Genomic DNA, 57,255 nt, shown 5'->3' on the forward strand with positions numbered 1-57,255 from the left:
ATACACGAAGGTCGGTGCTGACGTGCTGCGCATCCTGTACCACTCAGACTCGATCATTCCGGCGCCGAGCGGCTACTACGCGAACCTGGCCCAACTGAGCGACCCTGCCCTCGATGAGATTTTGACGACGGCGAGCGAGACATCGGATGCCGCTGACCGTCAAGAACTCTATGCCGAGGCTCAGTCGATCATTGTCGACGGCTTCTATGTTCTGCCCCTCTATGACCAGCAGAACCACTACCTCTACAGCACGAGCGTTGAGGGATTCCGGGCGTTGCCTCCCGTGGCAGCGCCAACCTTCTACGATGCGTGGTTGAGCAACTAGAGGAACGCCCTCTGTGACGGTTTCGACTGATGCTCCTGCAGTAGCGAGTGTCTCCACCCCAGCGACGCGATTGAGGTCGCTGGGGTGGATCGCGCGCCGGGTGGGCGGCGGCGTGTTTGTTTTGTGGGCTGTCGCAACCGTCATTTTCTTTGCGCTGCGCTTGATTCCGGGCGATCCGGTGGATGCAATTCTGGGCGGCCCTGGTTCTCAAGCGTCCGCCGAAGCCGTGGCCCAGATTCGCGCCGACTATGGCCTCGACCAGCCGCTGATCGTTCAGTATTTTCTGGCGATGGGCAAGCTCGCCGTTGCTGACTTCGGCACGTCGTACGCGCTCAAGGTGGCAGTGGCTCCCTATGTGCTGACGCAACTCTGGTCGACGCTCGTGCTCACGCTGGCCTCCCTCGTAGTGGCCTGGCTTGGCGCCCTTGCCCTCACGCTGGCGACGAGCGGTCGCGGTCGCGTTGCGCGCGCGTTGGGGTCCGGGCTCGAACTCTTGGCGGCTGCCGTTCCCCATTTTTGGTTGGCATCGCTGCTCATCATTCTGCTGAGCAATACGTTGCACTGGCTTCCCCCGATTAGCGTCCCCGGTCCGCTCGGGCTCGTCTTGCCAGTTTTGACGCTTGCTCTGCCCCTCACGGGCTTCCTCGGCCAAGTGATGCGCGAGTCGTTGGCTAACGCCTACGAACAACCCTTCGTGCTGTCGGCTCGGGCACGCGGCGAAAGCGAATGGGGTGTGCGGCTTCGTCACGTTCTGCGCCACGCAGCCCTTCCCGGCATCTCGCTCTCCGGCTGGGCCTTCGGCTCGCTGCTCAGCGGCGCCGTGGTCGTCGAGACGATCTTTGCCCGTCCCGGCCTCGGCCGAACCTTGTTGAGTGCCGTTACCATCCGCGACATTCCCGTCGTCACCGCCGTCGCCCTGCTCTCGGCACTGACCTTCATCATCGTCACGATCGCAACGGATGTCGTTGACCGCATTGTCGACCCGCGCGTAACGGAGGTGGCAGCACGATGACCGAAATCTTGGCTGGCCGACTCTCGCAGCCTGCGGGACGCGCTCCCGGCATCCGCGGCGGCTGGCTTCGCAACGCGGGCATCATCATCGCACTGGCCGTGCTTGCGCTTATTCTGACCGCTGCTCTCGCGCCGCAACTCATTACGACCGCTGACCCGGATGCCGTTGCCCCCGCCGAGGCCTTCCGATCGCCATCGGCTGCCCACTTCTTCGGCACCGACGAGTCCGGTCGCGACGTGTACACCCGCGTCGTTTTCGGCGCCGGAAACTCCCTGCTCATCGGAATCGCCGCCACCGCGGTCGGGCTAGGGCTTGCCCTCATTCTCGGCTTGCTCGGTGGACTCGGCAGCAAACTCGGCGACTTCGTCAGCACCCGCATCGTCGAGGTCATGTTTGCTCTTCCCGGCCTGCTGCTCGCGCTCGTCTTCATCGCGATCGCCGGGCCCGGCGTGGTCACCTCGACCGTGGCGGTTGGCCTCTCAACCGCGCCCGGCTACGCCCGCATCATCCGCAGCCAACTGCGGAGTGTTCGCAACGCCAGCTACGTGGAGGCAGCGACCGTTCTCGGCCATTCGCGGGCGCGCGTCGTGTGGCAACACATTCTGCCCGGCGCACTCTCCCCCATCTTTGTGCTCGGCACCCTTGGCGTTGGTCAAGCCATCGTGTGGGCGTCGTCGCTCGGTTTCCTCGGGCTCGGTGTCGCCCCGCCCGCCGCCGAATGGGGCGCCATGCTCTCGAGCGGCCGCACCTACATCGACGTCGCCTGGTGGCTCACGGTCTTCCCCGGCTTGGCTATCGTCGCGACCGCCGCCTCCTTCACCGTGCTCGGCCGCGCCCTCAACGCCCGCAGCCGCCAGGAGGCCCGCGGATGACCGCCTCCCCGCTCCTGCGCGTGAGCAACCTCAGCGTGCACTTCGACCGCACCGCCCGCCCGGCCGTTGACGATGTCAGCTTCGAGGTCGCCGCCGGCGAATGTCTCGCCATTGTCGGAGAGTCGGGATCAGGCAAGAGCGTCACAGCCCGTTCCCTGCTCGGACTTGCGCCCGCCGGAGCCCACGTGAGCTTCAGCGAGTTGAGTCTGGCGGGAGAGAGCCTTCCGGCACCCGGTGCTCGACGGTGGAGGACGATTCGCGGAGCATCCATTGGGCTGGTGTTGCAGGATGCGCTCGTGTCGCTCGACCCGCTGCGCCCGGTCGGCCGCGAAATCGATGATGTGCTGCGGTTACACACCACCCTCAGCCAGCGCGAACGTCAGGCCCGCGTGATTGAACTGTTGGATGCGGTGGGCATTCCCGATCCGGCGCTGCGAGCCCGCCAGCGCTCGGGCGAGCTCTCGGGCGGACTGCGCCAGCGCGCGCTCATCGCCGCCGGAATCGCGGCTGGCCCTGCCCTCATCATCGCCGACGAGCCCACCACCGCTCTCGATGTCACGGTGCAAGCGCGCGTGCTCGACGTGCTGTCGTCACTGCGCAACAACGGCACCGCCATGATCCTCATCACCCACGACCTCGCTGTTGTCTCGCACATTGCCGACCGCGTGGCCGTGATGAGCGCCGGCCGCATCGTCGAGACCGGCGAAACGAAGGCGTTGCTGCGAGCGCCCACGACGGCGGCAACCCAGCAGCTGTTGGCGGCGATTCCTGTCGACGTGCCGCGGGGAACACTGCTGGCATTGCCGTCGGATGCGGAGGCCGTCACACTCCCCGACACTTCCGCGAGCGCCGGGGCTGCTGTCACGGCGGCTGCTGCCACGGCTACCGCTGCCGGTTCACTGCTACCCGCGCTCGAACTGCGCCGGGTATCTCGCCGCTATCCCACCCCGCACGGGGCGGCAATTCAGGCGCTCGACAACGTTTCTCTCACGCTCACTTCCGGCACCACTCTGGGCCTTGTCGGCCAGTCTGGCTCCGGCAAGACCACCATCGCGCGCATCGCCCTTGGACTGGAGACGGCCGACAGCGGCGAAGTGCTGCTCGCCGGCCACGAGTGGGGGTCGCTGAGTGCCCGCGAGCGCCGCCCGCTGCGTCCAACGCTGGGTGCCATCTATCAGGATGCCTTGAGCTCGTTCGATCCTCGCTTGAGCGTCGAGCGCATTCTCGCCGATGCGTTGAGCGCTGGAGCATCCGCAAACCACCAATCGCTGACGACGCCAGATGAGCTGCTCGATGCTGTCGGGCTGCCTCGCGCGGTGAAGAACCGTCGCCCGCTGCTCTTGTCGGGAGGCCAGCGCCAGCGGGTAGCAATTGCTCGCGCGCTCGCGCCGGGGCCGCAGACGATCCTCTGCGATGAGCCGGTGTCGTCACTGGATGTCTCCGCTCAGGCCCGCGTGCTGAATCTGCTCGACGAGTTGCAGCGCCACCTTCACCTCAGCTATCTCTTCATCTCTCACGATCTCGGCGTGATTCGCCATATGAGTGACCGGGTCGCCGTCATCAACGAGGGCCGCATTGTGGAGACGGGCCCGACGGATGAGATCTTTATCGCACCACAGCATCCGTATACCCGGTCGTTGATTGCGGCCCTCCCGCGAGTGAGAGGATGATGCGGTGACGCCTCCCCGCACTCCCACCCGTGGCCGCCCGCCCGCCGCATCCCGCGAACTCCTGCAAGAGGCCGCCTTTGAGCTGTTCGTCGAGAATGGCTACACCGGCACGACTGTTGACCAGATCGCGACCCGCGCGGGCGTCAGCCGCAATACGTTCTTCAACTATTTCGAGGCCAAGGGCGAAGTCTTTTGGGTCGAGTTGGATGCCGCGACCGAGAGGCTGAAGGCGGCGCTGGCTGATCAGCCGACTGACGCCCGTGACGCGGCATCCGCCCCGCTCGCTATCCGTCAGGCGATGCTGCGTTCGCTGGCCGAGCTGGAATCGCGCCATGTGCCCTTTGTGCTCACCCAGTACGACCTGATTGGTAGCGCGACGGAACTGCAGGCGTCAGCAATGAGCCGTTTTGCGACCCAGGCTCGCCTGCTGAGTGGCTTCCTCGAGCGCCACGGGGTGGATGCGGCGACCGCGCGCACGCAGGCCTACGCTCTCATCGCGTGTGTCGTCTCGGCTGCCCAAGAGTGGGCCAATGCTGGACCACAGCGCGGACGACTCGAACCCTTTGTGCACCGTGCGTTCGACACCGCTCTCGCACCCCTTTCAACGCCCGATCGCTGAACTGCACGGTAGCTGAGACCCTCTCGACACGGGGCGAAGGTCGGGGTTAGGCTTCAGCCACGCTGGACTGCTTGCATGATCCCCCATCTTGGAGCTACGCCATGAGTGACGATCAACCGACCAAACGTTTCGATGTTCAGAATGATGACGCGCCCACGGTGCGGTTCGAGCCAGCGGGAGCAGCCCCACCTCCGGGTGGCGGGGAGCCACCGATCGAACCTCCGACATCTCCGGAGCCCAAGTCACGCAAGCTCCTCATCATCCTGTCGATCATTGGTGGGGTGCTGCTGATCGCGGTCGTCATCATGCTGACGTTGTTGTTTGCTCGCGGGGCTGGCGGGGAGGTCACACCAGTGCCGACAGACACCCCGTCGGCCACTCCGAGCGAGACTCCCGCTCCCAGCGCTTCTGCCTCGGAGGAAGCAGAGCCGAGCGCTGAACCGACGACTGCTCCGCCGCCCGCAACCGCGAGCCCGTCATTCGTCACATTCAGCGCGCCTACCAGCGCAAATTGCACCGACGCGAATCCGACAAGTCAACTCACCTTCGCCTGGAGCAGCACTGACGCGACCATGGCGTGGTTCGGAGTGCGCACCACTAACGCGAAGGAGGAGCCGTATGAAGAGGTTCCCACCACCGCGACGTATACCTTTGATTACCAGTGCAGCAACGAGACCGAGATTTATACGGTGACGCTCGAGGATGCGGCGGGAAACCTCACCCACAAAACAGTCACGGTGACAAAGAACTAGACGTCCTCGCGCGGCGCGCCTAATACGACGCTGTCCGTTACGATTGGTACTACACCTCACACTCAGGCACCTCTTCTTTGACTCGGTGCCGCACATATCGAACCGGAGTAATTATGTCGTCGAGCGTTCCCGAAAAACCTGCCCTAGAAGGCCTCGAAGACAAATGGGCTCCCGTGTGGGAGAACGAAGGCACCTACCGCTTCGATCGCCAGAAGGCGCTCACCGAGGGGTCTGACTGCGTATTCTCAGTCGACACTCCCCCACCGACGGCATCCGGAAGCCTGCACATTGGCCACGTCTTCAGCTACACCCACATGGACTTGGTTACTCGCTTCCAGCGCATGCGCGGCAAAGAGATCTTCTACCCGATGGGCTGGGATGACAATGGTCTGCCCACCGAGCGTCGGGTTCAGAACTATTACGGTGTGCGCTGCGACCCCACTCTCCCCTATGACGAAGGCTTCGAACCTCCTCAGCAGGGCGGCGAAGGCAAGTCGACGAAGGCTGCCGCACAATTGCCGATTTCTCGTCGCAACTTCGTTCAACTGTGCGAGACGCTGACCGCCGAAGACGAAAAGCAGTTCGAAGACCTCTGGCGCCAGCTTGGTTTGAGCGTTGACTGGAACCTCACCTACCGCACTATTGGTGATGACGCTCAGCGTGCCGCTCAGCGTGCATTCTTGCGCAACCTTGACCGCGGCGAGGCCTACCAGGCGTTCGCTCCGACGCTGTGGGATGTCACGTTCCGCACCGCTGTTGCTCAGGCTGAGCTCGAAGACAAAGAGCAGCCTGCCGCCTACCACCGTCTTGCTTTCCACCAGGCGGATGGCGACGACATCCACATCGAGACGACGCGCCCTGAGCTTCTGCCGGCGTGTGTTGCTCTCGTGGCTCACCCCGATGACGAGCGCTACAAGCACCTCTTCGGCACGATGGTCACGACGCCGATCTTCGGTGTTGAGGTTCCGATTCTCGCCCACCACCTTGCTCAGCAAGACAAGGGTTCGGGAATCGCGATGATTTGTACGTTCGGTGACGTCACCGACGTTGTGTGGTGGCGTGAACTCGATCTTCCGAACCGCACCATCATCGGTGCCGACGGTCGCATCATTGCCGACGCTCCCGATGTCATTGTCGGCGACGCCGCTCAGGCTGCCTACGCCGAGCTCGCGGGCAAGACGGTCTTCAGCGCGAAGGCTGCCATGGTTGCTCTGCTCAAGGAGTCGGGCGAAATGATCGGCGACGCCAAGCCGATTCAGCACCAGGTGAAGTTCTTCGAAAAGGGCGACAAGCCTCTCGAGATTATTTCGACGCGCCAGTGGTACATCACCAATGGTGCGCGCGACGAGAAGCTGCGCAACCGCCTTCTTGAGGCGGGCGAGCAGATCAATTTCGTCCCCGACCACATGCGGGTTCGCTACGACAACTGGGTGGGCGGCCTCACGGGCGACTGGCTCATTTCGCGCCAGCGCTTCTTCGGTGTGCCGATCCCCGTCTGGTACGAGCTCGACGCTTATGGTGAAAAGGGTGCCCCGATCGTTCCCAGCGAGGCTTCGCTGCCGATCGACCCGTCCTCCGACACCGCTCCCGGCTACACGGAAGACCAGCGTGGTGTTCCCGGCGGCTTCGAGGGCGAACTCGACATCATGGACACCTGGGCAACGTCATCCCTGACCCCACAGATTGCCGGTGGTTGGGAGACCGACCCCGAGCTCTTCAACCTCGTATTCCCCTACTCACTGCGCAGTCAGGGCCAAGACATCATTCGCACGTGGTTGTTCTCGACCGCGCTGCGTTCTGAACTCGAGCACGGCACTGTGCCGTGGAAGAACGCCGGCATCTCTGGCTTCATCGTTGACCCCGACCGCAAGAAGATGTCGAAGTCAAAGGGCAACGTTGTGACGCCCAAGGGCATGCTCGATGACCACGGTTCGGATGCGGTGCGCTACTGGGCAGCATCCAGTCGCCTCGGTACTGACGCAGCGTTTGACCCGCAGAACCCGAAGCAGATCAAGATCGGTCGCCGACTCGCGATCAAGGTCCTGAACGCGTCGAAGTTCGTTTACTCGTTCCCGGCGCCCACTGTGGCTGCGGGCTCGACTGCCGTCGTTACCGAAGCGCTCGACCTCGAAATGCTCGCCGAGCTTGCGTCGGTCGTTGACCAGGCCACCACGGCGCTGGAGAACTTCGATCACGCCAAGGCGCTTGAGGTCACCGAGAAGTTCTTCTGGACCTTCTGCGACGACTACCTCGAACTCGTGAAGGAACGTGCCTATGGCGCCGGAACTCCCGAAACGCAGGCAAGCGCCAACCGTGCGTTGCACACCGCCATCGACGTGTTCTTGCGTCTCTTCGCGCCCTACCTCCCCTTCGCTACCGAAGAGGTCTGGCGCTGGACGCACGACACTTCGGTGCATTCCGCTTCGTGGCCAACCGCCGACGAACTCGGTGTTTCGGCAGAGCCGAGCGGCCTGTTCCACGCGGTTAGCCAAGCGCTCATCAGCATCCGTCGCGCTAAAACAGACGCGAAGGCTTCGCAGAAGACTGAAGTGACCTCGGCTACCCTCGCGGGCCCAGCCCTGATCGCTGCCGCCATCGACGATTTGAAGGCTGTGGGTCGCATTCATGACCTCACGATTGTTGAAGCGGAAGAGATTGAGGTTCGCGACATCGTTTTGGTTGAAGCGGCACCCGAAGCTTCGGTCTAAAGGTCTACCGAGGGTTCGGCGTCGAGTTCGGCGTCGAACCCCAAAACCGCGTATTGTTGAGTAAATGACGAACTCAGAGAAGCCTTCGTACACCGTTCGCGATATTCAAGAAACCGATTTCGAAGTGTGGAAAGACCACTTCGTCAACTACGGAGTGTTCTACGAAACCGAGTTCACCGATGCCATCGTTCAGGGTGTCTGGGAATGGCTCATGGATGACTCAGCACAGCTCAACGCGGTCGTTGCTGTAGCTCCTGAGGGCGCTCCCGATCCCGGCATTGTGTGTGCCTTTGGTCTCTACCGTCGTCTGCCCGACACCTTCACTGCTTCGTGGGGCTGGTTTATGGATGACCTTTACGTCGACCCTGAGCACCGTGGTGCCGGAGTTGCCGGAACGATCATTGACGACATCGCTGCGCGTGCCGCAGAAGATGGTGGCGGAAAGCTCCGCTGGATCACCAACAAGGAAAACGACAGCGCCAAGCGTCTCTACGACAAGGTCGCGGACCGCACGTCGTGGATCTTGTACGAAAAGAGCGTGTAGTGCAGCTCGGCACACGATGGTCGGTCGGCGCTGCGGTGCCCGATCATCTTTCCGCAGAAATGCAGGAAGCGATTGCCGGCGTTGAAGCGGATGTCGCCCACCTCGATACGAGCGCGTGGCGTTGGACCCTCACGTGGCTCGAATCACGCCCCGTCGCCGAACTCGACGACGGCACCATCGTGCGCCAAGGTGCCGACGGCAGCGTTTCCGTCGAAGAAGCTGCTTCCTAGCAACATCTAGCTCCTAGCCACATTGATTGTTGCCCGCTCCGCGCCAGTGCTTGCGCACTCGTCAGCACGGAGCGAGCAACACCTGGTCTTGTGGATAGTTGAGCACCACAATCTCCCCAGATGTTTAGCGTCGTAGTATGCGCCAACCGAATCTCTTACGACTGTCGATTGGCGCCCTCCTCCTCGCCTCGTTGAGCGGCTGCGTGCCCTCCGACGCCACCACCCCACCCGCGCCGACCTCGACCTTCGTTGCGCCCTACGCGACCGACGAAGAAGCGCTGGCCGCGGCTGAAGAGGCCTATGCGGAATACACGCGGGTGGTCGGTGAGATTCTGCAGGATGGCGGGGCCAACCCGACACGCCTAGAGTCCGTCGCGGTGGGCGCTTTTCTGGACGCGTCCGTCGACGGACTAGAAGAATTCGCAGCTAAAGGTGGTCAGGCATCCGGAGATGTTCGCAACAACGCGTTCGAACTCCAAAGATATTCTCCCCGGGGCAGCACCGCTGAGGTCATCACTGTCTATTTGTGTTCGAACGTCTCGGGTTTAGACCTCACAGACCAAGATGGAAATTCGCTAGTTTCCGATGATCGACCTGACGAGTCGACCATGCAGGTCACGTTCGACTTCAGCGTTGAACGTCAATTGCTTCTGGTGTCCGACGTGGAAGTCTGGAGCGCTGGGGAGTGCTAAGGACTCTTCTTTCGATTCCCGTTTTGGGACTTCTCGTCATGTTGCTTGTCTCAACCGAAGCTAGCAGCGCCGTCGCGGACGAGCCTACTTGCGGAGCGCTTTCGTACTATGACGGTAGCTGCCCTACCTATGATGTCGGGGAAGACAGCATCGAACTCGGTGCTTCCTCTGAGGTACCCGGCACCGGCGGCTCCTCCGGCGGCAGCTACGGCTACGACACCGGAGGTGCCGCCTACAGTCCTGTTGAGGATCCTGCTCTCGACAGTGTCGAGGAAGCCTGGTGCGACATCCAGCGCATCGAGTGCGTACCCTGGACTCCACCGGCCGATGACGCCGACGGTAAAACCGGCCCCATCACGATCTCGGACATCGCCAGCTTCCGCCCACAAGCCCCCGCCGCGGGGATGCAACCCAACCAGTGGATGATCGTCGGCCTCGACACCAACTTCTACGCCACGACATCCGCCCATGTTGTTGACGGCATCCTCTTCGGTGGCACCGCCCAAGTCAGATTCACCCCCATCGCCTACAACTGGGATTACGGCGACGGCAGCACCTCAACCACTAGCAACCCCGGCAGAACCTGGGCCAAATACCGGATCACCGAGTTTGATCCCACGCCCACCAGCTACGTCTACCAAGAACCCGGCAACTACACGATCACGCTCGCCGTCACCTACGCCGCCGAATACCGCGTCGCCGGCAGCAGCTGGCAGAACGTCGTCGGCACCCTCACCATCGTCGCCCCGCCCCTCACCGCCACAGCAGGCCACGCCACCACCGTCCTGGTCGACCAAGACTGCATCGCCAACCCCACCGGCATCGGCTGCTAAACGCGCACCACAATCTCACCGTGCGGCATCGCCATCCACCCCTCCGGCGAATCAGCCCACTCGCGCCACGCAGCACTAATCTCCTGCAACACATCCGGAGTCGCCAACGACTTGCTCAGAGCATCCTCAGCAAAAGCCGATTCCAGAACACGCGCCTCCCACATGCTGCCCCACCACTCCCTGTCGACTTCGTCGGAAAAGTTCCAGATCGATGCCGACGTTGTGACGTCAGCCAATCCGGCCTGCATCGCCCACGACTTCAGCCGCCGACCCGCATTAGGTTCTCCCCCATTGCTGCGGTGTACCGCGTCGTACACGTCAGCCCAAACTTTCAGCCCCGGCAGTTCGGGAAAGCAAATGGTGCCCGCATAGTCGACATCGCGCACCGCAATCAGCCCACCGGGCTTGGCAACCCGCTTCATCTCCACAAGAGCCGCGACCGGATCGCCCAAATGCTGCAGAGTCTGATGTGAGTGCACGAGATCGAAACTGTTGTCATCGAACGGCAGCGCATACGCGTCCCCCACGATGAAACTGAGGTTGTCGGCAGTGAAAGCCGACGCTTTGTCGATCGCTGCGGAAGCGGCATCCAAACCGACAACACGGCCAGGAGAAAGTCGTTCGGCAAACTCAGCCGTGATCGTGCCCGGCCCACACCCGATATCTAGCAACGAAAGCCCTGCCTCAAGGTGCGGCTCGAAGTACGCCGCCGAGTTGGCAATGGTGCGCCACGTGTGTGATTTCAAAACACTTTCGTGATGGCCGTGGGTATAACGCTCGCTAGTCATACTGACGAGAATAGAGTGGATGCATGACCAATCCTTTCTTTGAGCCCAGCACGCTGCCCTTCGGCATGCCCCCCTTTGCCGATATCGAAGATGAGCACTTCGCACCGGCCTTCGACAAAGGCATGGCAGAGCAGCTCGCAGAGATTGAAGCGATCACCTCGCAGGCCGACGCACCCACGTTCGAGAACACCATGATCCCGCTTGAAAAAAGCGGCCAGCTGCTCAACCGGGTTGCCACCGTGTTCTTCAACAAGACGTCCGCCGATGGTGATGCAGCCTCGGATGCACTCGAAGAAGTCATCGCTCCCCAACTTGCCGCGCACAATGACGCCATCAGCCTCAACAGCGCGCTCTACGAACGCATCAGCAGCATCCGTGAAGGCCTCGACGACACCAAGTTGGATGCCGAAGCCCGCTACCTTGTTGAGCGCTATTTCACCGAGTTCACCCTTGCCGGCGCCGGCCTCTCCGAAGACGCCAAAGCGACCCTGCGCGACTACAACTCGCGCCTCTCGACCCTCACCACGAAGTTTGAGAAGAACCTGCTTGCCGACACCAACGATCTTGCGATCGTGGTTGACAGCATCCAGGAGCTCGATGGTCTTGAGCCGTCAGAGATCTCTGCCGCTGCCAGCGCGGCCAATGATCGTGGTCTCACGGGCAAATACCTCATCACCTTGATTCTGCCCACGAACCAACCCCACCTTTCTGTGCTGAAGAATGCGGATGTTCGCGGCCGGGTGATGGCGTCGTCACGTTCGCGTGGCATCCGTGGCGGCAAGTTCGATAACCGCGAGCTCGTGTTGGAGATTGCGAAGGTGCGTTCGCAGCGTGCCGCCCTTCTCGGCTACGAAAGCCACGCCGCCTGGGTTACGGCCGACGAGACGGCCCAAAACCCGCAGCGGGTCGCTGACATGCTCGGCAAGCTTGCTCCGGCCGCGGCACGCAACGCGCGCGAAGAGCACGCTGCGTTAGAGAAGCTCGCGGGAACCGAAGTGACCGCAGCGGACTGGGCGTTCTATGCCGAGAAGGTGCGCGCCGAGCAGTACAACGTCGACACCACTCAGATGCGCCCCTACTTTGAGGCCGAGCGCGTACTGCGCGACGGAGTGTTCTTTGCGGCGACTCAGCTGTACGGCGTTACCTTCACCGAACGTCGCGACCTTCCCGCCTACCACCCCGACGTGCGCGTCTTCGAGGTCACAAACGAGGATGGCAGCGAGGTCGGCCTTTACACTCTCGATCTCTATACCCGCGACTCCAAGCGCGGCGGAGCGTGGATGAACTCGCTCATCTCGCAGTCGGATCTGCTCGGGCATCCGGTGATCGTCACCAACAATCTCAATGTGCCGAAGCCTGCCGCTGGCGAAACGACGCTACTCACCTACGACGAGGTCAACACGCTCTTCCACGAGTTCGGCCACGCCCTGCACGGCCTGTTCGCTCGTGTGACGTACCCCAAATTTGCGGGAACCAACACCTACCGCGACTTCGTCGAGTTCCCCAGCCAGGTCAACGAGATGTGGATGCTCTGGCCGGAGGTGCTCGACAACTACGCCAAGCACTACGAGACCGGCGAGCCCATGCCCCGCGAGATTGTGGAGCGCATCCAGGCCAGCGCCGCGTTCAATGAGGGATTCCTTACGAGCGAATACCTCGCTGCCGCCCTCATCGACCAGGCTTGGCACGGCATCAGCGCCGACGACGACGTGACGGATGTCGCGGCCTTCGAAGCACAAGCGCTGGCCGAGGTCGGGCTCAACAACCCCGCGGTGCCGCCCCGGTACTCGAGCACCTACTTTCAGCACATCTTCGCGAACTCGGCCTATGACGCGGGTTATTACTCCTACATCTGGAGCGAGGTCCTCGACGCCGACACGGTCGAGTGGTTCACCGAAAATGGCGGACTCACGCGTGAAAACGGCGACCGCTTCCGCTCGCGGCTGCTGGGCGTGGGCGGCTCTAAGAACCCGCTCGAGGCGTTCCGCGACTTCCGCGGCCGTGACGCCGAATTGCAGCCCCTGCTGAACCGTCGCGGACTTAACTAGCCCGCAGCACCATTACTGCGCTCGGCGCCCCGACTGGGCGCCCAGTCACGCCAGAAACGCGGCAGTCTTTTCGGAGACTGCCGCGTTTTTTGCGCCACAACCGCGCGAATTCAAGGGACGCATTGTCCGAAACTCCTACCAAAACTGCACCTGCGGACGATTTGTTGTGCTCGCTTCACAAAAATTGGTGAAAACCTTTCGCTAACCCCCAGTGGTCGTGCACAATAGTGCGGGTCGCGCTTGTCGCGGCCACTCACACTTAGACGTCACCTAGCACGGTGCCCTGAGGGCGATCTCCTCGCAGCTTCCCCCGATTTCAGCTGCGATGCATTTGCCCGGTGCGATCGCCCTCAGGAACACCACTTACTGTCTAGCTCGTAAAGACAGGCACCAGACGCTCCCAGGCCTCAGCCCGCACATACACGGGCACCTCATCCCACGGCACTGCGCGAGTATCGACGCTGCCGCCCGCGACCCGTTCGCCAGTGAACGCGTACACCCAGTCGCCACGAGGAAGAGTCGCCGTGTGTTCGGTGGCGCCCTCGTCGATCACGGGCGATACGAGAATGTCGCGCCCGAGCATCCACTGCAACGGTTGTTCCCAGAGGCGTTCATCGTCAGGCCAGTCGAAGAACAGCGGCCGCATGACGTTCGTGCCAGCAGAAACCGCCCACTCGCTCTCGGCGGTAAGGTACGGCACGAGACGCTCGCGTAGTTCGACGATGCTGCGGCTCATCTCGAGCACGCGCGCATCCCCCGATTGCTCGGCGATGTTCCAAGGCGTTCGATCACGACTCGGTGATCGATGGTGATTGAACTCCGAGTGGTACTGCATGATCGGCACGAAGGCCGCGGCAGCGAGTGAACGAACGTAGAGCTCCGCCGTGGGCACGTCGCCACTGAAACCAGCGAGATCCCAGCCCCAATAGAGGATCCCGCACGCGCTCGCATTGAGCCCGGCGAACAGCGACCAGCGGAAGGCATCCCAGGTGGAGTTCTCGTCTCCGGCCCAGAAAGCTCCGTGGGCTTGCGATCCCGTGTACCCGGCGCGCGAGAACGTCACTGGCGCTTTGCCAGCACTCTTGAGGAGATCGCCGTAGGCACGGGCGTAGTGCACCGGGAACGTGTTGTTCTTCTCGTCGCCGCGGCGGCCATCCTGATAGTGCAGTTCAGAGCCCCACGCGTGCTCACCACCATCAGTCTTGAAGCCGTCGACGCCCATGTCCTCTACGAGGTAGCGACGTTTCTCCGTCCACCACTGCGCCGAACGTTCGTCGGTGAGATCTGGCATCAGCGAGAGCGGGAACCACCAGCCACGATTGCGGTAGGGCTTGAGCGCACCACGCGGCGTCTCATCCTGAATCAGCACGTTGTCTCGCTGCGCGCCCTCAGCATCAAAGCGGGCTTGACCCACAGGATGCGGGCGCATCTTAATGAGCGGAATCTGCCACAGCAGCACGCGCACATCGCGATCATGCAGCTCGTCGATCATGGCTTTTGGGTCGGGCCACGCACCCTCCGCGGGAAAACTGAAATCGTTGAGCCGCAGCGGCCCACCGCTGTCGTTCGGCGCGTACTGCGCATCCCGCCAGACCGTGAACGTGCTTTCGTCGCTCCATGCCTCAATAACCACAGAGCCGACCGGGATACCGTGCTCCCGATGCGCATCCATCTGACGCATGACCTCGGCTTGAGTGTTCCACTCGTTGCCGCTCGCCCACAAACGGTGAACCCAACTCGGCAACACTTCGGGGCGCCCAACCTCGGCGAGAAACTGATCGAGAACTTCCGCCGACGTTCCCGCATAGCCACCAACCGACAGCACTTCGGAGGCGTCACTGGGCGAATCGACCTCTGATTCGATCCACAGCAGGCCGGCATCGCTATCGGCAACATCGAACCACACACGCCTGCTGGTGCGCACGTGAAAGCCCCACCCGCGAGCGCCGATGACGTGAGCGAATGGCATCGGCAGGTACGTCTTGCGTTCCGCCCCCTGAGACTTGTACTGCTCGAAAACGACCGAGTCGAGGCTCGCACCGCGCTGGTCGAGGGCGTCAAATCGTTCGCCGAAGCCGGAGACGTGCTCGCGCTCGTCGAGCCGCAGTGCGAACCGAACCCGGTGGATGCGTTCGCCGTCGTCGAGAACAGTGGTGCTGCCGGCGACAAGGCCAACCGTCTCGTCAGCGGCAACGATCGAATCGGGCGCAGCGCGCCATCCGGCGACGCGCACGTCGAACCAGCGGGTGGACTGCGAGCGCGGTGCCGCCGTCGGGCCACCGACGAACCGATAACGATACTGGGCCGTTGCTCGGAGTTGGGACACATCAAAAGCGAAACCGGTGCTCGTTCGTGCCAGTTTCGCTTGCGCCGAGGCGAGGTGGCCGCCATCGACGGCTTGGCCCCGCGAGCGCTGCTGCACTCGCTCGAGGGCGAAGTCGGTGACCGACTGTCCGTCATCCCATTCGAGAGTGACAACGTCGACATCCGCTGTGGCACGCACGCCGAGCCGGAAGGCCTCGCCCGCAATGGGAACGGCGGGGTGACGTTGTTCGGTGTCGACAGAGTACGGATGCCCCGAACCCAGGGGTCTATGTCTCAGCACTAGTCGGTCTCGCTTTCGTTTCTGAGGCAATTTTCGGTGGTCGCGGGTGACGCCGGCCACTCTGCTGGTGGTGAGTACACGCCAATCTCGACGGCGAGGCGCACATACATTGCGTGACTCCAGAGCAGCGGTGTCGCCACACTCCCCCAGCGTTCCTGCCATTCGGCGACACGGCTGGGATCAAGCAGGTCATCGGCGACCTGTTCTGGCAGGAATCCCTCCGCAGTCACCGTGCTGGCCGCCCACTCCAGTTGGCTGCGTGCGCGTGCAGTGTCGCCGCCGGCCGCATAGGCCAGGCCGAGCATGCAACTGAGGAGCGGCCATTGGCCACCGCCATAGAACGTGTCGCCGAGGTAGCGATGCACACCACCGTCGACCGTGAGTTCGTGGTCGATGCGCGCGGTAGTAGCGGCGGCGAGAGCGCTCGCGCCATCCACAACGGCCAGCGGGGAGATGAGCGCGGCAAGGGAACCGTCGACGGCAACTGACCCCAGCCATTTGACGAGGTGGCCGTCGCGAACACCATCCAATTCGATGATCTCTCTGGCAGCGGTCGCGGCGACCATCGCTCGGGTGGCAATATCAGCGGGGAGCACATCAGCGGATACCGCAGCGCTCAGCCCCGCAATGACACAGCCGAGCGTTGACACGTGACGCTCGGTCTCAAACTCTTCCCACCAGTCAAAGCAGGGGCGCTCCCACGTCGCGAGCAGATAGCGGACGGAAAGCTCAATGCCTTCACGCCACCGCTCAAGATCGAGCCCGTGTCGCCGAGAGTGCGCGACTGCCGCCCACACCCACGTGCCGTAGCCGTCGGTTTGAAAGTCCCACCAGTCGTCGTCGCCCTCGGCGCCATCGAAGGTAAAACGGGTAGCAAGCATCTGGGAGTTATCGAGCGGAGTGCCTGCCGCTTCGGCTCGCTCGATGGTCTCGATCTGGGCGCGGCGAGCGATAAGGATGCTCGCACACCAGTCGAAGAAGCGTGAGGCAGATTCGACGGCGTTGGCGCTCGACATTCCGTCAGCGATGAAGGCGCCGTCACGGAACCAGGAGTAGCCGGTGTATGCCGAAAAGGTAGGGCTGGCGGGGTACGCCCCACTGGGGTGCTGCAACGTGGAGATCAGCTCGACGCTGTGCGCGGCGAGCGACGCGAGGGATTCGTCGTCCAGGCGTGAAGTCATGAAGTGCCCTCCTGGGCCAGCTGGGAGTGAGACCCATCTCGCGTCAACAAGATGGGCCTCACTCGGGAGACGTACTATCCGATTACTGCGTTGATTCGTTCTTCAGCGCTGGCCAGAGCGTCGGCGACTGACTTGCGTCCTGCCTGTGCTTCGATCAGTTCCTCGGTGACGATGTCTTGCATCTCCTGCTGGCCGTTCTCGACCAGTGGCGTGAGCGCAATCGAGTCGAGCGAGTCAAAGACGGCCTGGCGGTTAGCCGGACTGTCCTTGGTCAGGTAGACGGCGAGTTGATCTTCGTCGCTCGTGGGAGGAAGTTCCCAACCGCTATCGAGGCGAACATCGATCATTGTCTGCGACGACGTCAAGAATTCGGCAAACGCGGTCGCTTCGGCAATGTGGTCGGATGCTGCTGACACACCGACCGCGTTGGAGAACACTGCGCTGGCCTGTTGGGTATTTCCAGGCTCAACGGCGATGTCCCACGTGAATGGTGCGTCGGCGAGTGCGCCGAAGACCCAGATGCCGGAGTGCATCATGCCGAGCTTGCCCTCGAGGAACAGGTTCGTGTCGAAGTCTGCTGTGCCCTGACCCTCTTCAATCGTGGGCATTACAGTGCCGCTCTTGTCTGTGAGCCACTCGGCTGCCTCGATGCCTGCCGGTGTGTTGAACGCGACGGAGGTTCCGTCGTCACTCAAAAACGATGCACCGTTCTGGTCGAGCACCTTGTAGAACTCGTAGAACGACACAGGCTGGTGGTCGCCCCAGGTTCCGCTAGCGGAATCGGTGAGAGCTTCCGCTGCCGCTTGCTCGTCAGCCCAGGTCCAGTCACTCGTCGGGTAGTCGAGTCCGGCCGCATCGAAGAGGTCAGCGTTGTAGTACAGCACAACATCGGAGAACGAACTCGGCAGCCCGTAACTGGTGCCGTCAACGGCATACGCGTCAATGAGCGACTCACGGTATGACTCGGGGTTAGTCACTTCGAGAGGAGCGAGCGAACCGCTCGAAGCCAACTGGGGGAAGAAGTCGTAGTTGGTGTCCACGACATCCGCCACCGTTCCGGCCGCGAGGTCGGTTTGGAGGGTGGTGAAGTAGTCGCCATAGGGAAGCGTCGTGATGTCAACAGTGACGTTGGGGTTCTCTGCCTCGAACGCATCAACAATCGTCTGAAGGTTGTCTTCGTTGCCGCCCGAAGAGGTGAAGTTCGAGTAGGTGATGGTGACCGGGCCGTCTTCGGCGGCAGGTTCGCTGGCGCAGGCACTCAACAGCAGTGCTGAGACTCCGACGATTCCTCCCGCAGCAAGTAGTGAACGTTTCATGCTAGATATCTCCTTTGATGTCAGGTTATGAATGGATCTCTGGTGCCTCGGGGCCTTACTTGATCCCTGAGCTTGCGACGCCCTGAATGATGTACTTTTGGGCGAAAATGTAGAGCGCGAGCATCGGTAAGATGCTCACGATCGAGCCGGCCATCACGACGTCCCACGCGGTCGTGTACTGGCCTTGAAGCCCCGCTAGAGCGATCGGCAGTGTCTGCAACTCGGGTGAGCGCAGCACGACGAGTGGCCACAAAAACGCGTTCCAACTGCTCATGAAGGCGAACACGGTCAGCGTTGCGAGTGCGGGGCGGATGTTCGGGATGATGATTTGGGTAAACACTCGGAAGTGACCAGCACCATCGAGCTTCGCCGCCTCGTCAAGCTCTCGGGGAACCTGATTCACGGCCTGGCGAAGCAAGAAGATTCCGAAGGCGCTCGCAAACGTTGGGAGCAGAGCACCGAGGTAGGTGTCGAGCAACCCGAATGCCTTGAGCTCAGCAAAGAGCGGCACGATGAGCACCTGAAGCGGAATCATCATGGTGGCGAGGTAGACCGCGAAGACAACGCCGCGACCGCGGAACGGTAGTCGACTAAAGGCGTAGGCAGCGGTGGCACTCGTGAAGAGTTGCGCCAGTGTGGTCACGAGGGCGAGCCCAATACTGTTCGCAACGACCCGACCGAATGGTCGCTCCGTAAAGAGTGTTTGGTATGCCTCGAATGATGGGTTTTCGGGCCACAGCTGTGGAGCGATGGAGAACCCAGCGCCCGGAGTGATCGAGGTGATGAACGTCCACAAGAAGGGGAAGAACATCGCAATCGCGCCGGCGATGACGACGACATGCAAGACGATCGACCGGGGGCGAGTGCGCGGCGACTTAGCCATAGTGAACCCACCTCTTTTGTCCAATAATTTGAATGACGGTGACCGCGAGAATCACGATGAAGAGCAACCATGAGAGGGCGGATGCTTCGCCCGCAGCCCCATAGCGGAAGGTGAGGTCGTAAATCTGCTGCACGACCACCTGTGTTGATCCGCCCGGTCCACCGCCGGTCATTGCATAGACCTGGTCGAAGACTTGGAAGCCATTGATCAGCGAGATCACGATGACAAAGAACGTGCTGGGGCTCAGCATCGGGATCGTGACGTTGAAGAAACGGTTCCATGCCCCCGCGCCATCGACTTTGGCAGCGTCATACAGATCAGGGTTGATCGTCTGCAGTCCAGCGAGCAGGATGACCATCACGAAGCCGAGGTCTTTCCACGAGCTCGCAAGGATGATCGAGATCATTGCCCAGTCGGGGTCGGTCCACCAACCGGGGCCATCGATGCCGAACCAGCCAAGCGCGAGGTTGACGACACCGTTGTTGGGGTTAAGGAGCCAACGCCAGACAATGGCCACGGCGATCCAACTTGTGACGACAGGCAGAAAGTAGATGCCCCGCCAGAACGAACGCCCTTTGAGCGCTTGGTTGAGCGCGAGCGCTAACGCTAGTCCCCCGATGTAGACGAGCGGCAGGTACCCGGCGATGTAGCCGATAGTGTGCAGGAAGACTTGCCCGGTGCGTTCGTCGGCGAGAAGGGAACGGTAGTTTTCCCATCCGATGAATTCCATGGGAGTGATGAGGTTCCACTCGGTGAAGCTGATCCACGCCGCCGCGACCATGGGCCCGAGCACGAAGAGGGTCAGCGGGATGGCGCTCGGCAGCAGGAATGCGAGCACGGTAAGCACATAGCCTGCGCTAGCGCGCTTCTTCTTCCGGCTGAGGGGCGCGCGTTGCGGTGGTGGCGCCGCCGGCGCCGTGAGTACGGTCGGGAGAACCATCAGGAGCTCTCTTGCGGGGAAGCCTGCTGCACGAGACGCTGACGAACGAGGTCACCTTGTTCTCCGGCAATCCCCTCAGCGTCGAACGGAGTCGCAAGTACAAGAGTGGCAGCGCCCTGAGCCCAACTGGCGTCTTGCCAGGTCTCGACAGCAACAGGGATGCCCCGTCGCGCGGGAATGAGCGCAGCACGGAAAGCCGGTTCGAAACCATAGGACCAGTGTCCCCAGTCGGCTGTGCCCTCCCCCAGCAGAATGACGATCTCGGGATCAAGCACGTGAACGAGCCCAGCAATTGCTCGGCCCAACAGGTGGCCGGCCTCGCCAAAGACGGCGATGGCATCGGCATTCCCGCGATCTGCTGCGTCACGAAGTGCCGCAACTCCTGCGCCGGGAGCGATGATGTTGCGATCGCGAGCCGTCGCCACTAGCGCGCTCTCCGATACGAATGTCTCAAGGCATCCGATGTTTCCGCACGTGCAGCGGGGACCATCGTCACGCACCGGAATGTGGCCGATTTCGCCAGCACCGCCGCCGAAGCCGCGAACGATAAGACCGTCAATCACGATTGCGGCGCCGATACCGGTTCCAATTGTCACGGCGAGAAAGTTGCGATGACGACGGCCGAGACCGTAGAGACGCTCCGCCATCGCGAGAGCGTTCACGTTGTTCTCCACGAGAACGGGGAGTCCCAGTTCGCGGCGCAGAGTGGCGCCGATCGGCACGTTGTTCCACTTCAGCTGCGTGGAACTCACTACCCCAGCGGCTTGAGAATCGACGGAGCCGGGAACACCGACTCCGATGCCGAGGAGCGGCGCGGATGAGCCACCAGCGATGAAGGAGCGAAGCAACCCAGCAAGTGACATCAGCATTGTGGTCGCCGAGGCGTCAAAGGGTTCGCTAGCCGTTCGCAGCACTGTGCCATCGATTCCGACCTCAACGAATGCCACGTGATCGGAGGCCACCTTTACGCCAACCGCGCGCCCAGCGCTCGAGACGAGGCCAAGCATCCGTGCCGGTCGTCCGCCCTGCGATGCCTGATGTTCGAGTTCTCGCAAAAGTCCGTCGTGAAGCAGGTCTTTGGTGAGTTGCGTCATGAGCGCCGGTGACAGGCTCAGCGTGCGAGCAAGCTCAGCACGGGATGCCGGACCGTGTGCACCCAGGTGAGCAAGGATTGCTGACCGGTTTACATCGGTACGTGCCATCGGACGAATCGCCATTGGTTCCCCTTAGTTCAGGACTAAACAAACCATAGAATTAAGTTCGGCCCCCTGTCAATGGCCACTAGACCACCGGCACAGACAACCCAGCGTTTCGGCGCGACAATAGGCACAATTGGGGCGTGTTCACGGTCGCGTGTGTGCCCGAAAACGAAAAAGCGCAGACGACCCAGTGGGTCGCCTGCGCTTCTATGCGGTGCGGTTAGGCCGACTTCTCGGCACGCACGGGCTCACGAGGAATGATCGTGGGTGCTGCGTTCTCCAGCACGGCCGCCTTCGTCACAATGACGCGGCCAACAGTTTCGTCGGATGGAACATCGAACATGATCGGGCCGAGCACTTCTTCGAGAATCGCACGAAGGCCGCGAGCACCCGTCTGACGCAGCACGGCAAGATCAGCGATTGACTCGAGGGCATCGCGTTCAAACTCAAGCTCAACGCCGTCGATTTCGAACATGCGCTGGTACTGGCGCACGAGCGCATTCTTTGGCGTTGTCAGAATGTCCATAAGAGCAACCTGGTCGAGCTGCGTAACCGTGGTTACAACAGGCAGACGACCAATGAACTCAGGGATGAGACCAAACTTGTGGAGATCTTCTGGCAGAACCTCGCCGAAGAGGTTCACATCGTCGCCCTTGCTGTGCAGCGGAGCGCCGAAGCCGATGCCCTTTTTGCCCGCGCGGTTCGAGATGATCTCTTCAAGGCCAGAGAATGCACCGGCAACGATGAAGAGAACGTTGGTGGTATCCACCTGAATGAACTCTTGGTGCGGGTGCTTGCGACCGCCCTGGGGTGGAACAGAAGCGACAGTGCCTTCAAGAATTTTGAGGAGCGCTTGCTGCACACCCTCGCCTGACACGTCGCGAGTGATGGAAGGGTTCTCTGCCTTGCGAGCGATCTTGTCGATCTCATCGATGTAGATGATGCCCGTCTCAGCACGCTTGACGTCATAGTCAGCAGCCTGCAGAAGCTTGAGGAGAATGTTTTCGACATCCTCGCCGACGTAGCCAGCCTCGGTGAGCGCAGTGGCATCCGCAACGGCAAAGGGCACATTGAGGCGCTTAGCCAGAGTTTGTGCGAGATACGTCTTTCCGCAACCGGTAGGACCGATCAGCAGGATGTTCGACTTAGCGATCTCGACATCGTCAATCACTGCATCTGCCGAAGTGATGGTGTTGCGGGCGCGAACACGCTTGTAGTGGTTATAAACGGCTACCGAAAGCGAGCGCTTGGCTGCTTCTTGGCCGATGACGTATTCCTCTAAGAAGTCGTAGATTTCACGCGGCTTAGGCAGGTCAAATTCGCTCGACGTTTCTTCGCCAGCTTCAGCAAGACGCTCTTCAATGATCTCGTTGCACAGATCTACGCACTCGTCGCAGATATATACGCCCGGACCGGCAATCAATTGCTGTACCTGCTTTTGGCTTTTGCCACAGAAGGAACACTTGAGCAGGTCCGCGCTTTCCCCAATTCGGGCCATGCCGGTTCCTCTCCTTGAGTAAATACCTTGATTACGAGCCTAACCCGATATTCGTTCAGTCTCCGTCACAATTCCCGGCGGCGTTTCGGCGAGTCGCCCACCGGGGCTCAGCCCACGCTCACCCGGCGTCGCTACAGCGCCACACGAACTAGGCTTGAGGGGCTATAACGCCGCTTGAGATAAGGAGCCCCATGCATACCCGTGCCATGCGCGTTCTTCGTGGCAGTCTCGCGGCGCTCTTCGCAACTTTTGCGGCCGCCATCTCGCACCACATTGCGGGCGGCGTCACCCCCTCGCTGTTCGGCATCGGCGTATCCCTCGTCATCTCAGTCACTATGTGCACTTTGCTGGCCGGCCGCACGGTCTCGATCGGGCGCCTGAGCGCCGCCATTCTTGCCAGCCAAGCGCTCTACCACACACTGTTTAGTTCGATGCTGGCGCCCGAAGGCATCGCGCCGCACAGCATGGCAGCCATGACCTTTGACTTCTCCTCGGCGGCCCAAACAGCGGATTCCGCGATGTCGCTCTCGCATCTCGCTGCCGCAGTCATCACGATTCTGATGTTCCGCTACGCCGAGGTTGCGTTCTGGGGATTGTTCGAAACGGCCCGCGTCATTGTGTCGCGGCTTCTCGCATCCGCAACCCTCGCCGGAACCTACATTCTCGAATTCCGCGTTGTGCCTTCCGCCGCGCCAGCGACACCGCTTGTTGCACGAGTTCTCTCCACCATGCGTTATCGGGGCCCACCAGCCATCGTGCCCGCGGTTTAGCACTACGCCGCTCAGCATCCCCGATATTTGTCGCGCCATCGCGACCCTTTTGAGAAAGAAACTAATGAAGAATTTCACTAAAGCTGCACTCGCACTCTCGGCGGGCGCCGCCCTCGCCATTGCAGCACCACTCGCCGCTATGGCCCACGTGACGATCGACCCCGGTCAGGCAGACGCCGGCGACTACGCGCTCATCACGGTCAAGGTTCCCAATGAATCTGAAACCGAAAAGACCAACCGAGTAGAGCTGTTCTTGCTCACCGATACCCCTTTCACGAGCGTGCGTTTCGTGCCGGTAGCAGGCTGGGATGCTGAACTCGTGCGCAGCGAACTGCCCGAGCCTGTCATGATCGGCGAAAGCGAAATCACTGAGGCGGTGACTTCGATCGTGTGGACAGCTCAGGCTGGCTCAGAGCTCGGAGATGGCGGACTCCTGCTTCTCCCCATCTCGCTCGGGCCGGTTCCTGATGTCGGAAGTGTCGTCCTCGCCGCCGACCAGAGCTACACCGACGGAAGCGTCGTCAGCTGGAACGGTGTCGAGGAGGATGCAGAGAAGCCAGCTCCCATCCTTTACGTCAACGACGAAGCGGTCGACCACCACGACGCTGCAGCTGACAGCGACGAAGGCGACCACGACACTGCTGAGGCCGATGAGGAAATGCACTCTGCTGACTCTGCAAGCAGCGGCGACCCCGTTGCTCGCGGTCTCGGCATCGCAGGCCTCGTCGCCGGCCTCGCAGGTCTCGTAGCCGCATTCGCTTTCCGCCGCCCCACCGCTAAGTAGTTCGGTCAATGCGTCGAGTTATTCGCGCCGGCGCCGCGTTCGGCGCGGCCATGCTAGCAGCCCTCACGCTGCTCGTGGCCGCGCCCGCGTACGCCCACAACTATCTCGTCGAGAGCACACCCCTTGAGGGCGAGACCCTCACCGTGCTCCCCGACGAATTCTCGGTCACCACAAACGACACCCTGCTCGATCTCGCTGGCGACGGTGGCGGATTCGCGATTCAGATCTTGGATTCGAATGGTGGGTATTACGGCGACGGTTGCTTCACCATCCGCGACGCAACGCTGTCGACCGGCGCGACTCTAGGTGAAGCAGGCGACTACCGGATGCTCTGGCAACTGGTTTCCGCCGACGGCCACACTGTCTCAGACGAAATCGACTTCACGTGGGAGCCGGATGTCGACCAGACGATCTCCGACCCACTGAGCGGGCCTCCAGCCTGCGGTGGCGGAACGCTGGAGGAGTCAACTCCCCCACCCGATTCTGCCGACGCGGTGCCGGACGAAGCGGACAGTGAAGCCGCCACAGCAGACGCAGGCACCATCGTGCTCGTGGGCGGAGCAATCGCTCTGGTCCTGATTGCGGGCGTGGCGATCTTCTTGATCACCGCGAAGCGCAAGAAAGACGAACACGACGCGTCTTAGCGGGGCCGATTACAGCCGCCAGCTCGGACCGCCGGCAAAGCCGACGCTATGGCTGGCGCGGCAGCTCCACCAATCATCGACAGCCGCAGCTCTCACGAATAGTGAGTTCCAGCGGAAGAACACGATTGTGGGGCGCTTCCTGGGCCCCCGGAGTTGCGTCAAGAAGAACATCCACTCCGAGCGAGGCCGCCGTATGGAACGGTTGCTGGACGGTCGTGAGTCGGGGCAAGACGATGCTCGATTCCTTGAGCCCATCGAAAGAAATGAGCGCGAGGTCCTCGGGAATACTGAGCCCCGCCTGCGTGGCTGCGGTCATGATTCCGAATGCTTGCTCGTCACTATGGACGAAGATTGCCCGCGGGCGGGTGGGTCGCGCAAAAATATCTCGTGCGAGGGCAAAAGCGCTGTAGCGATCGAATTCGCTCTCGAAAACCTCGTGGTCTTCGACTTTCATACCTTTTGCCTCAAGAGCATCGCCCCACCCGGCTAGCCGGTCGCTGACGCCATATAGGTGCGCCGGGCCAGAGAAACACGCAACGGACTCGTACCCGTGGTCGAGCAAATGCGAGGTGGCGGCAAAACCTCCGCCTCGGTTATCAACCAGAATCGCGGTCGCTCCAAGCTCGCTTGCCGGACGGTCGAAGAACACCAGAGGTGTGTGGTTGCCCTCAAGCACGCTGGAGGTCTCTTCATGGCTTGAACGGCGCTCATCCGTGCTGCCGACGAAGAGAATCCCCCGCACTTGGTGTTCCATGAACGAGCGAAGGTGGCGCGCTTGTCGCTCGTCGCTATTCATGGCGTTTCCGAGCAGCAACGAATGACCGCGTGCAAGAGCGGAGTTCTCGACCTCGATGGCAAGCTCGCTGCAGTACGGGTTAGTGATGTCGGAAGCAATGAGCCCCAAGACTGTGCTGGATGCTGACGCCAAAGCACGAGCCGTGGCATTGGGGCGGTAACCGAGCCGTGCAACCGCATCGAGTACGCGTTGCCTAGTGGGCGCTGCAACATTCCGAGGGCCGTTGTTCATGACGTAGCTGACAACAGCCGTAGAAGTGCCCGCTTCGCGAGCAACATCGTCTCTGGTTACCACGGTGTATCCGATCCCCTATTCATCAGTGTTGTCCCCCTGTGCTGCGTGGAGTACGTGGATGACCCACACCTCGCACAAGCGAACGTGACGCGACCCGCAGCAGAAGGCTAAAGATAATTCACTTTACCCGAAAATAATCTACGCGGGTAGGCAATAAAAGTGCGTACAGCAAGAATTCACGCAGATTTCTATGTTTCTTCGACGTTAACTCTGCGCAATCACAGGGCGATTTTCAGTATTCACGCTTGACCCTGACAAAACGGTCTGTTTGTATAGTCCACAATCTACCCGCGTAGATCGCTAAACAAACCTCACATCGCACGCTCATCCGGCGATTCGAAAGGAACCAAGGCTGTGGCTCATTCCTCACTCCCCTCGCCCCACCACTACGCACCGACCTGCGCACCAGTTGTCGCGGCTGACGTGCCAGCGTGGGTCGCGAAGGCCCAGTCGCACTCTGATCACTTGCTCTCGCTCGCTGGGCCGGTCGCTCATCGTGCCGAGGTCGTCGGTGTCCTCGCCGACGACGAGACCGACTGGACTTTCGGCAACTTCATGTTGACGTGGTTGGACTCAAGCCAAGCAGTTCGCCGCATCTGGCATCTTCCCGATGCAGCATTCTTTCTTCGCCTCATCGAGATCGCTTACGCTCCCGTGCTCGACGCTAACCCGTCGTACCGCACATTGCTGACCGATACCAGCCGCATCCAAATGTCGATCACAAACGACATTCTCCAGATTCAGCTCGACGGGCTCGTGGAGGACTACACGATGATCCGACACCACGCCCTCATGCTCTTCAGCTCTGCACTCTGGCTCGATGAGCCTCAACGGAGCCAATGGCTCGCCCTGTACGACGATCTCGTCACCTACGTCGATTCCCGCCCAGAAGGACGACCCCACGTTGACTCACTCGCAGCGGTCGAGAGCGCAGCTTTCGCTGACTTCGTCACGTTGGCCCCTCAAACGCTCACCGCTGAAAGCGCCGACGCACTCCTCAACAACCACGAGGCGCTCGCCCATGTTCTCGACTACCAGCTTTACGCCGGGGTAGCCATCGGACTCCTGTGGCGCGAGTACCGAGCCCTCGATGAAACAGAGCGAGACGAGTGGTACCGCACCCAACTTTCCGAACGTTACCTAGACACCGATTATCTGAAGACTGAATGGATGGCACAGTAATGTCCCACGATCACAGCGCCTCCGCGCCTGCCGAGCAACTTGACCTCGTCATCACGAACGCAAAGATTCGTTCCGACGACGACGCGCTTTACAACATCGGCATCAAGGGCGGCGTCATCGTCGCAATGTCGAGCAACCTGCAAGATCTGGGCTACGCGACCGAAACCACAGATGCTGCGGGCCGCTGGGTGATTCCCGGCGCGATCGATTCCCACGCTCACATCAACCAGCGCGCCGACGAATACAACCACATTCCCGGCCTTGGTCCAGACGACAACTTCTCCGCTGAGTCGCGCGGCGCACTAGCCGGTGGCTGCACGACTGCGCTCAACTACGTACAGTTCGGCACCCCGTCGCTTCTTGACTCGTTCCACGATGGCCTTGCCGCAGCACGCGCTCAGTCTCAGATCAATGTGATGTTCCACGGCTGCCTCATGAACATGGGCCAGGTTTCGGAAATCGAGCAGGCGACCAAGGAAGGCATGCGCACCTTCAAGATCTTCATGCCCTACCGGGGTGAAGAGGCCAAGAACCTCGGCGGAATCGGAAGCCTCAACCACGCGCAAATGCGGGAAGCCTTCGCCGCGATCGTCGCGAACGGCGCTCAAGCGTTGGTGCACGCCGAGGACGGCGACATCGTCGACGCGGCGATGCAAACGGAGAGCACCGCGGGGCTCGACTCGCTCGCAGGGTGGGAACGTTCGCGCCCCACCATTGCCGAAGGGGATGCCGCGTGGACTGCTCTCTACCTTGCCGAAGAAGCAGGCTGCCAAGTATCGATCGTGCACGTCTCCAGCTTGGAAGCCATCAAAGCTCGGAAGGCTCTGGGGTACCCGGGCGCGGCGCTCGAATCATGCGTCCACTACATGGTGCTCAGCACTGAGTCGGCAATTGGCCCGGAGGGCAAAGTTGCCCCGCCCATCCGCGACCGCAGTCTTTCCGACGCCATTACCGAGGCAGTTCTTGCGGGCGAGATCGATTTCTTCGGATCCGACCACAACGAATGGCCAAGTGCCGCAAAGACTGACTGGGAAACTTCCAAGCCTGGATTGCCCGGCATCGGCCTTATGCTCCCGCTGCTCTTGACGCACCTTGTCGTGGACAACGGCATGAGCATGGAAAGCCTTATCGAACTCACCTCGCGCAATGCCGCTCTGAGATTCGGCCTCGAAGGCAAAGGAAAGGTCGCAATCGGCATGGATGCTGACCTCGTCATCCTCGAGGAGGGCGAGCGAGTCGTGCGGATCGAGGATCTTCACTCACCCATCGACTACTCGCCCTACGCCGGCATGACACTGCGGATGTGGCCGAGCGTGACCGTATGCGGCGGCGTCGTCGTCTTCGCTGATGGCACGTTCCCACGCGAGGACTTCCGTGGCGAAATGCTGAACGATCGCTTCCGGACAGACCCCGCACTCGCGGTCTGATCCTCATCATCACCAACCAAGAAGGAGCACACTACATGCCACGGTCAATCATCCTCGATGTCGACACAGGAACTGACGACGCGATTGCAATCATGATGGCAGCGCTATCGCCAGAGATCGACCTCGTTGCGTGCACCACCGTGTGGGGCAATCGTCCGGTCGAGAATACGACTGACAACACGCTTCGCGTGCTCGACTACATCAACCGCTCCGACATCCCTGTCTATCGGGGACTCGATGAGCCATTTGGCCCCATCGGCGTACCGCAGCCCAGCCCTTCGGATGACCACAGCGGCGGAAAGATGCACCCGAAGGAACTCGACCTCCCGCCCGCCACCTCGGTTGCTCAAACACAGGGGGCTGTCGAGTGGTTAGTCGAAACGCTGCGGGCGCGCACGGAACCCATCACGCTGGTGCCAGTCGGTCCGCTGACCAACATCGCTGCAGCGATTACCCTCGATCCCTCTATCATCGACAAGGTTGACGAGATTGTGATCATGGGAGGCGCACACGCTTTCGGCAACGCGACACCGTCGGCCGAGTCGAACATCTGGCATGACCCCGTAGCTGCTGACGTGGTTTTCAAGGCTGGCTTCAAGCGAATTGTTCTGGTACCTCTCGACGCGACGCACGACGCACTCGTCACCGGAGCACAGGCATCCGAACTTCACGCTCTCAGCACCCCTGCTGGACTGGCGACCGCGATCTGCATTCAGCAGCGCATCGTCGCCCACGATGAAAGCCAGCCGCAGGCGATTCCCGACAGCGCCCCCATTCACGATGCCGTCTGCATCGCGTATTTGCTCGACCCCGCTGTCCTTCCTCTTAACCACCTTCACGTCGGCATCGAGACAACAGGAGTGCGCACGTTCGGCAGGACTGTGATCGACGTTCGTCACCGAGGCATAGAAGAACCGAACGCCTACGTCGCATTGACGGCGAACGCTGACGTCTTCTATCGACTGCTGAAGGAGTGTGTCTCTATCCAGCGATAACCACTGCTCTTCACGTTTCGAATATTTCGCTCCACCTAAGCAAGGGAAAACAATGAAACGCAACATCGCAACACTGAGCACGGCGGTCGGGACGGTAGCCATTATGGCTCTCGCCGGATGTTCTGCCGGCTCCACCCCCACCATCGCAGGCTGCGAGGACGGCGTGACGGAACTCTCCGTACTCCGCGCAGAAAACAACTCCCCCACTGACGAGCAATTGGATGCCTACACAGCAGCCAACGAATGCGTCATTTTCACGGTCGACGAGGTTCCGTTCGGCAACTTGGCAGCGAAGATCGCGGTGCTCGCACCGTCGTCGAACCCGCCAGACATTGTCGGATTTGATGCTCCTAGCACCGCCTCCTACGCATCGCAGGGCTTCTTGCTTCCCCTTGACGATTACCTGCCCGATGGCTGGTTTGACGACGTGACGTCAGCGACGTTGACAGAGAACTCGTGGGACGGCCAGGTTTACTCGCCCGGCAACGAGCAAGACACTCTCTCCTTGTACTTCAACAAGGAGCTGACTGATGCTGCCGGCATCACACCTCCCACCTCTCTTGACACCGCGTGGACATGGCCAGAGGCGCAAGCCGCAATGCTGACCTGCCAGGTATCGGCAACCGAGGCTGCTGGGTCGACCGTGTACGGTCTCGCACCGTCACGACTCGGAGACGGCACCCCGGGAACGTCGTACCGCGATCAGCTCTTCTTGCGCAGCATGGGAGACCCCACTGCTCCGGAATCGTCGTCGGCCTACAAGACGTTCTATGCAATCTCTGACGACGGCACCACTGTCGATGGCTGGCTGAACACGCCAGAGGCTATCGAGGGTGCGACCTTCTACCAGAACTTGTTCGAAGGCCCGGATGCTGTGACATCGAAGACTGGTCTTCCCAATGCACTGATCGATGGCAAAGCATGCTTCGACCTCGAAGTGAGCTCCAACGCTACGACTCTTACTAGCGCGGGAGTGGACTTCGGTGTGAGCCCAACGCCGTATCTCGTTACTCCTGTTGTGCACACCGGCGCTGTTACATTCGGCGTCACCGCACGTTCGAACAACGCAGAGGCAGCGGCCACGGCCGTTGTTGCAATGGACACCGGTGACCAGTACCTCGAGTGGGTTGAGAACAACCTCCGGATTCCAGTGTTGGTGTCGACGACCGAAGCACTGCCTTCGCTCAGCGAAGCACCGTTGAACATTCCCGTCGAAGAGATCCAGGAGTGGGGCGTACCGCGTCCTCCCGGACCGCACTTCGACGCGTATGACCTCTACGTCACTGCAGCGTTAAAGAACATCGCATACGGAGCGGATCCGAAGACTGAGCTCGATCAGGCAGTCGCCAAGCTCGACCCGATCCTCTCGAAGTAGAACAGGAAACATCGTCATGCATTCTGGCCCGATCGATTCCACGCCGCTCGCGGTCAGAGACCTGGGCGGGAGCACTTCGCTCCCGCCCAGGCGCAGATCGAAGAGCGCGATGGGGAAGGGCGCACTGCCTGCGCTTGCCTTCCTCACTCCGTTCCTTCTGCTTCTGCTGGTCTTCCAATACATTCCGCTGGCAGTCATGGCTCGCAGCAGCGTGCTCGACTACAGCCTTTTCAACCCCGACAACGCAACCTTCGTCGGTGCGGACAACTTCATCCGGATCTTCACGGATGCAGAGACGATCCAGTCGCTGCTGATCACGTTCGCGTTCATTCTCGGTGTCCTCGTTCTTGTAGTCCCCGCGTCTTTCGCGCTCGCAGTTTTCCTGAACGGAAAGTTACCCGCTCGGGCTCTCGTACGCACCATGATTTTTCTTCCCGTTGTTACTTCGTCGGTGGTCGTCGCGACACTCTGGACGTTCCTGCTCAATGAGACCGGCTTGATCAACTCAGTGCTCGCGACAGTAGGAATTCCGCCCGCAGGTTTCCTCACCGACACCACCCAAGCACTTCCCGCCATCATCGTGATGACCGTCTGGCAACAAGTGGGTCTCGCCACCGTTCTCTTTCTCGGCGGACTGCAAGCAGTTCCCGCCGAGCTCAGCGAGGCAGCGCATATGGATGGAGCCGGCCCCCTCCGTCGCACGCTCAGCATCACTCTTCCGCTGCTTTCCCGCACGACCCTGTTCATCGTCGTCGTGATGACTGTCTTCGCACTCCAAGCATTTGCGCCGGCGTACATCATGACGGGCGGTGCCCCTCAGGGCACGACGAACCTCATCATTTACCACATCTACAAGACGGCGTTCATTCTTCAGCAGCCGGGCTACGCCTCAGCAATGGCGCTCGTCGTGCTTGCTTTCGCCATCATCATCAGCTTGATCCAGATGCGGTTACTTCGCACTCGTTGGAACTATTAGGAGGACGCCATGACTACTCAACGCATAGCGGAACCAACTCAGCTTCGCCGAATCCCCCGGACTATCGCTCGCTTCGGCGTCTCGTTCGTGGTGATTGCCATCATCGTGGGCGCATTCCTCCTGCCCTACCTCTGGATGGTGTCGTCTGCATTCAAAAACCAGACCGCAATCTTCGATGATCTCAATCCGCTCTCGTGGAAGGTGTTTCTTCCCGTCGGCGGAACGATCGACAACTTCGTGGCGCTTTTCGAAAAAGGAATCGGTCTCGCTCTTGTCAATTCCCTCATCGTCGCGTTCATCCAAGTGGGCGGCACCCTGGTGGTCTGCACCCTCGCCGCCTACGCGTTGACAAGAATTTCGTTCAAAGGCCGCGGCGTGGTCTTTGCGGTGATCCTCGCAACATTCATGCTTCCGGCAGAAGCGCTTGTCGTGCCGATGTATGGGGTAATTGCTGGCCTCAACTTGCAAGACACGCTCCTCGCGGTCGCTCTTCCTTGGGTCTCGAGCGTTTTCGGGCTCTTCCTCTTGAAGCAAGCCTTCGAAGAGATCCCGATGGAGTTGGATGAGGCGGCACGACTCGATGGTGCGGGACACTTCCGGGTCTTCTGGTCGATCATCCTTCCCAACGTGCGCACATCGTTGGCAACTCTGTGCCTCGTGACCTTTTTGTTCTCATGGAACGCTTTCCTCTGGCCGTTGACGGTCGTGCAAAGTTCTCAGAACCAGGTCATTCAGGTCGCCATTGCTCAGTCGGTATCTGCGGGTGAGCTGCCGAACTGGGGCTTGACGTTCGCGGGCGCTGCGGTGGCCACAGTGCCGCTGATCCTCCTCTTTCTCTTCGCTCAGCGCTTCTTCGTGCAGGGCCTCGCTTCTTCCGGACTCAAGTAAGGACATCGCATGAACTCCCCCCAACGTTCCACCTACGTCGCCAATTGTTCGCTGCTGTTTCAGGAGCTGCCCCTCCTGCAGCGGCCCGCCGCCGCTTATAACGCTGGTTTCGATTCGATCGAATATTGGTGGCCGTTCGATTCTGCTTCGCCCACTGATAGCGACGTCGACAAGTTCGTCGGGGCTATTGACGATTCCGGAGCGAAGCTTGTCGGACTCAACTACTTTGCTGGTGATCTTTTCGGGCCCGATTGCGGCGTCGTCTCTCTTCCTGACCGCCAAGCAGAATTTCGTGACAGCGTGGAAATCGCGACGGCCATCGGTTCGCGTCTCAACGTGGGAGCGTTCAACGCGCTGTATGGAAACCGAGTTGAGACCTCGACTCCAGAAGCACAGGACGAGCTCGCGATCCAGAGCCTCGGCTTTGCCGCCGACGCTGCCGCCACCATCGGGGCGACAGTCCTCATCGAAGCTGTCAGCGGCCCCAAGCCTTATCCGCTACGTACCGCAGCAGACGCGATCGCGGTGGTAGATCGCGTCCGGGCATCCGGACACCCGAATGTTGCTTTCTTGCTCGACATTTTCCACTTAGCTGCGAACGGGGATGACGTTTCCGCCGCTATCAAGAGTCACGCCTCATCCGTTGCGCATGTACAAATCGCGGACTTCCCTGGCCGAGGAGAACCCGGCTCCGGAACGCTCGATCTAGACCGCTATCTCAGCGAATTGACCGAGCAGGGCTATACCGGGGCGGTCGCGCTCGAGTACAAGCCGTCCACTGGCGACACTCAAGCCAGTATCGCCAATCTCAATGGTTTCCCATCGATCACAGTTTCAGTAACGAGAGGTTTCACACAATGACAAAGATTGCATTCATCGGTCTCGGCATCATGGGAGCGCCCATGGCGGCAAACTTGGTCGCCGCCGGCCACGACGTAACAGGATTTAACCGCAGCCGTGCCGCCGTCGACACGTTCATTTCACAGGGCGGGTCAGGCGCACAGAGCATCGAAGAGGCGATCGCCGGCGCCGAGATTGTGGTGACAATGCTGCCGGACTCCCCCGATGTCGAATCTGTATTGAGCGGCGAAAGCGGCGTCTTCGCACATGTGCCGCAGGGCACCCTCGTCATCGACTTTTCGACAATTCGACCGGATGTTGCCATCCGGCTGGCCGAAGAAGCCGCGGCCGTGGGAGTCCAGATGCTCGATGCTCCAGTTTCGGGTGGTGAAGCAGGAGCTATCGAGGGTGTTCTCTCGGTCATGGTCGGAGGATCAGCAGAGGCCTTCGCTCAGGCCTCTGCCGTGTTCGACGCCGTTGGCTCAACCATCGTTCACGTGGGGCCGTCAGGTTCGGGCCAGACGGTGAAGGCCGCCAATCAGCTCATTGTGGCCGGCACGATGGAACTCGTCGCCGAAGCTCTCGTCTTTCTCGAGGCTCACGGCGTAGACATGGAACCGGCAGTGAAGGTGCTCTCGGGAGGTCTTGCCGGCAGCACAGTGCTCTCGCGGAAAGCTCCGAACATGCTCTCGCGAAACTTCGCACCGGGCTTCCGAGTGACCTTGCACGATAAAGACCTGGGAATCGTCACGGCTGCGGCACGGGAAGCCGGCGTCGCTATTCCGCTCGGTGCGGTGGTGGCGCAGCTCATGGGATCGCTCAAAGCCCGCGGCGACGGCGACCTCGATCATTCGGCATTGTTCACCCTCGTCAGTGAACTCTCCGGCCGCAGTGACGATCAGACCGAGGGATAAGTCGTGAGCCTGCCGTCACGGTCTGCCACGACCACACGCATGAACCGCTCCTGGGGCGTTCTCGGTGCCATCGTTGCGCTCCACGTCGTCGGGTTCGGCGCGCTCGTTCTCGCGAGCGCGCCATCAGCTACGGACTCCTCGGGCGCAGCGAGCGGGTTGGCCGTCGCTCTCGGAATCGGGCTCACCGCCTACGCGTTAGGAGTTCGTCACGCTTTCGATGCCGATCACATCGCCGCCATCGACAACACGACCCGACGACTCGCGACGTCGCCCCGCGAAGCGCGCGGCACCGTCGGTTTTTGGTTCGCGCTGGGGCATTCGACGATCGTCACGGTCCTGTGCGTGCTTCTTATGGCATTCGGGCAGGCATTGGAAACGGCCATGGCAGCTGACGGCTCAGCGGTTCAGTTCACCACGACTGTCTACGGCCCCACGATTTCAGGAGTCTTCCTGCTCGTCATCGCCGCTGCCAACATTATTGCGCTCACCCGTTCCCATAGTCACGGAGTTCGTGGCCCCGTCACGTGGCTACTCGGACGTTTCGATAAGGCTGTGGATCGACCAAGTCGAATGTACGTAGTCGGTCTGTTGTTCGGACTCGGCCTCGATACCGCCACAGAGATCTGGCTTCTCGTCCTGTTGGGCGCAGCCGCTCTCTCGTCTACTTCGCTGTGGGCTGTGCTCGCGCTTCCCATTCTGTTCGCAGCAGGAATGACCGCAATGGATACCCTCCAAGGCCTCATGGCGAGCCGCGTCTACCGACCAGGCTCGCGCTCCTCACGCGTGCAACGAGCCTTCAGCGTCGGAATGACTGTCGTCGCTGTCACCGTCGCGGTTGTTGTCGGTGTCGTGCAGCTCGCGTCGGCGGTGACTGCATCCGGAGGAACTGCGGGTGTACTGAATTGGATCTCGGGTGCCGAAGTGTCATCTCTTGGCTTCGTACTAGCGGGGCTCATCCTTGTTGGCTGGCTTGTTGTGCTGGCAGTCGGACGATCACACGGCGATCGCACCTCTGCATTCGTTGCTCCTCAGCCGATGATGAAAGAAGGCGTCTGATGCATCTCACTCCTGCCGATACCGAGAAACTATTGCTCAGCGTTGCTGCGATGGTCGCTCGGGAGCGACTCGACCGCGGGGTCATCCTTAATTACCCGGAGAGCATTGCGTTGCTCAGTAGCTGGGTAATCGAACGCGCCCGCGACGGCGCACTCGTCGCCGACCTCATGGACGAAGGCCGGGAGGTGCTCACTCGAGCCCAAGTGATGCCCGGTGTCGCCGACATGATCCGCGACGTTCAAGTAGAAGCAACCTTTCCCGACGGCCGCAAGCTCGTCACCTTGCATCACCCCATCCAGTAAGAGGGAGATAGATCATGGCTAGTGCAAGCTCCGAAGGACCAGGCGCCTTCAGGATTCGCCCCGGAACCATAGAGCTCAATGCCGACCGCATGCCGGCCGAGCGAATTCGTGTTGTCTTCCTCAACGCTGGTGATCGGCCAATCCAGATCGGATCCCATCTTCACCTGCCAGACGCTAACACCGCCCTCGAATTCGATCGCGAAGCGGCCCACGGCTTCCGGCTCGATATCCCCTCGGGCACATCGCAACGGTTCGAACCAGGTGCGTCTCGAGAACTCGACGCGGTAGCAATTCAGGGCGCGAGGCGCATTCCCGGCCTCCAGATTTCGCACGCAGGCAAGGAGCAACTCGATGGTATCCATTGACCGACAGCGCTACGCAGCAATTTATGGTCCTACTGCGGGCGACCAGATACGCCTCGGCGACACTGACCTCTGGATCGAAATCGAGCGCGATCTCACCGTGGGCGGAGAAGAAGCCGTGTTCGGTGGCGGCAAATCGATTCGCGAGTCTATGGCTCAGGGCGTGCGCACTCGCGCCGAAGGCGCGCTAGATACCGTCATTACGAATGCCATAGTGCTCGACTGGTGGGGCATTCAGCGAGCGGATGTCGGCATCAAAGATGGACGAATCGTTGCGTTAGGCCGTGCAGGAAACCCTGACATCGCCGACGGCGTCCATCCCCTACTCGTGATCGGCCCGTCGACTGACGTGATCTCGGGAGAGGGTCGCATCCTCACCGCCGGGGGTATTGATTCTCACGTTCACCTCATCTCCCCCTCCCAAATTCATGAAGCGCTCGCCACAGGAATCACTACCGTGGTCGGTGGCGGCACCGGGCCTTCCGAGGGATCAAAAGCCACCACTGTCACCCCCGGCGCGTGGCATCTGGAAACCATGCACCGCGCCATGGATCGACTGCCTGTCAACCTGCTCTTGCTCGGCAAGGGAAACACCGTCTCGCCCGAAGCCCTCAAGGAACAGGCGTTAGCCGGTGCTGGTGGTTTCAAGATTCATGAGGATTGGGGCGCGACACCTGCAGCGATCAATGCGGCTCTTGAGGCGGCCGACACCTTCGGTCTACAGGTCGCTTTGCACTCCGATTCGCTCAACGAAGCCGGCTATGTGCAGTCCACGATCGATGCGATCGGCGGACGCGGCATCCACGCATTTCATGTTGAAGGTGCTGGCGGCGGTCACGCGCCCGATATTTTGTCGATCGCGTCTCTGCCCAATGTCATCCCGGGATCAACGAACCCGACGCTCCCCCACACCATAAATACTGTTGCGGAACACCTCGACATGCTGATGGTGTGCCATCACTTGAATGCGTCGGTTCCGGAGGATCTCGCTTTCGCGGAGTCCAGAATCCGGGCGACAACGATCGCGGCAGAAGACATCCTCCACGACATCGGAGCGCTGTCGATCACGTCGTCTGACTCCCAGGCAATGGGGCGAATTGGTGAAGTCATTGCGCGCACGTGGCAGGTTGCCCACGTCATGAAGGCACGGCGCGGGTCATTGGGCGCCGCGCACCCCGCCGACAACGAGCGCGCACGGCGCTACATCGCTAAATACACAATCAACCCCGCTATCGGTCACGGAATCGATAAAGAAGTAGGGAGCATCGAGCCAGGCAAGCTGGCTGACTTGGTGCTGTGGGATCCACGATACTTCGGCATTAGGCCCGAAGTTGTCATTAAGGGAGGCGGCTTAGCGTGGGGCGCTCTCGGCGATCCCAACGCCTCAATCCCTACGCCACAGCCGGTGCTCATGCGACCGTCATTTGCGGATGCCATTGGCGACCGACTCTCACTCTCGTTCGTCGCGCAGGCCGCAATTGATGACGGCTTTGAGGAACGGATGGGGCTCGGGCGCACCGTCGTCGCCGTGCAGTCCACTCGGGAAGTGACCAAGCATGACCTGAAGAACAATGACACGCTCCCTAAGATCGATATTCGTCCAGACACCTTCGCGATCTCGATCGATGACGAACTTGTCGTGCCCGCTCCCGTCGATACCCTGCCCCTCGCTCAGCTCTACACGATGTTCTAATGGTCGACTCGGGGACGCTCGCGATGCTCCTCGCTGATGCGCGCCTGCCCACCGGCGGACACACTCACTCGGCGGGAATGGAGCCTGCTTTGCTTGGTGGGCTTAAGCGAGACGACATCCCCTCGTTCCTTGCCGGGAAAACAAGCTCGACAACACTCGTCGAAGCCGGAACGGCGGTAGTAGCACGGCATCATTTCATCAGCGAAGCCGCGCCGCCAGAAATGGACGCACTAATCGCGGCGTGGGCGGCGAGAACCCCGAGCCCGGCATTACGCGACGCGTCCAGGCTCCTCGGGCGCGGCTACACAAGGATTGGCCGCACCGTGTGGCCGAGCAGCGCATCAATTGCGTTCTGCGCTCAACTGCGGCAGCCACCCCGGGCTGTGGTTCTCGGTGCGATCGCGGCAACTGCCCAGATGAAGCCAGCCGACCTGGTTCGTCTTGTCGTCTACGAAGAGGTTCAGAATGCGGCATCCGCTGTGCTGAAGCTCGACCCGATCGACCCGGCCACAGTGGTTACCTGGGTGCTCAACGCCTGCGAAGTAGCCGAACCTTTTGTCCATCAGCTCTCGCTTATCACTACGCCTGAGGCGATCCCCGCCTTGGGCGCTCCGCAAGCCGAAGGGTGGGCCGAGGCCCACGCTGTTATGAAGAAGAGGTTGTTCCGTGCTTGAAAACAACGCCCCCTCCCGCGCACTACGTCTGGGAATAGCCGGTCCCGTGGGAACTGGAAAGTCGTCGCTCATCGCACTTCTGTGTCGTTCTCTGGGTGAGGAACTGCGACTCGGTGTCATCACCAACGACATCTATACGGATGAGGATGCGCGCTTCCTGCGATCCGCTGGAGTGCTGGATCCCGAAAGGATCCGCGCAGTGGAGACAGGCGCGTGCCCGCACACCGCAATTCGTGATGACGTGACAGCGAACCTGCTGGCTGCCGAAGATCTTGAAGCCGACTTCGCTCCCCTCGACATCGTCATCATCGAGTCCGGCGGTGACAACTTGACCGCGACGTTCTCTCCCGCGCTCGTGGATGCACAGATTTTCGTGCTCGATGTCGCCGGCGGCGGCGACGTTGCGCGCAAGGGCGGCCCGGGCATTTCCCGCGCCGATCTGCTCGTAGTAAACAAGACAGACCTCGCGCCTTACGTCGGCGTTGATGTAGAGATGATGGTCTCTGACGCAACTCACGCGCGCGAAGGTCGGCCTGTTGTTGCTCTGTCGCGAACGGATGACAATTCGATTGCCCAGTTACGGCTGTGGGTGCTCGAAATGCTCGCCGCCTATCGCTCCGGAACTCACAGCCCCCAAGACCCCGGTCCGATGGCGCCGCATAGTCACCTCGATGAGGGCGGCCAAGCTGTGGTTCACACCCACAGTCCCAGTTCAGACCACAACCACGACCACGACCACGACCACGACCATCCCGTGAGAGCTTAAGGCCTTCGCGTGCAGTCTGAGGCGGCTTCGCGAGTCACGCGAGTCGCGGTAAACGCGAACACGTCAGGAAACGCGCGCGTGGAGTTAAGGGCAGGGATACTCATACCGCGACTCATCTCGTGCACGGATACCTCGGCGGATGTCGCTCTCGTCGCCGGGGGCGCGCTACTGCTCGGCGGCGACACTGTTGCGATCGAAATTACGGTCGGCGCGGGTTGCCAGCTCACGCTCGAAGACATTGGCGGAATGGTTGCGTACGACGGTGAGGGACGGTCCGCAACCATGACGATTCAGGTCCGGCTGGAGGTTGGAGCCCGATTGTCGTGGGCAACGCTCCCGTTCATCATTGCCGACGGCGCCTGCGTCGAGCGGGTCCTCGACGTCGAGTTGGCTGACGGCGCTGTCGCGCTCATTCGGGAAACTCTTGTCTTAGGGCGCGAAGGGGAAAAAGGCGGTCGGGTGGTAACCCGAACCTCCGTCTCGGCAAACGCTGTCCCCGTGTTGATTGAGCAGCAAGATTTCGACGGTAACGCACCTGTGTGGGGTCATCTTGGTGGCGAACGTGTCATGGATACCGTCTTGTTTGCTGGCGCGCGGGTACCCGCGTCGTCCATCGATTCCGCTGCAGTCGTGCTCGACTTCGAGGAGCCGGGCGGCCTTGCACGGTGGCTTGGACGAGAAACCCACCTCTCGCCGCTCGATGCCGTGTGGCGAGATTGGGCATTGGCGTAGCGCCGTTAACGCACTGAGGCCGCCACCCGCAATGGGTGACGGCCTCAGCAACGTTAAGAACGTAAAACTAGCTCGTGATCGCCGGAAGCGTCTTGCGGCTCGTGAGCACCTGGTCGATGAGACCGTACTCCATTGCCTCAGCTGCGCTCAGAATCTTGTCGCGCTCGATGTCCTTGTTGATTTCTTCAGGAGTGCGGTTCGAGTGGAACGACAGGGTCTCTTCGAGCCATCCGCGCATGCGCAGGATCTCGCGAGCCTGAATCTCGATGTCCGAAGCCTGGCTTGAGCCTTCAGAACCACCGCTCGGCTGGTGGATCAGGATGCGAGCGTTGGGCAGAGCCAAACGCTTTCCCTTGGTTCCACCGGCGGTGATCACGGCAGCAGCCGAAGCAGCCTGACCGAGAACAACGGTCTGAATCTGAGGACGAATGTACTGCATCGTGTCGTAGATCGCCGTCATTGCGGTGAACGATCCACCGGGTGAGTTGATGTACATCACGATGTCGCGGTCAGGGTCTTGGCTCTCGAGAACGAGAAGCTGAGCCATAACGTCGTCAGCGGAAGCGTCGTCGATCTGCACACCCAAGAAGATGATTCGGTCTTCGAACAGCTTCGCGTACGGGTCTTGACGCTTGTAGCCATAGGCCGTGCGCTCTTCGAACGTCGGCAAGATGTAGCGAGCATCAGCATCCGGACGACCAATGCCGGCGGGAGCCTGTGCTCCGAGGTTAAAGTTCTCCATAATTAGTCCTTCTTGCCGGTTGCGTTGTCTTCAGTTCCGCCGCCGCCAACTACGTCGGAGGCGAATTCGCGGAGGTGATCGACGAAGCCATATTCGAGAGCTTCTTTGGCCGTGAACCAGTTATCACGGTCGTTGTCGATGAGAACCTGCTCGACGCTCTTGCCTGTTTGCTCGGCGGTGAGCTCGGCCATGCGCTTCTTCATATCGAGGATGACGCCAGCCTGAGTCTGGATGTCTGCAGCGGTTCCACCGAATCCACCCGACGGCTGGTGCAGGAGCACACGCGCGTTGGGGGTGATGTAGCGCTTGCCCTTGGTGCCCGAAGAGAGCAGGAACTGCCCCATCGAGGCGGCAAGGCCAATGCCGACGGTGACGATGTCGTTCGGCACGAACTTCATCGTGTCGTAGATCGCCATTCCCGCGGTGATGGATCCACCGGGTGAGTTGATGTAAAGGTAGATGTCGCGCTTGGGATCCTCTGCGGCGAGCAGCAAGATCTTTGCGCAGATCTCGTTCGCGTTTGCATCGCGCACCTCTGAGCCGAGCCAGATGATGCGGTCCTTGAGGAGTTGGTCGAAGATGCTCGAGACCAATGCCGGTTGGGCCATTGTTGCGCTCCATTTCAGTTATCGCGTGATACGAATCTATCCGAGTACGCGCCGCTATTCTGGCGTGTTCGCCCTAGGCAAAGTACCGCGTCGCCGGAGGCTGCTTGTAGGCTCGCCAAATGCAGCAGACTTGGCGCGATCGAATCGCAGATATTTGGGCCCACGCCGCGACAATGGCCGAGGGAGATGTTGTCGCCGCAATTGATGAGCTCGTGGCTGAACGTGCCCCTGATGACGCCGAAGCGTTGTTCGAGGCAGCCGGTGCCCGCGACTATGCGGGCCGCGAGACTGAGGCTGAGCCGCTGTACCGCAGTGCTCTTAACACTGGGTTGGATGCCGCACTGCGGCCACGCGCGATCATCCAGTTGGCGAGCACGCTGCGCAATCTCGATCGCGTAGATGAGTCGATTGCTTTGCTCGAGCAGCAGTTGCACGAGCATCCCGACGATGAGTGGACGGGCCCAACCGCCGCATTTCTCGCCCTTGCCCTCACCACTCGCGGCGATCCCACCTTGGGGGCCTCGGTCGCGCTAATGGCATTGGCGAACTATTTGCCGATCTATCAACGTTCGGTGCGCGGCTATGCAGCGGAGCTCGTGGCCGAGTAACGTCACTCAGCGCTTGCCACGGCAGCGCTACGGCACGCCACTCCCCTCTAGTTGCCTCAGCGTCGGCATGCTCCCTGCGACCATTAGCATTGCCGAATGCAGCAAATGATTCTCGACGTTGATACCGGCATTGATGACGCACTCGCTCTCCTGTTGGCGGTGCGGCATCCGGGAGTCAATCTTCGGGCTGTCACGTGCGTCGCTGGCAACGCGGGCCTCGAGCAGGTGGTGCGCAACACTCTGACGGTCTTGGATGCTGCGGGCGCGGGAGATATTCCGGTTGCGGCAGGCGCTCACCGCCCGCTGCTCTCCGAGGCTCATTCGGCCGCTCACGTGCACGGAGCTGACGGTCTTGGTGACCTCGGTCTGCCCGAGTCGTCGCGCACTGTCGTGCCTCTGCACGCGGTCGAGTTGCTGCGTCGGGAGATTCTGGCGAGCCCGACGCCGGTAACGCTCGTTCCGCTTGCCCCCATGACCAACATCGCGCTTCTCGTGCGCCTCTACCCAGAAGTGTTGAAGAACGTGGAGCGAATCGTCTTCATGGGAGGTTCAGCCTCTGTCGGCAATGCCACTGCGGTTGCCGAGTTCAATACGTGGCACGATCCCGAGGCCGCCGAAATCGTGTTGACCTCTGGCGCCCCCATCACCATGTATGGCTTGGATGTGTTCTATGCCGTGACAATCCCACCTGAGGACATCGTGCGGCTCGCCGCCAGTTCCGAACCCGGAACGCAGCTCGCTGGGCGCCTTCTGCAGCATTTGGTCACGGTAAAAGGCAGCGAGGTGCGCGTCGCCGGTAATGGACACGGCGATATTGGCGATGCGGGCGCGGTGTGTGCTGCGATCGATCCGGATGGACTCAGCACCACACACCTGCCGGTGCGAGTGAGCCTGGCTGATCCTCTCACTCGCGGGCAAACGGTCGTGGATCATCGCACGGCCGGCCACGAACAGGCCGGAGCGGCAGATCCCCTTTTCCGCCGAATTGATGTGGCGCTTGGCATCGATAGTGCTCGTTACGCGAAGCTGTTCCTCGACACGATCACTCAGTAGCTCGAGCGAAACAGCCCGTTAACGACCTCACGGCCAACTAGATAACTAGTCGGCCGTGAGGGTAAAGCGAAGTGGTTTAGGACTCGTCGCTGGCGTCGTCTTCTACAACGACTTCTTCAGCGGCTTCGGGGTTAGCGATCGCAGTGAATGCCGAAACGTCTACCGACTTGCCCTTGGTGTCAACGACCTTGGCCTTGCTGAGCACGACTGCGAGAGCCTTGCTGCGAGCGACCTCAGCAACCATGGCCGGGATCTGGCCGTTCTTGTCCAGGATCTGGATGAACTCGCCGGGCTCCATGCCGTACTGCTGTGCGCCCTGCACGAGGTACGAGGTGAGCTCTTCTTGGCTGACCTTGATCTCTTCGGACTCAACGATGGAGTCGAGCAGAATCTGCGAACGGAAGGTCTTCTCGCTTGCGATAACGACCTCGGCGCGGTGCTCGTCGTCTTCGAGGCGGTTCTCGTTCTCGAGGTGACGGTGAACTTCGTCTTCGACGAGCTTCTCGGGAACGGGGATCTCAACGCTCTTGAGCAGTTCGTCAACGATCTGGTCGCGAGCTTCTGCACCCTGGCCGAACGACTTGGAGCGCTTGATCTGCTCCTTGAGGTCTGCCTTGAGTTCCTTGATGGTGTCGAACTCGCTAGCCATCTGAGCGAAGTCGTCGTCTGCTTCGGGAAGCTCGCGCTCCTTGACGGTGAGGAGCGAAACGCTGATTACAGCGGTTTCACCCTCGTGGTCGCCACCGAGAAGTACGGACTCGAAGGTGGTCGATTCGCCGGCGCTGAGCGAGTCAAGTGCCTCGTCGATGCCTTCGATCAGTTCACCCGAGCCGAGCTCGTAGGAAATGCTGGTTGCGGAGTCAACCTCGGTCTCGCCGATCTTGGCGACGAGGTCGAGCTGAGCGAAGTCGCCCTTTGTGGCGGGGCGTTCGACGGTAACGAGCGTGCCGAAGCGGGCACGCAAGGTGTCGAGCTCGTCCTTGACGTCGTCAGCCGACACCTTGACTTCTTCAACCGTGAGGGTGAGTTCGTCGTAGGCGGGCATGTCGAACTCGGGGCGAACGTCTACCTCAATAGCGAGAACGAGGTCTCCGCTGAAGTCTTTGACCTCGGGCCACGTGACAATGTCTGCCTCGGGGCGACCGAGAACGCGAATCTCTTCTTCGGTGACTGCCTGGCGGTAGAAACCGTCAAGTCCGTCGCTGACCGCGTGGTTCAGGATCTCTTCGCGACCTACACGCTGGTCAACCAGCTGCGGCGGAACCTTTCCCTTGCGGAAGCCGGGGATGTTGATCTGCGAGGCGATGTGGCCATACGCGTGATCGATGCTCGGCTTGAGTTCTTCGGGGGTGACCGAGATGTTGAGCTTGACGCGGGTCGGGCTCAGTTTCTCAACGGTTGTCTTCACGTCGTGGATCTCCTGTAATTCGATGGTGTATTTCGTCGGGGCGACAGGATTCGAACCTGCGACCTCTCGGTCCCAAACCGAGCGCTCTACCAAGCTGAGCTACGCCCCGGGGCGCCGTGCTGTCTTACGGCCATGGCATCACGTAGAAATGCCGGTACAAATTTGACCTCGGCAAGTCTAGCCTGAGCGCGCACCGAATGTTGACGAGATACCAAGATCAATGTTTTTCGGGCCGCGCTTGCAGCATTTACCGGGCCAGAACCCAGCAAATATGGGGCGGATTACGCGGGCAGCGATCTCGACTTCGTACTTTGCAAGGTTTCGGGTACAGTAATCCTCGGTACACAGCACGATCGGGTGCCAAGTGGGGATGTAGCTTAATGGTAAAGCCTCAGTCTTCCAAACTGATGACCGGAGTTCGATTCTCCGTATCCCCTCCACTACAGAACGAAGGCCGCCTCGGTTGAGGTGGCCTTCGTTCGTTAACGCTCAGGCCGCATCCCATTAGAGAGAGCGCTAGGCGCCGGCAACGGAGCGCTAGTTGCAGTGCAGGCTAAGCAGCAGAGCTACCGCGAGAGATCGCACTCGCGATCACTTGTCGAGCATCCGCGGCTTCGGGAATCGGGAGGAGCGGATAATCGTGGACCATTCCCTCCCCGACCTGAAAATCGAGGGCGATACCTTCGTGCTGTGCGCGCTCACGAAGGCGCAGCGCATCCGCGTGCACAAGGTCACGTGTGCCCGTGAAAAGGGTGATCGGCCCGAGGCCGGTGAGATCGCCATGGATGGGGCTGACGCGCCAATCGCTCTCGTCGAGTTCGCCACGATAAAGGGAGCCAGCCGCATGAGTGCCGGGAACCGCAAGCCACGGGTCGTGCGGTGCAATCTCTGCGAGCATCGGATCCGTGCCGCTGATGTCGAGCCAGGGTGCGATGAGCACTATCGATCGGAGAGGTGGAAGCTTGCGGTCTCGCAGCTCCATTGACACCGCCATCGTCATCCCGCCGCCCGAGGAATCACCCATGACGCTGACGTTCTCAGCACCAACATCGGTGACAATCGACTGAACAATCGTGGCCGCACGATCGACGATCACGGCAGCACGCCCTTCAGGCGCGAGCGGCATGATCGGTACCGTAAACGTTGTTCCGGTGGCACGCACGAGGCGGGCGATGAACTTCCAGTGCAACGGATTGATCTGAAATACATACGACCCACCGTGAAGGTAGACAACGTGGCCGGCATTCGATGGCGTCTTCGGCGCGATCGTAAACACGGGCCAGCCGCCAACTTCGTGGGACGACACGTTGACGTGCCGAGAAATCGATGCGGGAGGCTCGAACGAAACTGGGTTCTTTCGAAGCTCATCGATCCGCGCAAGAGTGCGCTCTGGATCGCTGAACATGCGTTTTGACCCTCGCAGGGTTAACGCAAGTGGAGCGAGCCGACTAAGAAGGCTCGCCATGGTGAGCTAGCTGTCGACGCGCTTCATGACGTGAATGGGGATGAAGACGCCCAGCGTGGTGACAAGCAAGCCGCCGATGAATACGACTGACTCAAGGCCCTCCACGTAGAAAGCTTCGCCCATCATGTAGATGCCGCCCACAAAGAGCACGAAGGAGATTACGAAACCGAAGATGTTCACGCCTCCATCTTACTCATGTGGGGCGGAACTCCGAAGTCGCCCGCGCCGCCGAAAGTGACCTCTTGTCATGGCTCGCGCGTGCCCCCTATACTGGGGATAGCCGTTACCCCCGAACTGATCCTCCGCGGCTGGATCGAACGCCACACCCGTATCGCCCCTCGTGGCAGGGCAACTTTGGACTCCCCCGATGTCTAACACTGCAACCCAACTTCCTCCCTTCGGCTGGTACCCGGACCCCGCAGGCAGCCACATGCTGCGCTGGTGGGACGGCAAGGCGTGGACTAACCGTCTCGAAAAGCCTCGCCCCGAAATCCAGGCCGCGAATGGTTACAACCACAATCAGTCCACACTTTCGCGGCTTATCGCTTCTTAAGCTTTAGTCAGCGATACTCTGGGGCTTCCTCCCGAAAGGAAGTCCCGAGTACATGGTTGATGCACCGCGTTCGTTCATAGAGCACGTCGGTCACGTTCTTTTTCCCCGTGGACCGCAAGACCTCACAGATGCTTCGCGATGCCCGGCGTGTTTTGTCACGCTCCCGCCTTCCGCGGTTTGCTCACAATGTGGGCTTGATCTCAATCACCCGGATGCCGCCCTCCTCCGCGAAGAATCACTCGACGTCGCGGCTCTGCTCGATTCCCGGCTCGAGCTCATCGGCAAGATTCGTTTCGAGACCGCCGCAGAACGCAAACGCGTTCGTGACGAAGCTCGGGATGCCGAATACGCTGCGCTCGAAGCCGCGACAGCACAACGCGCCGCTCGCGCGGCCGCCATGTTGCAATCCAGCGATCACACCGTTGCGGACCAAGAGACGCCGGCTCCGATCGAGGCTCCGGCGCATCCGCAGTTCCCGCAGCCCACGCCCATCGCTGATCCCGCGCCGCAAGTATCCACGCCGGTCGCTTCCGCGACGCTGACTCCCGTTTCAGCTCCACACGATGCTGAAGCCACAGCTCCGACAACGATCGACGCCCCCGCTGCTCGCTCGCACGCGGGCATCCAAGTCATCCTGTTGATCGTGGGAGTGTCGCTGCTCTCAGTCGGCGCAATCTTCTTCCTTATCTACGCCTTCATTAGCTTTGGGCTCATTTGGCGGTCAGCGATCATCGCAACCATCACTATCGCCAGCATCGTCGGCGCAACCATGGTGAAGAAGCGTGGGCTCACTGCTACCGCTGAAGCGCTATCCGCGCTTGCCGTCGTGCTCGTCGGGCTCGATATCTACGCTGTGCGCGCTAATGAACTACTTGTCGTCGGCGACTCTGCCGGCCGCACGTACTGGGGCTCAGCGATGATCGCCGCTGCGCTGGGATTCATGTGGTGGCATCGGGCGAGCACAATCAGGCTCGTCAATGTGGTGGCGTTCGTGGCTTTCCCGCCCGCAGCTGCCCTCGTCGTCGCCGGCGTGGCCGACGGACGCTTCCCCGAGGCCAATGTGCTGCTCCCCATGGTGGCGTTCACCACCGCGACGCTCATCTACCGGGTGGCTGCGCACGGAGAATACTCGGGGCGAGCAGAGCGCACGACCATGATCGTCTTCGCCTACCTGGGGCTCTCGGTCGGGTTCTTCAGCGCAATTATCTCTCTGTTCGTCTTGTCAGAATCCGCTGGCAATCGCTCGACAGGAATCTGGCTCCTCGTCTTGGGCGCGGTAGCGGCAATCCACAGCGTCGCGGCTCACCGTGCGGGCTTCGATCCGATCATCCGCAACACCTTCGCAATGATCGCGGGTCTCACGATCGCGACAGCGGTGTCGACTCTCCTATCGAACGACTCCCCTATCGCGGTGTTCTCCGTTGTCGCTGCACTCACCACTCTTGCGGTGCTGAGCGAGGCGAGCGGGCGACACTTTGGCGCGACAAGCCGGAGTACCACCCTCTGGGCATCGCTCGGCGTGTGGACGATTACCGCGATCGCGCTGATCGCGCCCCTCAGTGAGTCGCTCTCTGTAGCGCTGCAGTATTTCTCTCAGACGTCCCTGCGCCGCACTACCGCGGCGAGCGCCCCGTTCGCTATCAGTGACGACGGCTGGCCTCAGCTTGCCCTCCTCAGCGTTCCAGTGATTATGGCGTTGGCGTGGTGGGCCACGCGCCAACTCCACGGTCGACTTTCTCTACTGCTCGCGAGCGCAGGTGCCGCGCTCGCCCTGGCAGCGCCGCTGGCCGGAACACTACTGCTCGCTGTTGCGGTGTGGCTTGCGCTAGCTGTACTGGCTGTCGTGGCAATCGGTGTGAGCCAACGCCGCCGCCCCGGTCTACGCCTCAGCACAGTCATTCTTGCCCTGGCCGGCTTCACACCGTTAGCGCTTGCCTTCGGTTCAGGATGGTCGAGCTACGGAACGTGGCTTCTCGCCAGCCTCGGCACGGCGGCCGTGCTCTTTGCCGCTCGCTACCTCGTGACCGTGGTTTCAGTTCGCACGACGATGCTGGGCTTGACGATGCTTGTGCTGTTGCTCGCGGCCGCGGGCGTGGGAGAACAGCTGCAATTCGCACTCACTCCCCTCGATCCCCATCCGCTCGACTCGTGGATGACCGTCTCCGTTCTTGCCGTCGTCATCAGCGCGCGATCGCTCTGGCCCCGCACCCGCGAAGTGACCGCCCTCGAACGACAGGTTCTGTGGTGGATAGGGTTTGTCGGCACCGCAGTTGCGGGCACCATTCTCTGGTTCGCAACAGGCAGCGGGGCCCCTTTCGCGAATGCACCACTCGCCCTGAGCCTCACCTCCATCAGCCTGCTCGTCTCTGTGCTGTTCGTCGCAGTGCTTATCGTCACCATGCTGAACAACACCGCGCTGCTTGCCCGAGCATCAGCAAATACGGACGCTGCGAATGCTGCGAGCGCAACGAGTGGACCGAGTGCACCGACAGGGCGCTCGATCGAAAGCTTCGTTGCCGCTGCGGCGCTCGCGCCCGCGCTGGTGTGGGCACTCGATAGTGCGAGCCGTACCGCTGGTCTCGGCGCTATAGCGATCGAGTTAGCACCGGCCACGGCATCCGTTCTCGTCGGAGCGCTCACGATGACCCTGCGTGTGCGGGGCCGACACACATTCGTACGACGTATCGCTGAACTCAGCGCGCTCACCGTCGCACTGTTCACCACAGCGAGTGCAATTCTTCGGCCCCACGAGACACACTGGCTGATCGCGCTTCTCGTCTCGATCACCCTTCTGCTGGCATCGATTTCCGCCGACGGAATCGTAGGCTCACGTTCGCCACGGCGCTTCGCTATCTGGGGTGCGGTCGCGTTCTCCACGTGGGCCCTGTGGCTGCGCCTTGAGCAATACCGAGTCGAGGCGCTCGAGGCCTACGTGCTGCCGCTTGCCGCAGTTGTGGTGGCAATCGCCATCTTTACGGCCAGAGCAGAACTACGCGAATCCCGCCTGCGTTCTGGCGCGTTCATCGCTCTCGCTGGACTCCTTATCGCCGTTGTGCCGCTCGCGCTGAACTCCGCAAGTGGCTCAGGCACCAGCACCCTCGTCATCTCCGCCCTGTGTGCGGCGCTCCTGATTGCCGCGTCGTTCATTGCGCCGCGCGAGTCGTTGCTCAGTTTCTGGGGAATCGCCGTTGTCGCCTCAGCCACGGGACTCATCACCGCCACAGCAGCGCGCGTTCTTTACTCCGTGACCGCCGCACCGAGCGCGCTGCCCGAAGCTGAAGTGTTGCTCATCGGCGCTGTAGCAGTCATGACGGTCGCGAGTTTCGGACTCGCCTCCGCCGGTTTCGTGCAAGTCTCGCACTCCACCCTGTGGCAGCGGTCGGGGCCCGTGCTGCTCGGCGCCGCCGTGACACTGCTGTATGTGGTTGAGGGCATCATCGTGATTGACCCGTCCACTTCGTCGACACCGCTCACCGACATCCGGGTGCTTGCCTTAGTTGCACTCGGCGCGGCGCTTCTCGTAGTGGGCGCGCGCTTCGCGACGCCGCCTCTCACCCCCCACGTGACCTACCTTGCGTTCGCCCTCGCGTCGTTCATTGCACTCACGACCTACGCCCTGGGCGCTGTGCAGTACCTCGAGTTCTGGCTGATCGCCGCCATCCTTGGTTTCGGGATGATCGCGCGGGCACTGATTATTCGATCGCGTGAGGTCGCGATGCTCGAACCGCAAGCACTCTGGTGGACAGGCTTCGGCGCAACCGCATTCGCCGGAGCACACTTCTGGAACGCAAACGTCGTCGGCGGATCAGGAGTCACTGCTCCTTTCATGCTCGATGTAGCCGTCATCAACGCCCTGGGTGCCGCGCTGCTCGTCGTGGCGTTGAGCTTCACCATTTTCGCGCGAGGCTCACACACGTTTGCGCCCGAGAACATTGCCGCAGCGGCAGCTCTCGCCCCAGCGACCGCCTGGCTGCTCGATAGCACCGGCAGATTACTCGAGCTCTCGGCAGTCGTGATCGAACTAGCTCCCGCAACCGCAGCCGTGCTCGTGGCAGCATTCAGCATGATTCTGCGACTGCGGGAGCACCGTAGCGCCGTTCGTCGAGCCAGCGAGATCAGTGCCCTTACGGTTGCCGCAATCACGACGGTGAGTGCGGTTATCGATCCACAGAGCACACCATGGCTGATCGTATTGTTTGTGTCGGTCGCGCTGCTACTCAGTGCCATTTCGACTGACGGAGTGTTCGGGTCGGCATCGCTTCGCCGCCACATGGTGTGGGCTGCGGTGGCGTTCGGCACGTGGGCACTGTGGCTTCGACTCGATCAGGCCCGCGTCGACGCTCTTGAAGCGTACGTTCTGCCTCTCAGCGCCGTCGTGATCGCCCTCTCGATACTGATTGCACGCGCAGAGCTGAGACGGGCGCGGCTAGCTTCGGCACCGGCGATCGCTCTCGTCGGCCTGCTCATTGCGGTGCTTCCCCTCGCGCTCAATGCTGCAGACGGCAACGGACTCCGCACCCTCATCATCGCGGGGCTCTGCGGAGCTCTCTTAGTGGCTGCCGCCTTCGTGGAGCCACGCAGCGAGCTCATCGACTTCTGGGGCGTCGCAATCATTGCGTCCGCATCCGGGCTCATTCTCGCGACTGCATCACGGGCGTTCATCCTGCTGTCTGAAAATAGAGGACTGTTGCCCGAACTCGACTCCGGTCTGCTGGTCGCGGTTGCGCTACTGGCTCTCGCCAGCTTCGGTGCCGCTGCCAGCGGATTCTCTCGTGACGAAAACCGCCCGGGATGGGCAGTCATGAGCGAAGTGCTGCTCGGCAGTGCCCTCGTGCTGCTCTACGGGATAGAAATTCTGGCGTTGCTCGGCACAGACCAGCGAAACGCGTCGGTCGACGCCGTTCGCATCATTGGCCTGGTCGCACTCGGTAGCGCTCTACTCGTGCTCGCGGCTCGTGCCTCTACGCGACCGCTTACCCACCGCATGAGCTACCTCGCCTTCACCCTCGCCAGCATCCTCGGTGTGATCGGATATTTCGGAACGCTCGTGGAGCCACTCGAGTGGGTGTCCGTGCTTCTCGGGGTGGCTCTGCTCGCCCACGGAGGGCTGCGGATGATGAGCGATCCGGATGCGCGCAGCATGCAGTGGCTTAGCTGCGGCCTCGTTGTGCTGCTGGCCCCCAGTCTCATCGCGACGTTTGTTGACACCGAGAGCGCTGGAACTCAGTGGCGCATTGTTGCTCTCGGTATCGTCGGGGTGACGATCATCGTGCTCGGAGCATGGCTGAAGCTCAAAGCGCCCCTCATCATTGCCACCATTGTCGTTCTCATTCACGCTTCGCACACGTTTGCTCCCGCGCTCATCAGCTTCTATCAGCTGACCTCGTGGTGGCTGTGGGCTGTGGTCGGTGGCGCGATCGTGTTGTTCCTCGGCATTACGCTCGAGCGGCGTATCCGCGATCTCAAGACGCTCAACACCAAATTCAGCGCACTTCGCTAAGCAGCAAGAAGGCGACGCTAGCGCTGCAACCAGGTGAGCACCGCGAGAACGCGGCGGTGGTCGCTGCCCGAATCTTCGAGATTCAGCTTCTGAAAAATTGCCGTCACGTTCTTTTCGACCGCGCCAACACCGATGACGAGCTGCTTGGCGATAGCCGCATTCGTGCGGCCCTCGGCCACGAGCGTCATAACTTCGTGCTCACGCGGAGTCAACGACATCAAGGGATCCTGACGGCGACCGACGAGTTGAGCAACAACCTCGGGATCAAGCACCGTGCTGCCGGCAGAAATCCGCTCCACCGCATCCTGCAACTCATCCAGAGAGGCGACGCGGTCCTTCAAGAGGTAGCCAACACCACCACGACCCGAGGACAGCAGTTCCTGCGCATACACAACCTCGACATACTGCGAGAGAAGGAGAATGCCGATCTGGGGCCTCAATTCACGCAAGCGAATGGCGGCGCGCACTCCCTCATCCCGAAACGTCGGCGGCATGCGCACATCGAGCACCACAAGATCGGGAGCACATTCATCGAGGTTCGCGAGCAGCTCATCCGCATCCCCGAACGCACCGACAACATCGAAGCCGGCTTCGACGAGCACACGCACGAGCCCTTCGCGCAGTAGTACCGAATCATCAGCAACAGCAACGCGCAAAGGGCTCATGCGCTTAAGACTAGAGGTCAACGGGCGCCCGATCTGCACTGGGTTTGGGCAAAGGCAGCCGCGCCGTTACCGTCGTTGGTCCGCCAGCGGGGCTCTCGATCTCAAGGCGTCCGCCAACACCGCGAACACGCTCTTCGATGCCAGCAAGACCGTGGTCGGCGAGCACCGCGGCGCCGCCCTGGCCATCATCCGTGACCTGCACGAGAAGCCAGGGACGGCCATCCGATTGCTCGGTGAGAAGCCGAACGGAGGCATGGCCAGCGTGAGCGTGCTTGGCGACATTGGTGAGCAATTCAGCGACAACGAAGTACGACGCACGCTCGACTTCGCCTGGCAGAACGAGCGGGGCGGGAAGCTCGGAGGTGAGCGTCGTTGGCACAGCTGCGCGCGCGGCTACTGATTCAAGGGCCGCGACAAGGCCGCGGTCGAGCAAAAGTGGCGGTGCGAATCCGCGAGATAGCGCCCGCAGTTCTTCGAGCGCTTCAGCCGACTGCGCTTGGGCTTCCGTGAGCAACTGGCGAGCCTTTTCGGGGTCGACAGAGAGTTGGCGCTCGGCGGCCGCAAGATCCATTTGCAGTCGCACGAGTCGCTGCTGCGGACCATCGTGGATGTCGCGCTCGAGCCGACGAAGCGAGTGGCCTTCAGCCGAGAGAGCGGCGCCGCGCGACTCCTCAAGTGACTGCACTTCGCGACGCAGGCCATCCGATTTGAATGCAGTGAGGGTGCCGCGAGCCAGCCACCACTGCGTCATGACAAGGCCGCGGGTGACGAAAGGGAGGGTTGCGATGAAGATCAGGCCAACGACGAAAGCAACAATGTTGTCGGCAATCTCGAGGTCCCAGCCGGTGGTGTTGACGCCGACGAGTCCGAAGAACCACTCTCCGAGTGACCAGTCGGGGTCGCCGGTTTGCACTTCGCCGTCGAGGAACCAAGAGAAGATTCCAGTGAGTCCGACGGTGAGCCACACGAAGGAGATCGTCCAGGTGATGATCGTGAGAATGAAGCCAAGAATTGTGGTGTGCAGCAAGTAGAGCCAGTAGTGCGCGTTGCCGAGGGTGGCGCTGAGCCAGCCGCCGAACCCGGTAGCGGCGCGGTCATCTTGCCAGTCGGGACGCTCTAGCCGGGCACGACCAGTCCATTCCAAGAGGTTGACGTGCGCGAGCCCGAACCCGCGCCCGACGTACAACGCCAGAATCATGACAAAGAAGCCGATGAGGAAGACCGCGAGCGTGCCGATGCCAGTGGCGACGAGGGAGATTGTCACGCCGAATCCGGTCATCGCAATCGGGAAACCGACAATGAGGTACAGCACCTCTTTTGGCGTGGTGCGCCACAGTTGCCAATAGGGGTTTCGGGGCTTCGTCACAGTGTCTGTAGTCATGGGTCTCTCGCTTTAGTCTCGCGCATTCGCGGGGCGGATGTTCGTCTCCTACAGAATCGCGAAATCGAGGCAGACTCCCCAGCGTGGATGCACACAGACCGGCAGTGGGGATATCCCCCGTGAGCGTGCTCTGCGTTGCGGGCTGGCATCCATTAGGCGCTCCCGGAAACTCCGCTTCGCGGCGGGTTAGCGTTGCCTCAGCTTGCTTGTGAAATTTTTGAGGCTGCGTAGCGTTGTCTTTGTAGAACAACGAAGGAGCACACAATGACCGAAATTAAAGCAGTTCCGCAGACCTCAGCAGACCCTGATGTCACCTCGGGTGTTGCCCAGTTCCTCGGCCCGGTTGTCACCGACCTCACGGCCCTGTCGATTGACGGCAAGCAGGCTCACTGGCACGTTCGCGGTGCGAACTTCCAAGCCATCCATGAACTTCTCGACACCATCGTCGACCACGCCCGCGACTGGGCTGACACTGCTGCAGAGCGTGTTGTGGCCCTCGGACTTCCGATCGACGCTCGCACTCAGACCGTCGGCGCTAAGGCAACGACCCCGAGCATGACTGCCGGCTTCCAGCAGGCCGACGACGTTATCGCTGAAGTTATCGCTGCGATCGATGCCACTCTCCTGACCGTTCGCACCGCCGTTGATGAGCTCGGTGAGCTCGACAAGGTCAGCGAAGACGTTGCAATTGAGATCGCTCGTGGGCTTGAGAAGGACCGCTGGTTCCTCTTCGCTCACCTCGCCACCAAGTAACTTCTCTGGCGGTCGCTTCGCCTGCGACTAGTTGCGCCTATGATTCGTCGTAGTCACAACTGGTTGTGCGTGAAGCGCCCGGCCAGGATTGTCGCGTCAACCCGCATCGCCCGCAGTTCTTCACCGCTGCAGTCGAGCGGGTTTTTGCGTGTCACGACAATGTCGGCCACTTCCCCGACGGCGATGGTCGACTGGGCTGACGCCGTGAGGGCTTCGGCCACAGTGATGCGCTGTTCGGGGTACCACGGCTCCCGCCCATCGCGACTGCGACTCACAGCCGACGCGATCGCTGCCCACGGGTCGAGCGGAGCAACCGGAGCATCCGATCCCATCAGCAGTTCGATGCCAGCATCGAGCATCGAGCGCAACGCAATCGTGCGGTGGTTGCGACCGGGCCAGAGAGCGTCCGCTACATCGCGGTCATCCATGGCGTGTTCGGGCTGCACGCTCGCTGCGATTCCGAGAGCCGCGAAGCGAGGCAAATCCGACTCAGAAAGCGACTGCGCGTGCTCGATGCGGCCACGGCATCCGACGACTTCAAAAGCGTTGAGGGCAAGAGTGTTCGCGTCGTCACCGATAGCGTGCACGGCGGGCGACAAACCAGCGCCGCTGGCAGTGCGAATCCACTCGACGAGTTCGTCAGCGGGGATGTTAAGCACTCCCCTGTTGTGTGGTTCGCCCGGGTAGTGCTCGACACAGTACGCGGTGCGGGTGTTGAGCGATCCGTCGGTGATGATCTTGAACGGGCCCACTTCGAGCAGCGGCGCCAGTTGTTGACCGGTGGTGAGGCCTTCGAAGATGGCGCGTTCGAGAAAGCGCGGGTAGACGCCGACGCGCACCCGAAACAGGTCGAACCCTTCGAGCATGCGGCGCTGCCAGTTCTCGAACTCCCACGTCATCTCGAGATCGACAATGCCAACGACGCCGCGGGATGCCGCTTCCGCAGCCCCGTCGCGGATCCAGCCATCAAGAATGTCGGGTTCCACTCGGCTGAGCGCGCTTCCGACAGCGAAGGCTTCTTCTTCGCGCAGGAACCCGGTGGGGTGGTCGTAAAAACCGAAGCGTTCGAGGGCGAGGCTGTTGAGCCAGCAGGAGTGCAGGTCGCCGCTGACAAGCACGACGGCGATGTCGGAGACGGCGGAATCGAGCAGTTCGCGGGTGGGTTGGTCAGGCCAGAGGGCATCGCGGAAACCTTGACCGACGATGATGCCGTCGGATTCGGGAAGGACTGACGTGGCGAGAGTGACGGCAACTTCGGTTGCCGAGGTCGTGTGGCTGAGGTCGAGGCGCTGCGACTGCTGCGCCCACATGCTGGAGTGCACGTGCTGATCCCAGAGACCGGGCATGATCCAGCGGCCGTCGAGGTCTACGGTTTCGGGGTCGGCGTCGGCGTCGGCGTCCGCGCCGGTAGCGGTGTCAGCGACCGCGGGCGCGCGGTGCGGCTCGATAGCGACGATGCGTCCCTCGGCGAGGGTGACATCGACCAGGGCGGAGGCATCGTCGCCGACGATGCGCGCGTTAGTCAGTTTCACTCGGCAGTGCCCTTGTCATTTCTGCGGCCAGTTCTGAGCTAGCGTACGCGCCGTTCGAGCCGAGTTCGTTCACAATGTTCTGCTGCACGGCAGGTTTTTTGTTCTGGCTCATCTTCATGCGGGCATCGAACCGGTCGATCACGATGCGCAGGCCGACGGTTCCTTTGGCGGCACGGCGAGCGCCTGCTTCGTCATCCGACAGGCTGACCGGATGCTCGACATGGTGCTCGAAGTGATCGACAAGTTCGCTCAACACCCGAAAATTCTCTTCGTCACTCAGAATCTCGGGAGTGCCGTAGAGGTGCGCGGTGGCGTGGTTCCAGGTGGGGATGTTCTCGCCCTCGGGGTACCAACTCGACGAGATGTAGCCGTGCGGACCCTGAATGATCACGAGCACCTCGTGCTGGCCGACCTCGTGCAGTTCGTCATCGGGGCGCCCGAAGTGCGTGACCAAGCTGAGCTGATCGTCCCGGTTTTCGAGCATCACCGGGTAGTGCGAGGCGACCATGCCCTGAGAGGTTGTCGAGACGATCGTGGCCCACGGGTGCTCGTGGATCAGGCGGCGCACTTCTGACCGCTCGGTGATCACGAACGTCGGGGTGTGCCGCATGTCAGGCTCCCTGCGGTTTGGATGCTCGGGGCTTCGTCGAGCGTGGCGTGGTTGCGCGCGGCGCCTTCCCCTTGGCCTTTGGCAGGGTAGCGCCCAACGGTGCTTGGCAGCTGGGGCACCAATACAGCTTGCGACCCGCAGCGATCTCCATGACGATGTTCGTGCCACACACTCGGCACGGGAGCCCTTCGC

54 protein-coding genes and 2 tRNA genes (2 of these 56 cut by a window edge) are annotated in these 57,255 nt (G+C 61.3%); 36 read left to right on the top strand and 20 right to left on the bottom strand.

What is annotated here, in order from left to right; all coding sequences use genetic code 11:
* The 11 genes from I6E52_RS02735 to I6E52_RS02785 form a co-directional block, all read left to right on the top strand.
* A protein-coding gene (locus I6E52_RS02735) for an ABC transporter substrate-binding protein (protein ID WP_231601740.1) crosses the window boundary here: on the top strand, positions 1-325 show its 3' end. Its footprint begins 1,355 nt before the window's first position; the window shows 325 of its 1,680 coding nt (coding positions 1,356-1,680); its start codon lies beyond the left edge, outside the window; its stop codon occupies positions 323-325.
* A gap of 13 nt (positions 326-338) precedes the next feature.
* A complete protein-coding gene (locus I6E52_RS02740) occupies positions 339-1,337 on the top strand; it encodes an ABC transporter permease (protein WP_197154711.1) in 999 nt (332 codons plus the stop codon).
* The gene (locus I6E52_RS02745) at positions 1,334-2,209 is read left to right on the top strand and encodes an ABC transporter permease (RefSeq protein WP_197154713.1); all 876 of its coding nucleotides are present in this window, start codon (positions 1,334-1,336) and stop codon (positions 2,207-2,209) included. The genes I6E52_RS02740 and I6E52_RS02745 overlap by 4 nt, the downstream gene beginning before the upstream one ends.
* Entirely contained in the window at positions 2,206-3,879 is a 1,674-nt protein-coding gene (nikE, locus tag I6E52_RS02750; RefSeq protein WP_197154715.1) for an ABC transporter ATP-binding protein, read from the top strand. The genes I6E52_RS02745 and nikE overlap by 4 nt, the downstream gene beginning before the upstream one ends.
* Before the next feature lie 4 nt (positions 3,880-3,883).
* The gene (locus I6E52_RS02755; RefSeq protein ID WP_197154717.1) at positions 3,884-4,498 is read left to right on the top strand and encodes a TetR/AcrR family transcriptional regulator; all 615 of its coding nucleotides are present in this window, start codon (positions 3,884-3,886) and stop codon (positions 4,496-4,498) included.
* Positions 4,499-4,599: 101 nt separating this feature from the next.
* Positions 4,600-5,250 (top strand): hypothetical protein, encoded by a 651-nt coding sequence (locus I6E52_RS02760; RefSeq protein WP_197154719.1) that lies wholly within the window; start codon positions 4,600-4,602, stop codon positions 5,248-5,250.
* A gap of 113 nt (positions 5,251-5,363) precedes the next feature.
* Complete coding sequence (gene valS / locus I6E52_RS02765) at positions 5,364-7,958, top strand: valine--tRNA ligase (protein WP_197154721.1); 2,595 nt, start codon at positions 5,364-5,366, stop codon at positions 7,956-7,958.
* A 64-nt stretch (positions 7,959-8,022) separates the two neighbouring features.
* The gene (locus I6E52_RS02770) at positions 8,023-8,502 is read left to right on the top strand and encodes a GNAT family N-acetyltransferase (RefSeq protein WP_197124097.1); all 480 of its coding nucleotides are present in this window, start codon (positions 8,023-8,025) and stop codon (positions 8,500-8,502) included.
* Positions 8,502-8,732 (top strand): hypothetical protein, encoded by a 231-nt coding sequence (locus I6E52_RS02775; protein WP_197154723.1) that lies wholly within the window; start codon positions 8,502-8,504, stop codon positions 8,730-8,732. Before I6E52_RS02770 ends, I6E52_RS02775 begins: the two co-directional genes overlap by 1 nt.
* A gap of 137 nt (positions 8,733-8,869) precedes the next feature.
* Positions 8,870-9,424 (top strand): hypothetical protein, encoded by a 555-nt coding sequence (locus tag I6E52_RS02780; RefSeq protein WP_197154725.1) that lies wholly within the window; start codon positions 8,870-8,872, stop codon positions 9,422-9,424.
* Positions 9,425-9,462: 38 nt separating this feature from the next.
* Entirely contained in the window at positions 9,463-10,257 is a 795-nt protein-coding gene (locus tag I6E52_RS02785; protein ID WP_231601741.1) for a PKD domain-containing protein, read from the top strand.
* Here the strand turns inward: I6E52_RS02785 and I6E52_RS02790 are convergent.
* Positions 10,254-11,045, bottom strand: a complete 792-nt coding sequence (locus I6E52_RS02790) for a class I SAM-dependent methyltransferase (protein WP_197154728.1) — start codon at positions 11,043-11,045, stop codon at positions 10,254-10,256. The two genes, I6E52_RS02785 and I6E52_RS02790, sit on opposite strands and share 4 nt — an antisense overlap.
* 23 nt (positions 11,046-11,068) lie before the next feature.
* On the opposite strand from I6E52_RS02790, the gene I6E52_RS02795 reads away from it, so the two are divergent.
* On the top strand, positions 11,069-13,093 hold the full coding sequence (locus tag I6E52_RS02795; RefSeq protein ID WP_197154730.1) for a M3 family metallopeptidase: 2,025 nt from the start codon (positions 11,069-11,071) through the stop codon (positions 13,091-13,093).
* Positions 13,094-13,463: 370 nt separating this feature from the next.
* On the opposite strand, the gene I6E52_RS02800 is transcribed toward I6E52_RS02795, so the two are convergent.
* The 7 genes from I6E52_RS02800 to clpX form a co-directional block, all read right to left on the bottom strand.
* On the bottom strand, positions 13,464-15,698 hold the full coding sequence (locus I6E52_RS02800; protein ID WP_307842339.1) for a TIM-barrel domain-containing protein: 2,235 nt from the start codon (positions 15,696-15,698) through the stop codon (positions 13,464-13,466).
* Positions 15,698-16,879, bottom strand: a complete 1,182-nt coding sequence (locus I6E52_RS14270; RefSeq protein WP_231601742.1) for a glycoside hydrolase family 15 protein — start codon at positions 16,877-16,879, stop codon at positions 15,698-15,700. The genes I6E52_RS02800 and I6E52_RS14270 overlap by 1 nt, the downstream gene beginning before the upstream one ends.
* A 74-nt stretch (positions 16,880-16,953) precedes the next feature.
* The gene (locus I6E52_RS02805) at positions 16,954-18,195 is read right to left on the bottom strand and encodes a sugar ABC transporter substrate-binding protein (RefSeq protein ID WP_197154736.1); all 1,242 of its coding nucleotides are present in this window, start codon (positions 18,193-18,195) and stop codon (positions 16,954-16,956) included.
* A gap of 55 nt (positions 18,196-18,250) precedes the next feature.
* Positions 18,251-19,078: a carbohydrate ABC transporter permease gene (locus I6E52_RS02810; protein WP_197124248.1), complete on the bottom strand. Its 828-nt coding sequence runs from the start codon at positions 19,076-19,078 to the stop codon at positions 18,251-18,253.
* Positions 19,071-20,018 carry a carbohydrate ABC transporter permease gene (locus I6E52_RS02815; protein ID WP_197154738.1) on the bottom strand — a complete coding sequence of 316 codons (948 nt, stop codon included), beginning with the start codon at positions 20,016-20,018 and terminating at the stop codon, positions 19,071-19,073. The genes I6E52_RS02810 and I6E52_RS02815 overlap by 8 nt, the downstream gene beginning before the upstream one ends.
* Positions 20,018-21,235, bottom strand: coding sequence for an ROK family transcriptional regulator (locus tag I6E52_RS02820; RefSeq protein ID WP_197154741.1), 1,218 nt, complete (start codon positions 21,233-21,235; stop codon positions 20,018-20,020). The genes I6E52_RS02815 and I6E52_RS02820 overlap by 1 nt, the downstream gene beginning before the upstream one ends.
* Positions 21,236-21,437: 202 nt before the next feature.
* Entirely contained in the window at positions 21,438-22,715 is a 1,278-nt protein-coding gene (gene clpX, locus I6E52_RS02825; RefSeq protein WP_197124245.1) for an ATP-dependent Clp protease ATP-binding subunit ClpX, read from the bottom strand.
* A gap of 191 nt (positions 22,716-22,906) precedes the next feature.
* On the opposite strand from clpX, the gene I6E52_RS02830 reads away from it, so the two are divergent.
* From I6E52_RS02830 to I6E52_RS02840, 3 genes are all read left to right on the top strand, one after another.
* Positions 22,907-23,485, top strand: coding sequence for a hypothetical protein (locus I6E52_RS02830; protein ID WP_197154742.1), 579 nt, complete (start codon positions 22,907-22,909; stop codon positions 23,483-23,485).
* A 64-nt stretch (positions 23,486-23,549) separates the two neighbouring features.
* Positions 23,550-24,269, top strand: coding sequence for a YcnI family protein (locus tag I6E52_RS02835; RefSeq protein WP_197154743.1), 720 nt, complete (start codon positions 23,550-23,552; stop codon positions 24,267-24,269).
* A gap of 8 nt (positions 24,270-24,277) precedes the next feature.
* Positions 24,278-24,913, top strand: a complete 636-nt coding sequence (locus tag I6E52_RS02840; RefSeq protein ID WP_197154744.1) for a copper resistance CopC family protein — start codon at positions 24,278-24,280, stop codon at positions 24,911-24,913.
* Positions 24,914-24,986: 73 nt separating this feature from the next.
* On the opposite strand, the gene I6E52_RS02845 is transcribed toward I6E52_RS02840, so the two are convergent.
* Positions 24,987-26,003 (bottom strand): LacI family DNA-binding transcriptional regulator, encoded by a 1,017-nt coding sequence (locus tag I6E52_RS02845; RefSeq protein WP_197154745.1) that lies wholly within the window; start codon positions 26,001-26,003, stop codon positions 24,987-24,989.
* A gap of 354 nt (positions 26,004-26,357) precedes the next feature.
* Here I6E52_RS02845 and I6E52_RS02850 point away from each other — a divergent pair, with 354 nt between their 5' ends.
* The 15 genes from I6E52_RS02850 (at position 26,358) to I6E52_RS02920 (ending at position 40,185) form a co-directional block, all read left to right on the top strand.
* Entirely contained in the window at positions 26,358-27,185 is an 828-nt protein-coding gene (locus I6E52_RS02850) for a hypothetical protein (RefSeq protein WP_197154746.1), read from the top strand.
* The gene (locus tag I6E52_RS02855) at positions 27,170-28,612 is read left to right on the top strand and encodes a dihydroorotase family protein (protein WP_197154751.1); all 1,443 of its coding nucleotides are present in this window, start codon (positions 27,170-27,172) and stop codon (positions 28,610-28,612) included. The genes I6E52_RS02850 and I6E52_RS02855 overlap by 16 nt, the downstream gene beginning before the upstream one ends.
* A gap of 35 nt (positions 28,613-28,647) precedes the next feature.
* The gene (locus I6E52_RS02860; protein WP_197154752.1) at positions 28,648-29,607 is read left to right on the top strand and encodes a nucleoside hydrolase; all 960 of its coding nucleotides are present in this window, start codon (positions 28,648-28,650) and stop codon (positions 29,605-29,607) included.
* A 52-nt stretch (positions 29,608-29,659) separates the two neighbouring features.
* A complete protein-coding gene (locus tag I6E52_RS02865) occupies positions 29,660-30,982 on the top strand; it encodes an ABC transporter substrate-binding protein (protein ID WP_197154753.1) in 1,323 nt (440 codons plus the stop codon).
* Between the two features lie 109 nt (positions 30,983-31,091).
* Positions 31,092-31,958: a carbohydrate ABC transporter permease gene (locus tag I6E52_RS02870; RefSeq protein WP_197154755.1), complete on the top strand. Its 867-nt coding sequence runs from the start codon at positions 31,092-31,094 to the stop codon at positions 31,956-31,958.
* 9 nt (positions 31,959-31,967) lie between these two features.
* Complete coding sequence (locus I6E52_RS02875; RefSeq protein ID WP_197154757.1) at positions 31,968-32,846, top strand: carbohydrate ABC transporter permease; 879 nt, start codon at positions 31,968-31,970, stop codon at positions 32,844-32,846.
* A gap of 9 nt (positions 32,847-32,855) precedes the next feature.
* Positions 32,856-33,707 carry a hydroxypyruvate isomerase family protein gene (locus tag I6E52_RS02880; RefSeq protein ID WP_197154759.1) on the top strand — a complete coding sequence of 284 codons (852 nt, stop codon included), beginning with the start codon at positions 32,856-32,858 and terminating at the stop codon, positions 33,705-33,707.
* Positions 33,668-34,600 (top strand): 2-hydroxy-3-oxopropionate reductase, encoded by a 933-nt coding sequence (locus I6E52_RS02885; protein ID WP_307842483.1) that lies wholly within the window; start codon positions 33,668-33,670, stop codon positions 34,598-34,600. Before I6E52_RS02880 ends, I6E52_RS02885 begins: the two co-directional genes overlap by 40 nt.
* Before the next feature lie 3 nt (positions 34,601-34,603).
* Positions 34,604-35,656 carry a HoxN/HupN/NixA family nickel/cobalt transporter gene (locus I6E52_RS02890; protein ID WP_197154764.1) on the top strand — a complete coding sequence of 351 codons (1,053 nt, stop codon included), beginning with the start codon at positions 34,604-34,606 and terminating at the stop codon, positions 35,654-35,656.
* Positions 35,656-35,958 carry an urease subunit gamma gene (locus tag I6E52_RS02895; protein ID WP_197105924.1) on the top strand — a complete coding sequence of 101 codons (303 nt, stop codon included), beginning with the start codon at positions 35,656-35,658 and terminating at the stop codon, positions 35,956-35,958. Before I6E52_RS02890 ends, I6E52_RS02895 begins: the two co-directional genes overlap by 1 nt.
* A gap of 14 nt (positions 35,959-35,972) precedes the next feature.
* On the top strand, positions 35,973-36,323 hold the full coding sequence (ureB, locus tag I6E52_RS02900) for an urease subunit beta (RefSeq protein ID WP_197154766.1): 351 nt from the start codon (positions 35,973-35,975) through the stop codon (positions 36,321-36,323).
* On the top strand, positions 36,310-38,013 hold the full coding sequence (locus tag I6E52_RS02905) for an urease subunit alpha (RefSeq protein WP_197154768.1): 1,704 nt from the start codon (positions 36,310-36,312) through the stop codon (positions 38,011-38,013). The genes ureB and I6E52_RS02905 overlap by 14 nt, the downstream gene beginning before the upstream one ends.
* Positions 38,013-38,687, top strand: a complete 675-nt coding sequence (locus I6E52_RS02910; protein WP_197154770.1) for an urease accessory protein UreF — start codon at positions 38,013-38,015, stop codon at positions 38,685-38,687. The genes I6E52_RS02905 and I6E52_RS02910 overlap by 1 nt, the downstream gene beginning before the upstream one ends.
* Entirely contained in the window at positions 38,680-39,453 is a 774-nt protein-coding gene (gene ureG / locus I6E52_RS02915; RefSeq protein ID WP_197154772.1) for an urease accessory protein UreG, read from the top strand. The genes I6E52_RS02910 and ureG overlap by 8 nt, the downstream gene beginning before the upstream one ends.
* A 78-nt stretch (positions 39,454-39,531) precedes the next feature.
* A complete protein-coding gene (locus I6E52_RS02920; RefSeq protein WP_307842342.1) occupies positions 39,532-40,185 on the top strand; it encodes an urease accessory protein UreD in 654 nt (217 codons plus the stop codon).
* A gap of 67 nt (positions 40,186-40,252) precedes the next feature.
* On the opposite strand, the gene I6E52_RS02925 is transcribed toward I6E52_RS02920, so the two are convergent.
* Entirely contained in the window at positions 40,253-40,927 is a 675-nt protein-coding gene (locus I6E52_RS02925) for an ATP-dependent Clp protease proteolytic subunit (protein WP_197135950.1), read from the bottom strand.
* A 2-nt stretch (positions 40,928-40,929) separates the two neighbouring features.
* Positions 40,930-41,535 (bottom strand): ATP-dependent Clp protease proteolytic subunit, encoded by a 606-nt coding sequence (locus tag I6E52_RS02930; RefSeq protein WP_197105930.1) that lies wholly within the window; start codon positions 41,533-41,535, stop codon positions 40,930-40,932.
* 119 nt (positions 41,536-41,654) lie between these two features.
* Here I6E52_RS02930 and I6E52_RS02935 point away from each other — a divergent pair, with 119 nt between their 5' ends.
* Together I6E52_RS02935 and I6E52_RS02940 are read left to right on the top strand one after the other, a co-directional pair.
* Complete coding sequence (locus I6E52_RS02935; RefSeq protein ID WP_197154777.1) at positions 41,655-42,143, top strand: tetratricopeptide repeat protein; 489 nt, start codon at positions 41,655-41,657, stop codon at positions 42,141-42,143.
* 96 nt (positions 42,144-42,239) lie between these two features.
* The gene (locus I6E52_RS02940) at positions 42,240-43,196 is read left to right on the top strand and encodes a nucleoside hydrolase (RefSeq protein WP_231601743.1); all 957 of its coding nucleotides are present in this window, start codon (positions 42,240-42,242) and stop codon (positions 43,194-43,196) included.
* Positions 43,197-43,272: 76 nt separating this feature from the next.
* Here I6E52_RS02940 and tig read toward each other — a convergent pair whose 3' ends face one another.
* Together tig and I6E52_RS02950 are read right to left on the bottom strand one after the other, a co-directional pair.
* Positions 43,273-44,604, bottom strand: a complete 1,332-nt coding sequence (gene tig / locus I6E52_RS02945) for a trigger factor (protein WP_197154779.1) — start codon at positions 44,602-44,604, stop codon at positions 43,273-43,275.
* Between the two features lie 35 nt (positions 44,605-44,639).
* Positions 44,640-44,713: transfer RNA gene (locus I6E52_RS02950), tRNA-Pro, on the bottom strand.
* Positions 44,714-44,970: 257 nt separating this feature from the next.
* Here I6E52_RS02950 and I6E52_RS02955 point away from each other — a divergent pair.
* Positions 44,971-45,044: transfer RNA gene (locus tag I6E52_RS02955), tRNA-Gly, on the top strand.
* 113 nt (positions 45,045-45,157) lie between these two features.
* On the opposite strand, the gene I6E52_RS02960 is transcribed toward I6E52_RS02955, so the two are convergent.
* Positions 45,158-46,009 (bottom strand): alpha/beta hydrolase fold domain-containing protein, encoded by an 852-nt coding sequence (locus tag I6E52_RS02960; protein ID WP_231601744.1) that lies wholly within the window; start codon positions 46,007-46,009, stop codon positions 45,158-45,160.
* 66 nt (positions 46,010-46,075) lie between these two features.
* On the bottom strand, positions 46,076-46,249 hold the full coding sequence (locus I6E52_RS02965) for a hypothetical protein (RefSeq protein ID WP_197124231.1): 174 nt from the start codon (positions 46,247-46,249) through the stop codon (positions 46,076-46,078).
* Positions 46,250-46,436: 187 nt separating this feature from the next.
* On the opposite strand from I6E52_RS02965, the gene I6E52_RS02970 reads away from it, so the two are divergent.
* A complete protein-coding gene (locus I6E52_RS02970; protein ID WP_197105935.1) occupies positions 46,437-46,622 on the top strand; it encodes a DUF2510 domain-containing protein in 186 nt (61 codons plus the stop codon).
* A 52-nt stretch (positions 46,623-46,674) separates the two neighbouring features.
* Positions 46,675-52,122, top strand: a complete 5,448-nt coding sequence (locus I6E52_RS02975; protein WP_197154781.1) for an SCO7613 C-terminal domain-containing membrane protein — start codon at positions 46,675-46,677, stop codon at positions 52,120-52,122.
* A gap of 17 nt (positions 52,123-52,139) precedes the next feature.
* Here the strand turns inward: I6E52_RS02975 and I6E52_RS02980 are convergent, their stop codons facing one another.
* Positions 52,140-52,787: a response regulator transcription factor gene (locus tag I6E52_RS02980; RefSeq protein WP_231601745.1), complete on the bottom strand. Its 648-nt coding sequence runs from the start codon at positions 52,785-52,787 to the stop codon at positions 52,140-52,142.
* A 10-nt stretch (positions 52,788-52,797) separates the two neighbouring features.
* Positions 52,798-54,168, bottom strand: a complete 1,371-nt coding sequence (locus I6E52_RS02985; RefSeq protein ID WP_197154782.1) for a sensor histidine kinase — start codon at positions 54,166-54,168, stop codon at positions 52,798-52,800.
* A 264-nt stretch (positions 54,169-54,432) separates the two neighbouring features.
* Between I6E52_RS02985 and I6E52_RS02990 the strand changes: the two genes are divergently transcribed.
* Complete coding sequence (locus I6E52_RS02990; RefSeq protein ID WP_197154783.1) at positions 54,433-54,921, top strand: Dps family protein; 489 nt, start codon at positions 54,433-54,435, stop codon at positions 54,919-54,921.
* A 53-nt stretch (positions 54,922-54,974) separates the two neighbouring features.
* Here I6E52_RS02990 and I6E52_RS02995 read toward each other — a convergent pair whose 3' ends face one another.
* The 3 genes in view from I6E52_RS02995 to I6E52_RS03005 are tightly spaced (at most 1 nt apart) and all read right to left on the bottom strand, a layout consistent with a single transcriptional unit that may run on beyond the window.
* Positions 54,975-56,453 carry an amidohydrolase gene (locus I6E52_RS02995; protein WP_197154784.1) on the bottom strand — a complete coding sequence of 493 codons (1,479 nt, stop codon included), beginning with the start codon at positions 56,451-56,453 and terminating at the stop codon, positions 54,975-54,977.
* A complete protein-coding gene (locus I6E52_RS03000; protein WP_197154785.1) occupies positions 56,440-57,063 on the bottom strand; it encodes an FMN-binding negative transcriptional regulator in 624 nt (207 codons plus the stop codon). The genes I6E52_RS02995 and I6E52_RS03000 overlap by 14 nt, the downstream gene beginning before the upstream one ends.
* Position 57,064: 1 nt before the next feature.
* Positions 57,065-57,255, bottom strand: the 3' portion of a protein-coding gene (locus tag I6E52_RS03005; protein ID WP_231601746.1) for an Fpg/Nei family DNA glycosylase. 961 nt of this gene lie beyond the right edge of the window; only the last 191 of its 1,152 coding nucleotides appear in the window; its start codon lies beyond the right edge, outside the window; its stop codon occupies positions 57,065-57,067.

The sequence above is a fragment of the Salinibacterium sp. NG253 genome (genome assembly GCF_015864945.1).
GTDB lineage: Bacteria > Actinomycetota > Actinomycetes > Actinomycetales > Microbacteriaceae > Rhodoglobus.

What these genes read in the sequence shown, in the direction of transcription:
- I6E52_RS02745 (WP_197154713.1), top strand. Translation starts at nt 1,334, where the DNA reads ATGACCGAAATCTTGGCTGGCCGACTCTCGCAGCCTGCGGGACGCGCT.
- nikE (WP_197154715.1), top strand. Translation starts at nt 2,206, where the DNA reads ATGACCGCCTCCCCGCTCCTGCGCGTGAGCAACCTCAGCGTGCACTTC.
- I6E52_RS02760 (WP_197154719.1), top strand. Translation starts at nt 4,600, where the DNA reads ATGAGTGACGATCAACCGACCAAACGTTTCGATGTTCAGAATGATGAC.
- valS (WP_197154721.1), top strand. Translation starts at nt 5,364, where the DNA reads ATGTCGTCGAGCGTTCCCGAAAAACCTGCCCTAGAAGGCCTCGAAGAC.
- I6E52_RS02770 (WP_197124097.1), top strand. Translation starts at nt 8,023, where the DNA reads ATGACGAACTCAGAGAAGCCTTCGTACACCGTTCGCGATATTCAAGAA.
- I6E52_RS02780 (WP_197154725.1), top strand. Translation starts at nt 8,870, where the DNA reads ATGCGCCAACCGAATCTCTTACGACTGTCGATTGGCGCCCTCCTCCTC.
- I6E52_RS02785 (WP_231601741.1), top strand. Translation starts at nt 9,463, where the DNA reads ATGTTGCTTGTCTCAACCGAAGCTAGCAGCGCCGTCGCGGACGAGCCT.
- I6E52_RS02790 (WP_197154728.1), bottom strand. Translation starts at nt 11,045, where the DNA reads ATGACTAGCGAGCGTTATACCCACGGCCATCACGAAAGTGTTTTGAAA.
- I6E52_RS02795 (WP_197154730.1), top strand. Translation starts at nt 11,069, where the DNA reads ATGACCAATCCTTTCTTTGAGCCCAGCACGCTGCCCTTCGGCATGCCC.
- I6E52_RS14270 (WP_231601742.1), bottom strand. Translation starts at nt 16,879, where the DNA reads ATGACTTCACGCCTGGACGACGAATCCCTCGCGTCGCTCGCCGCGCAC.
- I6E52_RS02805 (WP_197154736.1), bottom strand. Translation starts at nt 18,195, where the DNA reads ATGAAACGTTCACTACTTGCTGCGGGAGGAATCGTCGGAGTCTCAGCA.
- I6E52_RS02810 (WP_197124248.1), bottom strand. Translation starts at nt 19,078, where the DNA reads ATGGCTAAGTCGCCGCGCACTCGCCCCCGGTCGATCGTCTTGCATGTC.
- I6E52_RS02815 (WP_197154738.1), bottom strand. Translation starts at nt 20,018, where the DNA reads ATGGTTCTCCCGACCGTACTCACGGCGCCGGCGGCGCCACCACCGCAA.
- I6E52_RS02820 (WP_197154741.1), bottom strand. Translation starts at nt 21,235, where the DNA reads ATGGCGATTCGTCCGATGGCACGTACCGATGTAAACCGGTCAGCAATC.
- clpX (WP_197124245.1), bottom strand. Translation starts at nt 22,715, where the DNA reads ATGGCCCGAATTGGGGAAAGCGCGGACCTGCTCAAGTGTTCCTTCTGT.
- I6E52_RS02830 (WP_197154742.1), top strand. Translation starts at nt 22,907, where the DNA reads ATGCATACCCGTGCCATGCGCGTTCTTCGTGGCAGTCTCGCGGCGCTC.
- I6E52_RS02835 (WP_197154743.1), top strand. Translation starts at nt 23,550, where the DNA reads ATGAAGAATTTCACTAAAGCTGCACTCGCACTCTCGGCGGGCGCCGCC.
- I6E52_RS02840 (WP_197154744.1), top strand. Translation starts at nt 24,278, where the DNA reads ATGCGTCGAGTTATTCGCGCCGGCGCCGCGTTCGGCGCGGCCATGCTA.
- I6E52_RS02855 (WP_197154751.1), top strand. Translation starts at nt 27,170, where the DNA reads ATGGATGGCACAGTAATGTCCCACGATCACAGCGCCTCCGCGCCTGCC.
- I6E52_RS02860 (WP_197154752.1), top strand. Translation starts at nt 28,648, where the DNA reads ATGCCACGGTCAATCATCCTCGATGTCGACACAGGAACTGACGACGCG.
- I6E52_RS02865 (WP_197154753.1), top strand. Translation starts at nt 29,660, where the DNA reads ATGAAACGCAACATCGCAACACTGAGCACGGCGGTCGGGACGGTAGCC.
- I6E52_RS02870 (WP_197154755.1), top strand. Translation starts at nt 31,092, where the DNA reads ATGGGGAAGGGCGCACTGCCTGCGCTTGCCTTCCTCACTCCGTTCCTT.
- I6E52_RS02875 (WP_197154757.1), top strand. Translation starts at nt 31,968, where the DNA reads ATGACTACTCAACGCATAGCGGAACCAACTCAGCTTCGCCGAATCCCC.
- I6E52_RS02880 (WP_197154759.1), top strand. Translation starts at nt 32,856, where the DNA reads ATGAACTCCCCCCAACGTTCCACCTACGTCGCCAATTGTTCGCTGCTG.
- I6E52_RS02895 (WP_197105924.1), top strand. Translation starts at nt 35,656, where the DNA reads ATGCATCTCACTCCTGCCGATACCGAGAAACTATTGCTCAGCGTTGCT.
- ureB (WP_197154766.1), top strand. Translation starts at nt 35,973, where the DNA reads ATGGCTAGTGCAAGCTCCGAAGGACCAGGCGCCTTCAGGATTCGCCCC.
- I6E52_RS02905 (WP_197154768.1), top strand. Translation starts at nt 36,310, where the DNA reads ATGGTATCCATTGACCGACAGCGCTACGCAGCAATTTATGGTCCTACT.
- I6E52_RS02910 (WP_197154770.1), top strand. Translation starts at nt 38,013, where the DNA reads ATGGTCGACTCGGGGACGCTCGCGATGCTCCTCGCTGATGCGCGCCTG.
- I6E52_RS02925 (WP_197135950.1), bottom strand. Translation starts at nt 40,927, where the DNA reads ATGGAGAACTTTAACCTCGGAGCACAGGCTCCCGCCGGCATTGGTCGT.
- I6E52_RS02930 (WP_197105930.1), bottom strand. Translation starts at nt 41,535, where the DNA reads ATGGCCCAACCGGCATTGGTCTCGAGCATCTTCGACCAACTCCTCAAG.
- I6E52_RS02935 (WP_197154777.1), top strand. Translation starts at nt 41,655, where the DNA reads ATGCAGCAGACTTGGCGCGATCGAATCGCAGATATTTGGGCCCACGCC.
- I6E52_RS02940 (WP_231601743.1), top strand. Translation starts at nt 42,240, where the DNA reads ATGCAGCAAATGATTCTCGACGTTGATACCGGCATTGATGACGCACTC.
- I6E52_RS02960 (WP_231601744.1), bottom strand. Translation starts at nt 46,009, where the DNA reads ATGTTCAGCGATCCAGAGCGCACTCTTGCGCGGATCGATGAGCTTCGA.
- I6E52_RS02970 (WP_197105935.1), top strand. Translation starts at nt 46,437, where the DNA reads ATGTCTAACACTGCAACCCAACTTCCTCCCTTCGGCTGGTACCCGGAC.
- I6E52_RS02975 (WP_197154781.1), top strand. Translation starts at nt 46,675, where the DNA reads ATGGTTGATGCACCGCGTTCGTTCATAGAGCACGTCGGTCACGTTCTT.
- I6E52_RS02980 (WP_231601745.1), bottom strand. Translation starts at nt 52,787, where the DNA reads ATGAGCCCTTTGCGCGTTGCTGTTGCTGATGATTCGGTACTACTGCGC.
- I6E52_RS02985 (WP_197154782.1), bottom strand. Translation starts at nt 54,168, where the DNA reads ATGACTACAGACACTGTGACGAAGCCCCGAAACCCCTATTGGCAACTG.
- I6E52_RS02990 (WP_197154783.1), top strand. Translation starts at nt 54,433, where the DNA reads ATGACCGAAATTAAAGCAGTTCCGCAGACCTCAGCAGACCCTGATGTC.
- I6E52_RS03000 (WP_197154785.1), bottom strand. Translation starts at nt 57,063, where the DNA reads ATGCGGCACACCCCGACGTTCGTGATCACCGAGCGGTCAGAAGTGCGC.